Genomic DNA, 57,029 nt, shown 5'->3' with positions numbered 1-57,029 from the left:
AGGAAACAATTCACCTGCAGCCTGCAACAGTGCTTCTTGCTGCGGTCCAGTTATATTTCTATCAACGAGCGTTCCGCCATGCGGAAGAATTGCAGTCATGATGCACTTCCTTTCTATTCATAAATAAGTCTCAGAGCTACCTACATACCATTTTTTATTGGTGGAGCCCACACTCCGTTTTCTCATTGCCTGACCAACGGCCAGCACGTGGATCTTCACCTGGCAGGACTTCACGTGTGCATTGCTCACAGCCAATACTGGGAAAATTACGGTCATGCAATGGATTATACAATACATCATGAGTGCGAATATAGTTCCATACATCCTCGGAAGTCCAGCTTGCCAAGGGGTTAAATTTAACGAGACCAAACTTTTCATCATACTCTACCTTTTTTGCATTCGCACGCGTAGGAGCCTGATCGCGACGGATACCGGTAATCCATGCATCATATTGAGACAGAATGCGTGTCAGCGGCTCAACCTTGCGTATACCACAGCATGCATTAGGATTTGATTTCCACAGCTCCTCTCCATGCTCCGCAGCTTGCTCTTCTGGAGTGATTAAGGGAGAGACTCTAACAAAATCCAAATTATATCTAGCTTTCATCTGATCACGCGTATCATAAGTTTCTTGAAAATGAAAGTCAGTATCCAAATAAAAAATATCGGTAGAAGGGCTAATTCTTTGTAGCATATCTACTAGTACTACATCTTCTGCTCCGAAGCTACAAGCAAAGGTGAGGTTGGGAAATGTATGAACAGCATATTGAATAATTTCTTCAGGCGTGGCCTCTTCCAGTTCACTTGCCTTGACTCTAATCAACGCTTCTTTCTCCAATAAATTCATTATTAATGCGCCTCCATCTATGAAGATTCATAAATAAGTGATACCTAAAAACCGACTAAACTAATAAGATTAAGTACAGTATAAAACTTTCATATTCATTGTCAATCCAAGCAAAACCGTCATACTATAAACATTTATCATCCCGCATGAAGCAGGAACGTTGTTCTGTCAGCATTCTTAAACGCTCTCCTGCATATCCAACCAAGTTCAGTGGCTATATATAAAATATTCTTATACCAAACGTTTGAAAATTGCCTTAGATTGCTTAATAACTAAAAGTAACTAGTTATAGCAGAGGGTATGCCTGAACGTAAGTATTTTAGGTTAGCGAAGATGCTTCCTCTACTCCACCTGAGACAAAGATATACCCACTACTCGGCTGTCATCGTAATCCTGGATAGCTATGGCTATTATGATCAGGTAAAAATATCTGAGGATAAAAGCGCCCTTCCTTAGAGCCATGATTATCCTTGGATTTGGTCAAGGAAATATAATTAGGGTTCGGTCGTCATATTTACATTTGCATTCAAAGATGAAGCATACGTGGTCGTGCTCAGCTCAAGGTAAACCAGCTCTGACTATAAGGTTTACATCCGAAGAATCCCACTACTAAATTGAGAGCTCTGATGCTAATCGTGCTTCTATTAAGGAATATCACAAAGAAATGGCACCCAGATCGATAATAAGCCTCTCAACACTCCTATAGCGCTCACAGAGGCCCTCCCTGAGAAATTAAAGCATTCAGATATACAGATAGCCCTTAACGTAACTGGAGCCCTATTTTAGCCCATTCTCAATGGTTAAAAATACTCACATCATCATCGCTGCAATTACGGAAGCCGAGGAGATGGGCAGCACCAAGCTAAAGATTGCTCTGCAAAAATTCCCTGATCTTTTTAATTAGTCACAGGTTGTGAACATTACAGGATAAACTGTGTTGAAATAGCAAACTATATTTGTGCATAAGTATACCGATCTTAGTTACATCGTGGATAACTTACGTATTCCAGATAGTATATGCACCTTTTTATGTATCGCAGGGCAGACGTAGCCATAAAATTCTAGTCTAGATCCATTTATCCACATGTGGTTAATGTGCAGCAAATGATCTAAATAAAAAAGAACCCTTTCCATAAGGAAAAGGTTCTTCTGTATTCGAAATATTAACGTTTCGAGAACTGTGGTGCACGACGAGCGGCTTTGAGGCCGTATTTTTTACGTTCTTTCATACGTGGGTCACGAGTCAAGAATCCTGCTTTTTTCAAAGCTGGACGGAATTCTGGGTCTGCTTTCAACAGAGCACGGGAAATACCGTGGCGAATTGCGCCTGCTTGACCAGAGATACCACCACCATGAGCGATAACGAGTACGTCATAGCTACCAAGTGTTTCTGTCAGATTCAGTGGTTGTTTTACGATCAGTTTGAGAGTTTCCAAACCGAAATATTCATTAATATCACGCTTATTGATGACAATGCGTCCTTCACCCGGTACGAGACGAACACGAGCTACCGAATGTTTACGACGACCTGTCCCATAGTATTGTACTTGTGCCATGAAACTGTCCTCCCTTTTAATTATCCGCGAAGTTCGTAAACTTCAGGTTTTTGTGCTGCATGTGGATGCTCTGTACCTCTGTAAGCTTTAAGTCTCAGCTTCATTTTGTCGCCTTGACGAGTTTTAGGAAGCATACCGTGAACAGCCAATTCCAACATACGTTCAGGTTTGTTCTTAACCATATCTTGTGCAACTGTTACTTTCAGACCACCTGGGTGCAGGGAGTGACGATAGTATTTTTTGTTCTCCATTTTTTTACCAGTCAATACGATTTTCTCCGCATTGATTACAACAACAAAATCACCTGTGTCCACATGTGGTGTAAATTGTGGCTTGTGTTTGCCGCGAATCAACGCAGCCGCTTCGCTTGCCAGACGGCCGAGCGTTTTGCCTTCGGCATCAATGATGTGCCAATTGCGCTCAACTTCATTTGGCTTCGCCATATACGTAGTACGCATGAAAAGTATCCTCCTTAAGTTCGTTAACAGAAATCATCATTTATCTTCGTTCGTTAAGTTGCTGCATTATCGATGGATTAGATGTTGCTATAAAGTGATTATCTTAATTGGGGCTGTGGGAAAGCCATTAAGAAAACACAACTTTTATATTACAGGATAACCATCAATTCTGCAAGGAAAAAATCAATGTTTTTTGATGTTTTCTTCGTACTCTACATTCCAGAGCGTTAAAGCGTGTCCAACGGCTGTAGGGCCAGCCTTTGAACGGTTTTTTGCTTCCAAAATGGAAGGAATATCATCCGGCGATTTTTTGCCTTCTCCCACTTCCAGCAAAGTCCCCATTATAATCCGAACCATGTGCTGCAAAAATCCGCTACCTGTAATATAAGTTTGAATAATTCCCTGATCATCCGACCCTGGACGTGAAAAGGAATGGTCTACCGTTATATAGGCTTCGTAAATAGTGCGAACATGATTCGTCTTTTGGGAACGTCGAGATGCGAACGAAGTATAGTCAAAGGTGCCCACTAAATGAGCCAACCCCTTTTCCATCGCTCTTACATCCAGACTCGTTGGATGATGGGCCTGTGTACGACGGTGAAAGATGTCTGGAAACCGGTTCGCATTAATACTGTACCGATACGTCTTCCGCTTCGCCATGCGGCGTGCATGAAAGGACAGTGGCACCTCTCTCGCATCCGTAACGATGATATCACGAGGCAGCCAGGCATTAAGTGCCAGACACCAGCGATGTATCGGAATCGGCGATTCAGTATGAAAATTGAATACCTGCCCGTATGCATGCACACCTGCATCTGTACGTCCTGAGCCCGTAATTTTAAGACGTTCGCCCGTCAATGAGTATATAGCATTTTCAAGACAGTCCTGAATGGTGTTGCCACTAGGCTGCGTCTGAAAGCCATCATAGTGGGTTCCATCATAGTTCACCTTCATGCACAAGTTCCGCATGCTTCTCACACCTTTGCAGGGGTATTCTCTGGTCTTACAGGAAATAACCGAACATAACAAAGGAGAAGCCCCTCAAGGACTCCTCCAAGAGAAAAAAAGGGTTGTTCAGAATCAAGCCGATTCTGTCCACCCTTCCCTCATCTTCGCCTGCTTACGCGCGGTCAACCAATTCCAGATATACCATTGGAGCGGCGTCGCCACGACGAGGTCCCAGTTTCAAGATACGAGTGTATCCACCTGGACGCTCATTGTAACGTGTAGCCAATTCGCTAAACAGCTTTTGGATTGCATCCTGCTCACCATCCAAAGTTTCACGGCGAACGAACGCAGCCACTTGACGACGTGCGTGCAGATCTCCTTTTTTCGCTTTGGTGATCAGTTTTTCAGCAATAGAACGAACTTCTTTCGCTTTAGCCTCAGTAGTTTGGATACGCTCATACAAGAACAGATCGGTTACCAAATCACGAAACAAAGCTTTACGGGCACTGGAATTACGGCCCAATTTTTGGTATGCCATGTAGTTTCCCCTCCTTCACAAAAACGTTGCTGTGCTATTCTTCCGTACGAAGTCCTAAACCAAGTTCCTCGAGCTTCTCTTGTACTTCTTCCAAAGATTTGCGACCCAAGTTACGGACCTTCATCATATCTTCTTCAGATTTAGTCGTGAGTTCTTGTACCGTATTGATACCAGCGCGCTTAAGGCAGTTATAGGAACGGACGGAGAGATCCAGCTCTTCGATCGTCATTTCAAGAACTTTTTCTTTCTTATCTTCTTCTTTTTCGACCATAATTTCTGCATCTTTTGCTTCATCCGTGAGACCCACGAATAGCATCACATGCTCGGTCAAAATTTTGGCTCCAAGGCTCACAGCTTCTTCAGGACGAATAGTTCCGTCTGTCCAAACCTCAAGTGTCAGCTTGTCATAATTCGTAACCTGGCCGACACGCGTATTTTCTACGCCGTAGTTCACGCGTGCAATCGGAGTGTAGATGGAGTCGACGGGAATGACGCCGATCGGCTGGTCATCACGTTTATTCCGATCCTGCTTAACGTAACCGCGACCGCGATTGGCAAAAATACGCATGTGAAGTCTCGAACCCGGTCCGAGCGTTGCAATGTGAAGATCCGGATTAAGAATTTCCACATCACTATCCGCACGGATATCACCTGCCGTTACAACTCCTTCGCCTTCCGCATCGATTTCGAGTACTTTCTCTTCATCTGAGTGGATTTTAAGCGATAAAGCTTTCAAGTTCAGAATGATCTCCGTTACGTCTTCCTTCACACCGGGAACCGTTGCAAACTCGTGCAGAACCCCATCGATCTGAACCGATGTGACTGCTGCCCCCGGTAACGAGGATAACAGAATACGGCGAAGCGAGTTCCCCAGCGTCGTACCGTATCCGCGTTCCAGCGGTTCTACTACGAATTTTCCATAGGTGCCATCATCATTGACGTCAACCGTCTCAATTTTCGGCTTTTCGATTTCTATCACTGCAATATCCCTCCTTCAAAACGTCGCTCCTATATGAAACATTCACCTTATCCATAGTCTATCATGCAGTATACCTAAACATCCATTCTTGGCAGTTTGTGCCGGATCTATACTACACGCAGAGGAGAAATCTCATTAGACGCGACGACGTTTTGGAGGACGGCATCCGTTATGAGGTACCGGAGTTACGTCTTTGATCAGGTTAACTTCCAGACCAGCAGCTTGCAAAGAGCGGATTGCTGCTTCGCGACCTGCACCAGGTCCTTTAACCATGACTTCGACTGTCTTCATGCCGTGTTCCATAGCAGCTTTAGCAGCAGTTTCTGCGGCCATTTGCGCTGCGAATGGAGTAGATTTACGGGAACCACGGAATCCCATGCCGCCTGAGCTGGCCCAAGAGATTGCGTTACCGTGTGGATCTGTGATCGTAACGATCGTGTTGTTGAACGTGGAACGGATGTGTGCCACGCCACTCTCGATATTTTTACGGTCACGGCGTTTTGTGCGTACAACTTTTTTCGGTTTAGCCATTGAATGTTATCCTCCCTTCTTATTTCTTCTTGTTCGCTACAGTCCGACGAGGACCTTTACGGGTACGAGCATTAGTTTTAGTACGTTGTCCGCGAACAGGCAATCCACGACGGTGACGAACACCACGGTAGCAGCCAATCTCAGTCAGACGTTTAATATTCAAGGAAATTTCACGACGCAGATCGCCTTCTACTTTAACTTCTTTGTCGATCGTTTCACGTAATTTGCTCACTTCATCTTCAGTCAAATCACGAACACGCGTGTTTGCACTGATGCCTGTTTCCTTCAAAATTTTCTGAGAAGTCGTCTTACCGATTCCGAAAATGTAAGTCAAGGCGATCTCAACGCGTTTGTCACGTGGCAAATCCACACCAGCTATACGAGCCATTTTACGCTACACCCCCTTCTATTAACCTTGTTTTTGTTTGTGTTTCGGATTTTCGCAAATAACCATTACATTCCCTTTGCGGCGAATGACTTTGCATTTCTCGCAAATAGGTTTTACAGAAGGTCTTACCTTCATGTTGATTACCTCCTCCAAGCTTTACCCTGGTAAAACTCGCTTCGTGAACATTCACATCGTTTTGCCGAGCAAAACAAGTTTTTTTAAATGACGTACGTTTAATAAAAACCTGCATGAATTACTTGCGGTACGTTATACGGCCTTTGGTTAAATCGTAAGGCGATAACTGTACAACCACCTTGTCGCCTGTCAAAATACGGATAAAGTGCATCCGCAGCTTTCCGGAAACATGAGCAAGAATTTGATGACCGTTCTCCAGCTCTACCTTGAACGTAGCGTTCGGCAGTGGCTCGATTACCGTACCTTCAACCTCAATGACATCTTCTTTGGCCAAAGTCAGTCTCCTTTCTCTTCAGCTTGGTATTCGGACGAGTCCAGGAAAGTTTTCACTGCATGCCGCAGTTTTCCGTTCGTCACCCGACCGCTTTCGTTTAAACTATTTACAATCTCGCTACTAATCTTTGGCTGAGGTACCAAATGAAGAACATTTTTCTTCTTCGCTTGATCAAACTTTCGTTTATCCCCATCCGCAATATACACAAACCTGCTATCTGCTATTGAAACGACAACCGCAATCTGTCCGGCACCTCTGCCCTTCAGAATCTTCACCAGCTGACCGATTTGCAGGTTTCCTTGCTGATTCATTCCAATCACCTACGCACTCAGTTTCGTGAAAATGTCCATGCCGTCCGCTTCGCCCGTCACCACTTGCTCAAAATGAGTACAAGGGATTACGTTCATCGTAACGACCGTCCAGTTGTCTTCCAGCGTCCCTACAAGGCGAGCACCTATTGGAATCATTGATTCAATAGCCAGCACAATGCCGATTTTCAGCCTCGGCCCCTGCTCAGGAATACCACGGTTTGGATTCTCAATATATTGCCGAATGGCATGCGACATTGTAAACTGGCGAGTTTTCGTAATGACATCGCCTTTGTTTAACTTGCGTTTGCCGGGAAATCCGTGCACCAGTTGTTCGTTGACTGAAGCGCAAATGCTAGCAGGAAAACCGTTATAACCTTTAAAAGACGGCACAGCTCCCTGACTGCGAATATACCGATCAGCTAAATGATCAAGTTCACCGGTCGTAATACCGGGCTCGATGTGTCCTGCTAAGAAATAACTCGTTGCCGAATTCATTTTCCTAGCTTTCCTCATAAAGCTTGATTCCGTCCCCGACTTGCAAATGATCATTACAGCTAACCCCGCAACAAGGACACGATATTTTGGGAAACCACATCAATATCCTGTTCTCCGTCAATATGACGCAGAAGATTCTGGTTCTCATAAAACGTGAGGAGTGGTGCTGTTTTATTACTATATTCGTCAAGTCGTGTTCTTACGCTATCTTCGTTATCGTCAGGACGCTGATAGAGTTCACCACCGTCTTTATCGCAAATGCCTTCAACCTTAGGAGGATTAAAGACAATATGATAGCTAGCTCCGCAGCTTTTACAAACTCGCCGTCCTGTGATTCGTGCCAACAAGTTGTCACGATCCACTTTCAGGTTGATGACATCATCCAGCTTCGTATTCAAACGGCCCAAAATTTGATCCAAGGCTTCAGCTTGAGCTAAAGTTCTTGGAAAACCGTCCAGCAAGAAACCTTTCTTGCAATCAGGCTGCTGCAGCCGTTCTTCAACAATACCGATTGTTACATCATCCGGAACAAGTTCACCCTTGTCAATATACTCTTTGGCTTTAATGCCAATAGGTGTTCCCTGTTTCATCGCTAGGCGAAACGCATCACCTGTCGAGATATGAGGAATGCCGAACTCCTTCACAATGACATCTGCTTGTGTACCTTTACCAGCCCCCGGAGGGCCCATGATCAAAATATTCACAATCTGTCACTCCTCAAGACGACCCCTACACAAGAAACAGCACAAAAGGTGCCGGTAAGCATGCGAACATCCTATGCCGGTACCTATTGCCTATTTGTTGATGAAGCCTTTGTAATGGCGTTTGATCAGTTGGCTTTCGATTTGCTTCATCGTATCCAATGCTACACCAATAATGATGAGCAATGAAGTACCCCCAATTTGCACGGAACGAGGCAAGCCCGAAAGCGAACCGAAGAATACCGGCAAAACGGATATGACTGCCAGGAACAAAGCTCCTGTCATTGTCAAACGTGACATTACTCGTGTCAAGTATTTCTCCGTGGCTTTACCTGGGCGAATGCCTGGGATATAACCGCCGTTTTTCTTCATATTGTCGGCCATTTGCTGCGGATTCATCTGTACAAAGGTATAGAAGAATGTGAAACCGATAATCATTACGACATACAAAACCATGCCCAGTGGCTTGTCATAATACAAGTAAGTGGTAATCCACTTAGCCCAAGCATGATCTGCCCAGAAACTCGCAATAATTGTCGGGAATTGCAGCAATGATACCGCAAAGATTACCGGAATAACGCCTGCCGCATTAATTTTCATCGGAATATGCGTATTCTGGCCACCGTACATTTTGTTGCCAACTACACGTTTTGCGTATTGTACTGGAATTTTCCGAATACCTTGCTGGATGTAGATAACACCAACGATAATCAGAACAACCACCAAGGCAATGATAATTGCCTTCAGAATATTCATAAACAGCTGATCTGCTTGAATAAACTGAGATTCTACAATCGTCCGAATATGTCTTGGAATACCTGCCGCAATCCCTGCAAAGATTACAATAGAGATACCATTACCGATTCCCTTTTCGGTAATTTGCTCACCGAGCCACATAAGGAACGTAGTTCCTGCAGTAAGCACAATGGCAATAACCAGATAATCAGCAAAAGTAGCACCTGGAATCATCGCTGCACCGTACAGTCGATTAAATCCAATCGACGTTCCGAATGCTTGGATTAAGCCCAGTATTACAGTACCATACCGTGTAATTTGAGCCAATTTCTTTTTACCATGCTCTCCTTGTTTAGCCCATTCCGCAAGTTTCGGAATCACGTCCATTGACAGCAGCTGTACAATGATGGACGCTGTAATATATGGCATAATCCCGAGGGCGAAGATCGAAAACTGATACAACGCGCCCCCTGAGAAGGTGTTAAGGAGTCCAAACAACTCGCTTCCTGCCTGATCCTGAGAAGTAAAGACTTGCTTATTCACACCGGGAACCGGCACGAAGGAGCCAATACGATATACAAAGAGTATAAACAGGGTAAACAGGATTCGGGTTCTAAGATCCTCAACCCGCCATATATTTTTCAGGGTCTTGAACATTAGATCACCTCGGTTTTACCGCCGGCAGCTTCAATTTTCTCTACCGCAGATTGAGAGAACTTGTTCGCTTTAACTGTCAATTTCACAGTGATTTCACCGTTACCCAGAATTTTAATTCCGGATTTCGCGTTCTTCACAATACCATTGTTCAGCAAAAACTCAGGGCTTACTTCTGTACCCGCTGCAAAACTGTTCAAATCTTCGATATTCAAAACCGCATACTCTTTACGAGTAGGATTTACGAAACCGCGTTTAGGCAAGCGACGATACAGTGGGTTTTGACCACCCTCGAAGCCCGGACGTACACCACCGCCGGAACGAGCGTTTTGACCCTTATGACCACGACCAGAAGTTTTACCCGTACCGCTACTAGGACCACGACCCAAACGTTTACGTTCTTTGCGGGAGCCTGGAGCTGGGGAAAGCTCATGTAACTTCATCGTTCGTTGCACCTCCTTGATTATTGTTAAAATACTTTATTTCTTAAGCTTCGATTTCTTTAACAGAAACCAAATGGCTAACTTGATTAATCATCCCGCGAATTGCTGCATTGTCGGGTTGAACTACTTTATGGTTGATTTTACGCAAGCCGAGCGTTTTAACAGTCGTTCTCTGAGTACCAGGACGGCCGATCAACGAACGAACGAGGGTAATTTCTAATTTCGCCATGATATTCCCTCCTTAGCCCAGCAGCTCTTCGATGGATTTGCCGCGCAATTTAGCAACATCTTCAGCGCGTTTCAAGCGGGACAAACCTTCCAAAGTCGCATTGACCATATTCATGGAATTCGAAGAACCCAAAGATTTTGTCAAGATATCACCTACACCAGCAAGTTCCAGAACTGCACGAACTGGACCACCAGCGATAACCCCAGTACCTTCCGATGCCGGTTTCAACAGAACCCGGCCAGCACCGAACTTACCTGTAACAAGGTGAGGAATTGTTGTGCCTACGAGTGGAACGTGAACCAGGTTTTTCTTAGCATCTTCAATACCTTTGCGAATCGCATCAGGTACTTCGCCCGCTTTACCGATTCCAGCGCCTACCCAGCCGTTGCCGTCGCCCACTACTACCAGAGCACTGAAGCTAAAACGGCGTCCGCCTTTGACAACTTTAGCTACACGATTAATATTTACTACTCTTTCAGTCAGTTCCAAAGTATTCGGATCTACACGCAAGTCGTTAACCTCCTTTTGAGAAATGTCTTAGAATTCAAGGCCTGCTTCGCGAGCTGCATCAGCCAAAGCTTGAATCCGTCCATGATACAAGTATCCACCACGATCAAATACGATGTTAGCATGGCCTTTTTCTTTCGCACGTTTAGCAACGAGTTCGCCAACCTTACGAGCTGCTTCTACACTACCACCGTTTTTGATTTCGCTGCTCAGTTCTTTATCCATAGTGGATGCAGAAACCAATGTTACACCAGCAACATCATCAATCAGTTGTGCGTAGATATGCTTGGAAGAGCGGAATACGTTCAAACGAGGACGTACAGCCGTACCTTCGATTTTCTTACGTACACGCAGATGTCTTCTGACACGTGCTTTATTTTTATCTTGTTTTGTAATCATCTCAAGTTTTCACTCCCTTCAGTTTGCCTTTTAAAACTTTATACTAAGACGCACTGGGTAAAAAAAGAGTACAAGTCTTTCCAGTAGAAAGACCGCACAAAGTCGGTAAGAAACTTATTTCTTCTTACCGGCTTTACCTTCTTTACGGATGATGCGCTCGCCTTCGTATTTAATCCCTTTACCTTTGTACGGTTCAGGTTCACGAACGGAACGAATCTTAGCAGCATAGGCACCTACACGCTCTTTATCAATTCCGCGAACGATAATTTTAGTGTTCGAAGGAACTTCGAACTCGATGCCCGCTTCCGGTGTAATTTCAACCGGGTGAGAGTATCCAACGTTCAGAACGATTTTATCTCCGGATTTGCTTGCACGATATCCGACCCCAACCAGCTCCAGAGATTTTGAAAAACCTTCAGTTACACCACTTACCATGTTATTGACAACGCTGCGGGTTGTTCCATGCAAAGAGCGGTGAAGTTTATTGTCCGAAGGACGAACTACATTAATTTCATTATTTTCCACAGTAACGGACATGTCTTTATGAAGCTCACGAGTCAATGTTCCTTTAGGACCTTTAACTGTGATCACTGTGTTGTTCAAAGTCACGTCAACACCACTTGGTACTGTGATTGGTTTACGACCAATACGGGACATATCTGTTGCACCTCCTATCTTTTAAACGTTAAATTACCAAACGTAGCAAACCACTTCTCCGCCGGCTTTGGACTGACGCGCTTCTTTGTCGGTCATGATACCTTTGGATGTTGAAATGATTGCGATCCCGAGTCCACCCAATACGCGTGGAATCTCATTGCTCTTCGTGTAAACGCGAAGACCTGGTTTACTGATTCTTTTCAAACCTGTGATAACACGCTCGTTGTTCGCACCGTATTTCAAGAAAATACGGATGATCCCTTGTTTGCTATCTTCAACAAATTCCGCATCACGAATGAATCCTTCACGTTTCAGGATGTCGGCGATTTGTTTTTTCATTGTAGATGCAGGCATTTCTACTGTTTCGTGGCGAACAGTGTTCGCGTTACGAATACGAGTAAGCATATCTGCAATTGGATCAGACATAGTCATTGTGTATAAACCTCCTTCCCAAACAGGACTTTTTACCAGCTTGCTTTTTTCACGCCAGGAATCTGGCCTTTATAAGCTAATTCACGGAAGCAAATTCTGCAGATCTTAAACTTTTGCAGCACCGAATGTGGACGACCACAACGTTCGCAACGAGTATAAGCACGAACTTTAAACTTTGGTGCGCGTTGTTGTTTGACTTTCATTGAAGTTTTTGCCACTTAGCCTGACACCTCCTAAATAGTTTCGGAGAACAGGGAGTCTTTAAATCAGACGCCCGAAACGTTATGCCAACATTATTTCGCGAAAGGCATGCCCAGCTGAGTCAGAAGCTCACGGGACTCTTCGTCAGTCTTGGCAGTCGTTACGATAACGATGTCCATACCACGAACTTTATCAACTTGATCATACTCGATTTCCGGGAAGATCAACTGTTCTTTCAGACCAAGCGTGTAGTTACCACGTCCGTCGAAAGCTTTTGTTGATACACCATGGAAGTCACGTACGCGAGGAAGTGTAATGTTGAACAATTTGTCCAAGAAATAGTACATACGCTCGCCACGAAGTGTTACCTTTACACCGATCGGCATGTTTTCACGCAATTTAAAACCTGCGATAGATTTTTTCGCGCGAGTGATAACTGGTTTTTGACCAGCGATCAGCTGCATGTCGTTGAGAGCCGAATCAAGCACTTTGGAGTTTTGGACTGCGTCGCCAACACCCATGTTGATTACAACTTTCTCGATTTTAGGCACTTGCATCACTGTTGTATAGTTGAACTTCTGCATCAAAGCAGGAGTGATTTCTTTCAAGAAACGTTCTTTCATTCTTGTTGTTGCCATGAATCATAGTCCTCCTTTCTTCAAAAAATAATTAGTCGATCACTTCGCCTGAACGTTTTGCAATGCGCACTTTTTTTCCGTTGTCCAAAACCTTGTAACCCACACGAGTTACTTTTCCGCTCTTCGGATCAATGTGCATAACGTTGGAAACGTGAATCGGAGCTTCTTTCTCGATGATGCCGCCTTGTGGATTCAGCTGATTAGGCTTTTGGTGTTTTTTAATCATGTTAACACCTTCCACAAGCACACGGTTTTGACGAGGGTAAGCAGCGATAACGCGACCTTTTTTACCTTTATCTTTACCTGTAATCACCAGAACAGTGTCGTCTTTTTTGACGTGCAGCTTGTTGTTATGGGATTCCAGAACTTTTTTCACTTTTGGCATTTCGTACACCTCCTACGGGCACATTTTAAGGTGAATTTAGATCACTTCCGGAGCCAAGGAAACGATTTTCATGAAGTCCTTGTCACGAAGTTCGCGAGCAACTGGTCCGAAAATACGAGTACCGCGTGGGCTCTTGTCTTCTTTAACGACCACTGCTGCGTTCTCATCAAATCCGATGTAGGAACCGTCTTTACGGCGGATAGAACGTTTAGTGCGAACGACAACCGCTCTTACTACATCACCCTTTTTGACAACGCCGCCTGGTGTTGCTTGTTTTACGGAACAAACGATCAGGTCACCAATTTGAGCTGTACGACGTCCCGTACCACCGAGCACACGGATACACATCAGTTCCTTCGCGCCGGAATTGTCAGCTACAGTCAAACGTGTAAATGGTTGAATCATTTATTTATCCTCCTTTCGGAAAAACTACACTACATTAGATTATAACAGCTTTTTCAACGATTTCGACCAGTCTCCAGTTTTTGTCTTTGGACAAAGGACGAGTTTCCATGATTTTAACAGTATCACCGATTTGTGCAGTGTTGTTTTCATCATGAGCTTTGAATTTTTTAGTCACTTTAATGCGTTTATGATAGAGATCATGTTTTTTGTAAGTTTCTACAGCAATCACAATCGTTTTATCCATTTTGTCGCTGACTACTTTACCGACTAATACTTTACGGGCATTACGTTCGCTCATTGTTGGCCTCCTTCCTAATTACAGGCGGAATTTCCACCCGGTCTAATATCTTAGCTAATCCCAAGTTCTCTTTCACGGATCACAGTTTTAGCACGAGCAATTTCCTTACGCACAGCACCGATCCGAGTCGGGTTATCAAGCTGACCGGTAGCGAGTTGAAAACGAAGGTTGAAAAGTTCTTCTTTAAAACCAGAGATCTTTTGTTCGATTTCAGCAGTGGTAAGGTTGCGGAATTCACTAGCCTTCATTTGCTTCACCACCCAATTCTTCACGTTTCACAAACTTAGTTTTGATTGGCAGTTTGTGAGCGGCAAGACGCATTGCTTCACGAGCAATCTCTTCCGGTACACCAGCAAGTTCAAACATGATCTTACCTGGTTTCACTACTGCAACCCATTTTTCTACGTTACCTTTACCACTACCCATACGAACCTCAAGAGGCTTTTGAGTAATTGGTTTGTCAGGGAATATTTTAATCCAAACCTTACCACCACGTTTGATGTAACGAGTCATCGCAATACGAGCAGCTTCGATTTGACGGTTAGTGATCCATGCTGGTTCAGTAGCTTGCAAACCGTACTCACCGAAATTCAGTGTAGTACCGCCTTTTGCACGACCCTTCATATGACCACGTTGTTGTTTACGATGTTTTACGCGTTTAGGTACCAACATGATTAGTTGCCTCCTTCCTGAGGAGCTTGTTTCTTAGCTGGAGGAAGAACCTCTCCACGATAGATCCATACTTTTACGCCAAGACGGCCATAAGTAGTATGAGCCTCTGCTGTACCGTAGTCGATGTCAGCACGAAGCGTATGCAGTGGAACAGTTCCTTCGCTGTATCCTTCGGAACGAGCGATTTCGGCACCGCCAAGACGTCCGCCTACTTGAGTTTTAATTCCTTTTGCACCGGAACGCATAGTTCTTTGAATTGCTTGTTTCAACGCACGACGGAAAGAAACACGACGTTCCAATTGTTGTGCAATGCTTTCAGCAACAAGAATTGCATCCAGTTCAGGATTTTTAATTTCAGAGATATTGATGTGTACCTTTTTACCGCCTGCGATTTTAGTGATTTCATTACGCAGATTTTCAACTTCGGAACCACCCTTACCGATAACCATACCTGGTTTCGCAGTGTGAATCGTTACGTTGACACGGTTAGCTGCTCTCTCGATTTCAACACGGGATACAGCGGAGTCTTTCAATCTTTTCTTCAGATGCTCACGAATCTTAACGTCTTCTAGCAAAAGATCACCGAAATCTTTGCCTGCATACCATTTGGATTCCCAATCACGGATAATACCGATTCGGAGTCCGACGGGATTTACCTTTTGGCCCACACGTTTTCCCTCCTTATTTTTCAGATACCACCAGAGTAATATGACTGGTGCGTTTATTGATGCGGCTTGCACGACCCATTGCACGCGGGCGGAACCGTTTCATTGTAGGACCTTGGTTTACAAAAACCTCAGACACTACCAATTTATTTACGTCCATGGAGTAGTTGTGATCTGCATTTGCGATAGCAGAATTCAGCAATTTCTCAACGACTGGAGAAGCGGATTTCGGAGTGTGACGAAGAATTGCAATCGCCTCACCTACCTGCTTGCCACGAATCAAATCGATAACAAGTTTCACTTTGCGAGCGGAAATCCGCACGGATTTAGCATGTGCTTTTGCTTCCATTGAGTTACCTCCTCTCAAACACTACGCTGTGTTGATTATCTTCTTGTTTTCTTATCGTCATCCGTATGGCCTTTGTACGTACGCGTTGGAGCGAATTCGCCCAATTTGTGTCCAACCATATCTTCCGTTACGTATACAGGCACGTGTTTACGACCATCATATACACCAAACGTGTGTCCGATAAATTGCGGGAAAATTGTAGAGCGACGGGACCAAGTTTTGATCACGACTTTTTTGTCAGACTCGTTCAAAACCTCTACTTTTTTCAACAGGTAACCATCAATAAATGGTCCTTTTTTGAGACTGCGACCCATTTGTGAATCCTCCCTTCGTTAAAACGTAGTCGTTCTTTAATATGTTAACGTGCGACTTAAGCGCACGTTTTATTACTTAGTACGACGACGAACGATGTACTTATCAGATGCTTTGCCTTTTTTACGTGTCTTGTAACCAAGGGTTGGTTTACCCCATGGAGACATTGGAGATTTACGTCCGATTGGAGCGCGACCTTCACCACCACCGTGTGGGTGATCGTTAGGGTTCATAACAACACCGCGAACCTCAGGACGTTGTCCCAACCAACGACTACGACCAGCTTTACCGATCTTAACAAGCTCGTGGTCTTCGTTACCTACAGATCCGATTGTAGCACGGCAAACTTTCAGAATGCGACGCACTTCACCAGAAGTCAAACGAATTGTAACATACTTCTCTTCTTTACCAAGAAGTTGGGCTTCCGTACCAGCAGCACGAACAAGTTGGCCACCTTTACCCGGTTTCAATTCGATATTGTGGATAACCGTACCTACTGGAATGTTTTCCAATGGCAAGGAGTTACCGATTTTAATATCGGAGTCCGGACCGGATACCACTACATCTCCTACTTTCAGACCTTTAGGAGCGATGATGTAACGTTTTTCACCATCCACATAGTGGATAAGTGCGATGTTGGACGTACGGTTTGGATCATATTCGATCGTAGCAACGCGGCCCGGTATTCCATCTTTGTTACGTTTGAAGTCAATAATACGGTATTTACGTTTATGTCCGCCGCCATGATGACGAACTGTAATTTTACCTTGGTTATTACGTCCAGCTTGCTTGCTCAGAGGTGCCAGCAACGATTTCTCGGGCTGATTTGTTGTGATCTCCTCGAAAGTAGATACAGACATTGCACGTCTGGCCGGGGACGTCGGTTTATACTTTTTAATTGGCACTGAGTTTCCCTCCTTACTTTACAGATTCAATTATACTGTTTCAAAAAACTCAAGCGGCTTACTGTCTTTGCTCAGCGTTACGAACGCTTTTTTCCACTCGCTCGTATAGCCGGAATGACGTCCGTAGCGTTTTGGTTTTGCAGGAACACGAAGTGTGTTAACGTTACTTACTTTCACGTTAAAAATCGCTTCGATTGCTTTCTTGACTTCGACTTTATTGGAACGAATGTCAACTTCGAAAACATATTTCAAGTCATTCATCATACCAGCCGTACGTTCGGTGATAATCGGACGCTTGATAATATCACGAGGATCCTTCATTACGCGAGCACCTCCTCTACCTTCTGAACTGCTTCCTTCGTAATGATCAGTTTGTCGTGTCCGAGCACATCAAGAACATTAATGCCGTCTGCGGCTACAAACTTCACACCAGGAATATTACGAGCGGACAGCGCTACATTATCATCATAGCTAGGAGCTACAATCAATGCTTTACGATCTGCTTTAAGGTTATTCAAAATGGCTGCGAATTCTTTCGTTTTAGGTCCGTTCAGTGTAAGAGCGTCCAATACGATGATTTCATTCTCAATCACTTTGGATGACAGTGCCGATTTGATCGCCAGACGACGAACTTTTTTAGGCAATTTGTAAGCATAGCTGCGTGGAGTCGGACCGAATACAGTACCGCCGCCAACCCATTGTGGTGCCCGAATCGAACCTTGACGAGCGCGACCAGTACCTTTTTGTTTCCAAGGTTTACGTCCGCCGCCACGTACTTCAGAACGTCCTTTTACTTTGTGAGTACCTTGACGCAGGGAAGCCAATTGCATAACAACAGCGTCATGAAGAACGTGTTTATTCGGCTCGATACCGAACACTGCATCGTTCAATTCAATTTCGCCAACTTGGCTGCCGCTAATATTAAATAGTGCTACTTTTGGCATTTCGTGTTCCTCCTTTCTTCAGTTAATTATTTTTTCACCGTTTCTAATACTTTAACGAAGCTGTTTTTAGGTCCTGGAATGGAACCTTTCACGAGCAATACATTACGTTCTGTATCGATCTTAACAACTTCAAGGCGTTGGATTGTTACCGTTTCATGCCCCATGTGTCCTGGCAGGTGTTTACCTTTAGGAACGCGGTTAGCTTGAATGGAACCCATAGAACCTGGACCTCTGTGGTAGCGCGAGCCGTGTGCCATTGGTCCGCGGCTTTGTCCCCAACGTTTGATAACGCCGGCAAAACCTTTACCTTTAGAAATACCTGTTACGTCAACGAATTCGCCTTCTGTGAAGACATCAGCCTTCAGTTCTTGGCCAACCTCGTACGCAGCAAGGTCGATGCCACGAAGTTCACGAACGTAGCGCTTAGGTGCAGTATTTGCTTTTTTAGCATGCCCTGCTTCAGGTTTATTGGATCTTTTTTCTTTTTTATCAGAGAACCCGAGTTGGATAGCTTCGTATCCATCGTTTTCCAGATCTTTCTTTTGCAGAACAACACAAGGACCAGCTTCGATAACCGTAACAGCAAGTACGTTACCTTCAGGGGTAAACACTTGAGTCATTCCGAGTTTTTTTCCTAAGATACCTTTCATGTTGACACCTCTTTTCTTTTCCTGATTACATATTACAATTTAATTTCGATATCTACACCGGACGGCAGGTCCAAGCGCATCAAGGCATCCACAGTTTGTGGAGTCGGATTAACAATGTCGATCAAACGCTTGTGTGTGCGCATTTCGAATTGTTCCCGAGAATCCTTGTACTTGTGTACCGCACGGAGAATAGTAATGATTTGTTTTTCAGTTGGCAGCGGAATTGGTCCGGAAACACCTGCACCCGAACGTTTAGCTGTTTCAACAATTTTCTCAGCGGATTGATCAAGAATTCTGTGATCGTAAGCTTTCAAACGAATACGAATTTTTTGCTTTGCCATTTTAGTCCCTCCTTCTATCGCCCAATTTGGTATCGGACATACTCCGTGAAAATTTTCCGACAGCCCTCCCATGGCAAAGGGGCCGGGTGTGTCAGTAACCTCTCACATCATCGCACAGTCACAAACAACATTAGTTATTATATCGAATACTTCTGCCTATTGCAAGCAAAAACGAAAAAAACAATGTATCTTATTTTCAAAGATAACAATTGTGCTCGCAGCTCGCGATTTTCCTCAAGAGAAAAGCCCCCGCACCATGGCAGGGGCTCGTTTTGCTTCGTTCCAATACAATGTTACTCGTTCCAGTACAATGTTGCTATATTCAAGGCTCGAAGCCTTATTATTTAGAGATTGTTGCTACAGCGCCTGCACCAACTGTACGTCCGCCTTCACGAATGGAGAACTTAGTTCCTTCTTCAATCGCGATTGGACTGATCAGTTGAACAGTAACCGTAATGTTATCACCAGGCATTACCATTTCGGAACCTTCTGGCAAAGTAATGATACCAGTTACGTCAGTTGTACGGAAGTAGAACTGTGGACGGTAACCAGTGAAGAAAGGTTTGTGACGTCCGCCTTCTTCTTTAGTCAAAACGTAAATTTGAGCAGAGAATTCTGTATGTGGGTTAACAGAACCTGGCTTAGCCAATACTTGGCCACGCTCGATTTGTGCACGATCTACACCGCGAAGCAGTGCGCCGATGTTGTCACCAGCTTGAGCGGAGTCAAGCAATTTACGGAACATTTCTACGCCTGTTACTACGGATTTACGGGATTCTTCTTGAATACCGATGATTTCGATTTCGTCGCCCACTTTAACTGTACCACGCTCTACACGGCCTGTAGCAACTGTACCACGACCAGTGATGGAGAATACGTCCTCGACAGGCATAAGGAAAGGCTTGTCAGTGTCGCGTTCTGGAGTTGGGATGTAAGTGTCGATTGTTTCGAACATTTCAACGATTTTCTTAGCCCAGTCGCCATCTGGGTTTTGCAGTGCTTCACGAGCGGAACCACGAGTGATTGGAGTGTCGTCGCCTGGGAAGTCATACTCGCTCAGCAAGTCGCGAACTTCCATTTCAACCAATTCCAGCAACTCTTCGTCTTCAACCATGTCGCATTTGTTCAGGAATACAACGATGTATGGAACACCTACTTGACGGGACAAGAGGATGTGTTCGCGAGTTTGTGGCATAGGACCGTCAGCTGCGGATACAACCAGAATAGCTCCGTCCATTTGTGCAGCGCCAGTGATCATGTTTTTAACATAGTCGGCGTGACCTGGGCAGTCAACGTGTGCATAGTGACGGTTAGGTGTTTCATATTCCACGTGTGCAGTGGAGATTGTGATACCGCGTTCGCGCTCTTCTGGAGCTTTATCGATTTGATCGAATGCTACAGCAGCACCACCGTAAGTTTTGGAAAGTACAGTTGTGATTGCAGCAGTCAAAGTTGTTTTACCATGATCGACGTGACCAATTGTACCGATATTAACGTGCGGTTTGTTACGTTCAAACTTAGCCTTTGCCATTTGAACAATTCCTCCTCAATAACATGTTTTATTTTTAGGCTGTCGGAAACCTCTTGGAAAACCTAGAGTATCCGATCAGCTAATACACTGTATTACTCGCCGCCTTTGGTTTTGGCAACGATCTCTTCAGCAATGCTCTTCGGAACTTCTTCATAGTGATGAAGCTCCATGGAGAACACACCGCGTCCTTGTGTACCGGAACGAAGTGTAGTGGAATATCCAAACATTTCGGACAATGGAACCATTGCACGAATAATTTGGGCACCGCCACGGGAATCCATACCTTCAATCCGACCACGACGGGAGTTCAACATACCCATTACGTCTCCCATGTATTCCTCTGGAACCGTTACTTCAACTTTCATAATCGGCTCAAGCAATACAGGTTTACATTTGTCTTTCGCTGCTTTCAGCGCCATTGAACCGGCAATTTTAAATGCCATCTCATTGGAATCGACATCATGGTATGATCCATCCACAATTGTAGCTTTAACGTCCACAAGCGGGAAGCCTGCAAGGACACCGTTCTTCATTTGCTCTTCAATACCAGCAAGTGCAGGTCCGATGTATTCTCTTGGAACAGAGCCACCGACAACCTTGCTTTCAAACTGGCTACCAGTACCTGCCTCAAGTGGTTCGAACTCAACCCATACGTGACCATATTGACCACGACCACCGGATTGACGAACAAACTTACCTTCAACACGTGCTGGAGCACGGAATGTTTCACGGTATGCTACCTGTGGTTTACCAACATTGGTTTCCACTTTGAACTCACGACGCATACGGTCAATGATAATGTCCAAGTGAAGCTCACCCATACCTGCCAAGATAGTTTGACCAGTTTCTTCGTTAGTCGAAGCGCGAAGAGTTGGATCCTCTTCGGTCAACTTACCGAGTGCAACTGCCATTTTGTCTTGGTCAGCTTTGGTTTTAGGCTCAACCGCGATTTCGATAACCGGATCAGGGAAGTTCATGGATTCGAGAATAACAGGATTCTTCTCATCACACAGTGTATCACCTGTACCTGTATCTTTCAAACCTACGGCTGCCGCAATGTCACCGGAGTATACTTCAGTGATTTCTTGACGGCTGTTCGCATGCATTTGAAGGATACGTCCGATACGTTCGCGTTTGCCTTTTGTTGCATTCAATACGTAAGAACCGGATTGAAGAACACCGGAATATACGCGGAAGAATGTCAATTTACCAACGTAAGGGTCCGTCATGATTTTGAAGGCCAATGCGGAGAAAGGCTCTTCATCAGAAGAATGACGTTCAACTTCCGTTCCATCTTCCAGATGACCTTGAATACTTGGTACATCAATAGGAGCTGGCAGGTAATCAACAACTGCATCCAGCATCAGCTGAACACCTTTGTTACGGTAAGAAGATCCACAGATAACTGGGAAGATCTTAACTTCTACAACACCTTTACGGAGAGCGGCTTTAATTTCTTCAACCGTGATCTCTTCGCCTTCAAGGTATTTCATAGTCAAATCTTCATCCAGTTCAGCAACCTTCTCGATCAATTCGTTGCGGAGTTCCTCAACTTTGTCTTTGTAGTCCGCAGGAATTTCGGCTTCTTCGATATTTTGACCAAGGTCATCTTTGTACATATGAGCCTTTTGTTCAACAATATCGATGATACCTAAAAAGTCATTTTCTGCACCGATTGGAAGTTGAATAGCAACTGCGTTCGCTTGAAGGCGATCACGCATATCAGCTACAACGTTCAAGAAGTCGGCACCGATAATATCCATTTTGTTTACATATGCGATCCGTGGAACGCCATAGCGATCAGCCTGTCTCCATACGGTTTCAGACTGAGGCTCAACGCCTTCTTTCGCACTGAAAACACCAACTGCTCCGTCCAATACACGAAGGGAACGTTCAACTTCAACAGTGAAGTCAACGTGCCCCGGGGTGTCGATGATATTGACGCGGTGACCTTTCCAGGCAGCGGTCGTCGCAGCGGAAGTAATCGTGATTCCGCGCTCTTGTTCTTGTTCCATCCAGTCCATTGTCGCAGCACCTTCGTGAACTTCACCGATTTTGTGCGTACGGCCTGTGTAGAACAAGATCCGCTCTGTTGTTGTGGTTTTACCCGCGTCAATATGAGCCATGATCCCGATATTACGTGTATTTTTCAAGGAGAACTCTCTTGCCATGAAATGGGTCTCCCTTCAAAATTGAAGTTATTTTTTTTAGCTGAATCCTACCAACGATAGTGAGCAAACGCTTTGTTCGCTTCAGCCATTTTGTGCGTGTCTTCACGTTTCTTCACGGAAGCGCCTGTGTTGTTGGAAGCATCGATAATCTCAGCCGCCAAACGCTCTTCCATAGTTTTCTCGCCGCGGTTGCGGGAGTAGTTTACGAGCCAACGTAATCCCAGGGACGTACGTCTTTCTGGTTTTACCTCGATTGGTACTTGGTAGTTGGCACCGCCGACACGGCGTGCTTTAACTTCCAGGACTGGCATGATATTCTTGATAGCTGCTTCAAATACTTCCATCGGGTCATTACCCGTACGTTCTTGGATAAGCTTGAACGCATTATACAGAATGCTTTGAGCAACGCCTCGTTTTCCGTCGAGCATGATGCGGTTGATCAAGCGAGTAACCAACTTGCTGTTGTATACCGGATCTGGCAACACGTCTCTTTTGGTAACTGGACCTTTGCGTGGCATGGATATCCCCCTTTCTTACATGTTAAACCTGCATACGCGGTTTATATTCATTAGGATTTTTTAGCTTTAGGGCGTTTTGCGCCGTATTTGGAACGAGCTTGCATGCGGTTGTTTACGCCTGCAGTATCCAAAGCACCGCGAACGATGTGGTAACGCACACCCGGAAGGTCTTTTACACGACCGCCACGAATCAGCACTACGCTGTGTTCTTGAAGGTTATGTCCAATACCTGGAATGTAAGCAGTCACCTCTACACGGTTCGTCAAGCGAACACGAGCATATTTACGAAGTGCGGAGTTTGGTTTTTTCGGAGTCATAGTACCTACACGAGTGCAAACTCCGCGTTTTTGCGGGGCACTGATGTCGGTAGCTTCACGTTTCAAGGCATTAAAACCTTTTTGCAAAGCCGGTGATTTCGATTTCTCGATTTTGGCTTGACGTCCTTTACGAACCAGTTGATTAATAGTTGGCATGTTGGTTGCCACCCCCTTCCTCAATTTTTGCTGTTACTTTACAAACCTTATCTAAGCCCACAGACCCAGGCGGTTCATAAAAGAACAAATGAAAAGTCTTTGCCGCCAAGAATAACGATTCCCTAGACAAAAACGTTCCTTACCCTATTGTTTTACGATAGCAGCCATCGCGGCTCCCACTTCAATCCCGCATGCAGCTCCGAGATTTTTCATTGTATCTACGAGAGTCACTTTGACCCCGTGCTTGTTGCACAAATCAATGATGTTGGAAGTGAAACGCTGATCTGCATCTTCTGCCACATATACTTCCGAGGCGAAGCCCATTTCTACCATACGAATGGTTTGTTTGGTACCGATTTTGACATGAGCATCTTGCAGTCCCTGTTCTTTAGACATATCTCATTCCTCCGAAAAGACCCAATAGCATATAGGCTGCTCACGCACCTTTGCTATATTAGCATTGACTATGAACAATGTCAAGACAATTATCAACTATAATCTATTTAAACACAGTAATACGTTACATTTTTATAAGAAGTACCGGAGCACCGTTGCTACAGCCTTTACCAAAGCTTATATCTACGGTGTTCCGGGCTTATCATATTATTTTTATATTACTACTCAGCTGAAATGGGTTCGAGTTCCTCAGATGAGGATTGCCCCTCTTCAGGCTGGGCAAATTTCACGCTACGGTAACGATTCATACCTGTTCCCGCAGGGATCAATTTACCGATAATTACATTCTCTTTCAATCCAAGCAACTGATCGACTTTTCCTTTGATAGCTGCATCTGTCAGGACACGAGTAGTTTCTTGGAAGGAAGCTGCTGACAAGAAGGAGTCCGTTTCCAGAGAGGCCTTGGTAATACCAAGGAGAACCGGTTTGGCTACCGCTGGTTCTTGGCCGCTGAGAATCGCTATCTTGTTTGCATTTTCATACTCATGTACATCCACAAATGAACCTGGAAGTAGTGTTGTGTCACCCGCATCAATGATACGAATTTTACGCAACATTTGACGAATCATAACTTCTACGTGCTTGTCGTTGATTTCAACACCTTGGTTCCGGTATACACGTTGAACTTCCTGAAGGATATAGTTCTGCACCCCGCGAATACCTTTAATACGCAGCATTTCTTTAGGGTCAATCGAACCATCCGTCAGTTCGTCCCCGGCTTCAACAGTCATGCCTTCGCTTACGCGCAAACGTGAACCATAAGTGACCGAATAGGTTTTTGTTTCAGCTTCACCCTGAATGTCGATTTCGCGACGGTCTTTCCCTTCACGAACTTCTTTAACTACACCGTCAATTTCACTGATGGTTGCCTGACCTTTAGGATTACGTGCTTCAAAAAGCTCCTGGATACGAGGCAAACCTTGTGTGATATCGTCGCCCGCTACACCACCTGTGTGGAACGTACGCATGGTGAGCTGTGTCCCTGGTTCACCGATGGATTGAGCCGCGATAATACCAACCGCTTCACCAATCTCAACGTGTTTGCCAGTAGCCAGATTACGGCCGTAACATTTTTTGCAGACGCCATGTTTGGCACGGCAGCTTAGCACGGAACGAATTTGAACTTTATCCACACCAGCTTTGACGATCGCCTCAGCTTTGTTGGAGTCAATCAATTCGTTGCGTCTAGCCAAGATCTCACCCGTCTCAGGATGACGTACGGTTTCGAAACAATAACGACCTTCCAGACGATCGTACAGGTCCTCAATGACTTCTTTACCGTCTTGGATGCGGCTTACTGTAAAGCCTTTATCCGTTCCGCAGTCATCTTCGCGCACGATAACATCTTGTGCCACATCAACGAGACGACGAGTCAGGTAACCGGAGTCAGCCGTACGTAACGCTGTATCCGCCAAACCTTTACGCGCTCCGTGAGTGGAGATGAAGTACTCGAGTACTGTCAGACCTTCACGGAAATTCGATTTAATTGGGAGCTCGATAATACGACCCGATGGATTCGCCATCAGTCCACGCATACCGCCAAGCTGGGTAATCTGAGATTTGTTACCACGCGCTTTGGAGTCAACCATCATCATGATAGAGTTGTAGCGATCCATGGATTTCATCAAAATGTCTGTAATATCGTCTTTGGCCTTGGACCAAATATCAATAATCCGATCATAGCGTTCCTCGTTCGTAATCAGACCACGACGGTACTGATTGGTCACGACTTGCGCTTTATCATCAGACGCTTTAAGAATATCCTGTTTCTCTTGAGGTACAACTACGTCTGCCACAGCAACCGTCACACCTGCACGAGTAGAATACGTAAAGCCAAGCTGTTTGATTTTATCCAAAATCACAGCAGTTTCTGTCGTATGGTAAATCTCAAAGCAACGGGCGATGATATTACCAAGGTAATCCTTGCCCACTCCACTAGCTTGCGGAGCGTTCTGGATGGCTTCAGTGAGGTTTACACCCTTATCGTAAACAAAGAACTCTTCAGCAGTACCATAGAGCAGGTTGGCACGAGTAGCGTCATTGATGTACGGGAAGCTTGCCGGGAAAATCTCATTAAAGATAATTTTACCCACGGTTGTAATCAACATTGCATCCTGTTGCTTCTCTGTAAAGCTAGTTTTATTCAAAGCCTTAACCGGAATAGCTACACGAGCATGAAGACCCGCTGTTCCACGTTGATAAGCCGAGATAGCCTCATTCGGGTTGCGAAGGATCATGTTGCTTCCCTCTTCTTCCTTGTTGTCCATAGTCAAATAGAATGAACCAAGGACCATATCCTGGGAAGGGGTAACAACAGGCTTGCCGTCTTTTGGATTCAAAATGTTGCCGGATGCCAGCATGAGCAAACGAGCTTCCGCTTGAGCTTCTGCAGACAACGGAACGTGAACCGCCATTTGGTCACCGTCAAAGTCGGCATTATACGCCGTACATACGAGTGGATGCAAACGAATTGCACGACCTTCAACCAAGATCGGTTCAAACGCTTGAATACCCAATCTATGCAGCGTAGGGGCACGGTTTAGAAGAACCGGATGTTCTTTGATTACTTCTTCGAGCACATCCCATACTTCAGCACTCACACGCTCTACTTTACGCTTCGCACTCTTAATGTTGTGTGCCAAACCTTTGTTAACAAGTTCTTTCATAACAAAAGGCTTAAACAGCTCCAGCGCCATCTCTTTTGGCAGACCGCATTGGTACATCTTCAAGTACGGACCTACTACGATAACGGAACGACCGGAGTAGTCAACACGTTTACCGAGCAAGTTTTGACGGAAACGTCCTTGTTTACCTTTCAGCATGTGGCTGAGGGATTTCAAAGGACGATTACCCGGACCTGTAACAGGACGACCACGACGACCATTATCAATCAGAGCGTCAACAGCTTCCTGCAGCATCCGTTTTTCATTTTGCACGATAATATCTGGCGCACCCAGATCTAACAAGCGTTTCAGACGGTTATTACGGTTAATAACACGACGATACAGATCATTAAGGTCAGAAGTAGCAAAACGTCCACCATCCAACTGTACCATTGGACGAAGCTCAGGAGGAATAACAGGCAGTACGTCCATGATCATCCAATCCGGTTGGTTGCCAGAGTTACGGAATGCCTCAATAACTTCAAGGCGCTTGATCGCACGGTTTCGACGTTGCCCTTGAGCTGTACGCAGCTCTTCTTTCAAAAATTCCAATTCTTTGTCTATATCTAAATCTTGAAGAAGCTTTTTAACCGCTTCAGCACCCATTCCTGCCTGGAATCCGTAGCCATATTTCTCACGATAGCTGCGGTATTCTTTCTCGGACAGGAGTTGCTTTTTCTCCAAAGGCGTATCTCCTGGATCGGTTACAACATAAGATGCGAAGTAAATGATCTCTTCCAAAGATCTTGGAGACATATCAAGAGCAAGACCCATACGACTCGGAATGCCTTTGAAGTACCAAATGTGCGATACAGGAGCTGCCAACTCAATGTGGCCCATACGCTCACGGCGAACCTTAGCGCGAGTAACTTCTACTCCACAACGGTCACAGACAACACCTTTATAGCGTACACGTTTGTACTTACCACAGTGACATTCCCAATCTTTCGTAGGTCCGAAAATTTTCTCGCAAAATAGTCCTTCTTTTTCCGGTTTAAGCGTACGATAGTTAATCGTCTCCGGTTTTTTGACTTCTCCGCGGGACCAAGAACGAATCTTTTCGGGGGAAGCAAGCCCGATTTTCATATATTCGAAATTGTTAACGTCCAACAAGGAGCAACCCTCCTTAACCAAATCCTGAGTTTTTAGGTTTGATACCGCCCGGCAGCACCGGGCGGTATCAAGAAGCCTGATCCATCCAAAAATGGATCGAGGCATATAACAAAGCTGATATGAGTCAGTCAGCAGTCAAATTACTCTACGCCAACCTCAGAGCCTTCCAGATTCAAACTCAGCTTATCGCCAGTTGTGTCATCTTCATCATCAAGCTCTCTCATTTCGATCTCTTGTTCGTCTTCAGACAGAATCTTCACGTCCATACCCAAGCTTTGCAGCTCTTTGATCAAGACCTTGAATGATTCAGGAACACCCGGTTCAGGGACATTTTCACCTTTGACGATGGATTCGTAAGTTTTAACACGTCCAACCACATCATCGGATTTCACAGTCAAAATTTCCTGAAGCGTGTATGCTGCACCGTAGGCTTCCAGTGCCCATACTTCCATCTCCCCGAAGCGCTGACCACCGAATTGGGCTTTACCACCCAACGGCTGTTGCGTAACGAGAGAGTAAGGACCTGTAGAACGGGCATGGATCTTATCGTCGACCATGTGCGCCAGTTTGATCATGTGCATGACACCGACAGTAACTTCACGTTCAAAACGATCACCTGTACGTCCATCATACAACACCGTCTTACCATTGCGTTGCATACCCGCTTCTTCCATCGTATCAAATACGTCATACTCCTTGGCACCATCGAATACTGGAGTTGCCACATGAATACCAAGACGCATTGCAGCCATACCCAGATGCACTTCGAGCACCTGTCCGATGTTCATCCGTGAAGGTACGCCCAGTGGGTTCAGTACGACTTGTACTGGGGTACCATCTGGCAAGAATGGCATATCTTCTTCAGGCAGAATACGGGCAACGACACCCTTGTTACCGTGACGTCCGGCCATTTTATCGCCTTCGGAAATTTTACGTTTTTGAGCAATGTATACGCGTACCAGCTGGTTTACACCCGGTGGCAGCTCATCGCCATTTTCACGTGTAAATACTTTAACATCTACAACGATCCCGTCAGTTCCATGAGGAACTCTCAAGGAAGTATCGCGAACCTCGCGCGCCTTCTCACCGAAGATTGCATGCAAGAGACGTTCTTCAGCTGTCAGCTCAGTCACACCCTTAGGTGTTACTTTACCAACAAGAATGTCACCTGCGGCAATTTCCGCACCGATGCGAATGATGCCGCGCTCATCTAGATTACGAAGCGCTTCTTCACCAACATTCGGAATATCACGAGTGATTTCTTCTGGTCCAAGCTTCGTATCACGAGCCTCGGATTCGTATTCCTCGATATGGATCGAGGTGTATACATCCTCTTTAACCAACTTCTCGCTCAGCAAGATCGCATCCTCGTAGTTGTAACCTTCCCAAGTCATGAACGCTACGACAACGTTACGTCCCAATGCCAACTCGCCCATTTCTGTGGATGGACCATCCGCTAGAATATCGCCAACCTTGACAATATCGCCTCTGTTTACGATTGGACGCTGGTTGATGCATGTTCCTTGGTTAGAACGCATAAATTTGTGTAATTTATACTTAACAATATCGCCTTTTACTTCAGTACCATCTACATTTTCAATACGACGCAACCAAATTTCGTTAGCCGAAGAACGTTCAATTACCCCGTTGTACTTGGACACAACGCAAACACCAGAATCTTTTGCAGACTTATGTTCCATCCCTGTTCCTACCAAAGGCGCTTTCGGAATCAGTAGTGGAACAGCCTGCCGCTGCATGTTGGAACCCATCAATGCGCGGTTCGAGTCATCATTCTCCAGGAACGGAATCAGTGCAGTAGCGACCGATACGACCTGTTTAGGCGATACATCCATGTAATCAACACGGCTACTTGCCATCGGAATAATGTTATCAGACTGCTTGTTATAACGGACAATAACGATTTCATCCTTAAAGGTGTTTTCTTCCGTCAATTCCGCATTTGCCTGAGCAACGATGTAGTTATCTTCTTCATCAGCAGTCAGGTAATCAATCTGATCTGTAACTTTTCCGGTTTTCGGATCTACCCAGCGATAAGGAGCTTCGATAAATCCGTACTCGTTGATACGTGCGAAAGTGGACAAAGAGTTGATCAAACCAATGTTTGGTCCCTCTGGTGTCTCGATAGGACACATACGGCCGTAGTGACTCGGATGGACGTCACGTACTTCCATGCCCGCGCGTTCGCGCGTCAAACCGCCGGGTCCGAGTGCAGACAGACGACGTTTGTGCGTTAATTCAGCAAGCGGGTTTGTCTGATCCATGAACTGAGACAGCTGGGAGCTACCAAAGAACTCTTTAATCGACGCAATGACCGGACGTATGTTAATCAGCGCCTGTGGCGTAATTACATTAGCATCCTGAATTGACATTCTTTCGCGTACCACGCGTTCCATACGGGACAGACCAATACGGAACTGATTTTGCAGCAACTCACCTACAGAACGCAAACGACGGTTACCCAAATGGTCAATGTCGTCTGTACTTCCGATTCCGTGAAGCAAGTTAATAAAATAACTGATGGAGGAAATAATATCGGCAGGCGTAATGTTCTTAACCGATTTATCGATATTTCCATTGGCAATCAGCTTCACTACTTTACCATCTTCAATTGGCGAGAATACATCGATCGTTTGAAGCGGAATATCGTTGCTTTCCAATACGCCACTAGCAACATGATACGTACGATGTCCAACCGACTCTTCTAGTTGTGCCAAAATCTCGTCCAACAGGCGGCGGTCTACCATTTGCCCTGCTTCAGCGATGATTTCACCAGTTGTCGTATCAATCAGTGTCTCAGCAAGACGTTGATTGAACAGACGGTTTTTGATGTGAAGCTTTTTATTGATTTTGTAACGGCCTACGTTGGCCAGGTCATACCGTTTTGGATCAAAGAAGCGTGCAACAAGCAAGCTCTTTGCGTTATCCAATGTTGGTGGCTCACCCGGACGAAGACGCTCATAAATTTCAATCAGCGCTTTCTCCGTGGAATCCGTGTTGTCTTTATCAAGTGTGTTGCGGATATATTCGTCATTGCCGAGCAAATCCAGAATCTCAGCATCAGTGCCAAAGCCAAGCGCACGCAGCAACACCGTAACCGGAATTTTACGGGTACGGTCAATCCGGACATAGATAATATCCTTCGCATCCATCTCCAGTTCGAGCCAAGCCCCCCGGTTAGGAATTACCGTTGCGGTGTATGTTGTTTTCGCATTCTTGTCGACTTTTGTGCTGAAATAGACGCTGGGAGAGCGAACCAACTGGCTGACAATAACCCGTTCCGCACCGTTAATAATAAACGTACCCGTTTCAGTCATCAGCGGGAAGTCTCCCATGAATACTTCCTGCTCTTTCACTTCCCCGGTTTCTTTATTAATAAGCCGGACTTTTACCCGAAGCGGTGCTGCATACGTAACGTCGCGTTCCTTTGCGTCGTCAACGGTATATTTGGGTTCTCCGAGAGAGTAATCGATAAACTCCAGAATCAGATTTCCTGTGAAATCTTGAATTGGAGAAATATCCCGAAACATTTCCCGTAATCCTTCCTCCAAAAACCAATCATAGGATTTTTGTTGGATCTCAATCAGGTTGGGAACCTCGAGTACCTCATTAATACGTGCATAACTGCGCCGAGTGCGTCGACCATATTGAACAAGATGTCCTGCCAACTTAAACTCACCCCTCATGTCTACTCACTTTAAAAATACATTGCGAACCTCTGTTTGTGACCTTATAATAAGACACATACAGATGATTCGATCTTACAAATACAGAAAAGCCCTTACTCGAATGCATTCGAAAAAAGAGCGACGTATCTGCAGAATCCTCATACCGGAAGATCTTCATCACTTGTAGATTTGCCCAAAATGGTTATATTATACGTAAGAGATATAAATACTATACCCTGTTACGCATAAATCTATTGACATTTCAACAAACTAAAGCCATGGAGGGCATCCTAATACTGACATTTTATAATGATATCACAGACCAGGATTCAAGTCAATGGTCCTATTGCATTTTTCTAAAACTTTTTTCAGCCTTTAAAATCCGATAACCTTTATCCTTCGTAACTTCTTCCACATGACCGAAAAGGCTCTCTATTTTAGCGCTCGCCGAAGGAGCACCCTGCTTTTTCTGAATGACGACCCATAAAGCTCCACCCTCATTTAAATGCTCATACGCAAGCTCAAATATGGTATGAACCGTTTCTTTCCCTGCACGTATAGGAGGATTCGTCAAGATCACGTCAAAACGTTCGTGTTGCACTTCTGCAAACAAATCACTTTGCTTAATGGTGACATTTTTAATTCCATTACGCTCCGCATTCTCTATCGCTAGTTGAACGGCTCGCTCGTTAATATCAACCATTGTAACGTGTCCGTCCGGGACAAGCGTAGCCGCCGTCAAACCAATCGGCCCGTAACCACATCCTACATCCAATACCGAGGCATTTGCAGGAAGTTGCATAGCTTCAATCAACACACGACTCCCATAATCAATCCCCTGCTTTGAGAAAACGCCTGAATCGCTGGCAAATCGATAGGAACGTCCACGCAGCACCGTCTCTAGACTTCGCCGTTCATGTGCCGTCTCTGGCCGTCTGGAGTAATAATGATCAGCCATTCACGCCCACCTCTTTCGGTTGTACGGTTATACTAACATCATAGCCTTTAGAATAATATTTCAGACCTGTTTGTACTACCGCTTTACAGCAACAAACCCCTTGAAGATCACCTCAAGGGGTTTGTTTTAATTCATTGTCTGCTAAAGAGCAGTCAATTATTTTACTTCTACAGAAGCGCCTGCTTCTTCCAATTTTGCTTTAACGGATTCAGCTTCTTCTTTTGCAACTTTTTCTTTCAATGGTTTTGGAGCGTTGTCAACCAGTTCTTTTGCTTCTTTCAGGCCAAGACCTGTAATTTCGCGAACTGCTTTGATAACGTTGATTTTGGAAGCGCCAGCGCTTGTCAAGATTACGTCGAACTCGGATTGCTCAGCTTCTGCTGCGCCACCTGCTGCGCCACCTGCTACAGCTACTGGAGCTGCTGCAGTTACGCCGAATTCTTCTTCGATTGCTTTCACGAGATCGTTCAGTTCCAATACGGACATACCTTTAATCGCTTCCAAGATTTGCTCTTTACTCATGGTTGAACCTCCATTTAAATTCGTATTTTTTTGTTCTTAACTGCTATACAGCAGGTTTAAATCCCAACTTATGCACTTTGCTCTTCTTTATCTGCAACAGCTTTAACCGCAAGCGCGAAGTTGCGCATAGGAGCTTGAAGCACGCTGAGGAGCATGGAAAGGAGACCTTCGCGGGATGGCAGTTCTGCCAGCGCTTTGATTTCCTCAACACCGATCACACGACCTTCTACAACTGCACCTTTCAGTTCCAATGCATTGTTTTTCTTAGCGAAATCGTTCAAGATTTTAGCTGCAGACACTGCATCATCTTTGCCGAACGCGATTGCAGTAGGACCTGTCAATACTGCGTCCAGTTCAGTCAATTCTGCTGCCGCAGTTGCACGGCGGAGCAGTGTGTTTTTCAGCACTTGAAATTCGATTCCGGCTTCGCGAAGCTGCTTACGCAGCTCAGTTACTTGGGCAACATTCAGACCGCGATAGTCTGCAACTACAGTTGTTACGCTCTCGCGCAATTTTGCAGCTACAACTTCAACAGCTTCTTGTTTTGCTTGAATCACCTTTGCATTTGCCAAACTGTACACCTCCTGATCAATTTATCTACTTTGTTCGAAACACCCATTCTGGCGTTCTACCAAAGTCGTTTTCATGAGCATGAAAAAAGCCTCCGTAGAGTACGAAGGCTTGATAAATCCACATGGACGGGACAAGCCCGTCGCATGAAACGTTCTATCATAACACCTCGGTAGGAAATTAAGCCCGAAAGCACCTACTGTCTACGGTAAGCATATTCAACTTTAACGGTCAGTCACAAGGACTCACAACTTTTACAGAATAACAAATTTGATTGAACGTGTCAACCGAAATATTATCTGTAAACAGATGTGTTCACACGTGCACTTGGTCCCATAGTCGAAGAAATAGCGATGTTTTTCAGGTATACACCTTTAGCAGACGCTGGCTTCGCACGGTTCAAGGCTTCAATCAAGGCTTTAAGGTTCTCGTTCAGTTGTTCAGCACTGAAGGAAGCTTTGCCAATTGGCGCATGAATTTGAGCGGTTCTGTCGAGACGGTATTCGATTTTACCGGCTTTAATTTCTTGAACAGCCTTGGCAACGTCGAAAGTAACTGTACCTGCTTTAGGATTAGGCATCAAACCTTTACCACCGAGCAAACGACCCAGTTTACCAACCTCACTCATCATATCAGGTGTCGCAACGCAGACATCGAATTCGAACCAGCCTTGTTGGATTTTGTTGATCATATCTTGATCGCCAACAAAATCAGCGCCAGCCGCTTCCGCTTCTTTCACTTTGTCACCTTTTGCAAATACCAGAACGCGTTGTGTTTTACCCGTACCATGTGGCAGGACAACAACACCACGAACAGCCTGGTCTTGTTTACGGGAATCTACGCCCAGACGAACTGCTGCTTCAACGGTTTCGTCAAATTTAGCAGTCGCAGCCTTTTTCACCAATTCAACGGCTTCCAAAGGCTCGTAAGTTGCTTCGCTATCAATCAGCTTAGCAGCTTCCAGGTACTTCTTACCATGTTTAGCCATAATATTTTTCCTCCTTATGTGGTATTAGCGGATATTCCTCCCACACTGCCGGACAGTCAAACTGCCGGCACACGTAGATTAATAAAATTAATCTACGATGGTGATACCCATGCTACGAGCAGTACCTTCAACCATACGCATTGCCGATTCTACGGAAGCTGCGTTAAGGTCAGGCATTTTTTGCTCTGCAATTTGACGAACAGCAGCGCGATTTACAGTTGCAACTTTCGTTTTATTCGGTTCACCGGAACCTTTTTCGATTTTAGCAGCAACTTTCAACAGAACAGCAGCCGGTGGAGTTTTGGTGATGAACGTAAAAGAACGATCCTCAAATACCGAAATTTCAACCGGAATAATCAGGCCTGCTTGATCAGCAGTACGAGCATTGAACTCTTTACAGAATGCCATAATGTTGACACCTGCTTGACCCAAAGCTGGACCTACTGGAGGCGCTGGATTAGCTTTCCCTGCAGGGATCTGCAGTTTTACCATTTTAATTACCTTTTTTGCCATGGATGACACCTCCTTGACTCAATAGTGGTAGACGGATCTATCGATCCTCCCACAAGAAACCTGTAAGAAAAATCTATATTTTCTCCACTTGAGTATAATCCAACTCAAGCGGGGTTTCCCGTCCAAACATGTTGACGTGAACCTTAAGCTTGCTCTTCTCAACCAAAATTTCTTCCACGGAGCCCACAAAATTCGCAAAAGGACCAACTTTAATTCGCACGGATTCCTTAACATCGAATTCAATCTTCGGTTTCGGCTCTACCATGCCCATATGCTTCAGAATCTGTTCAACTTCTTCTGGAAGCAATGGCGTCGGTTTGGAACCCGAGCCTGTCGATCCTACAAACCCCGTAACACCTGGTGTGTTGCGTACAACATACCAAGAATCATCGGTTTGGACCATTTCGACTAAGACATAACCAGGGTAGACTTTACGCATAACGGTTTTTTTCTTACCGTCCTTGGTTACCAGTTCTTCTTCCATAGGAACAAGAACACGGAATATCTTGTCTTCCATGCCCATGGACTCAACGCGTTTTTCCAAATTGGCTTTGACTTTGTTCTCATACCCTGAATAGGTATGAACGACGTACCATCTTTTTTCCATATCAAGCCACCTGGAACCCTTCCTAGATAATCGCTTCGATCACAGCGGAAATGCCGATATCGAGAACCCAAAAATAAATCGTGACGAACGCAATCGTCCCTATGACAATCAGCGTATAGTTGGTCAGTTCTTTACGATTGGGCCAGCGAACTTTCTTGAGTTCAGCCCAGCTTTCAGAGAAAAAGGAAAACAGAGACTTGAAACTGCGTTTCACGCCGACTACACCTCCAAAAACTATCTGGTTTCCCGATGAGAAGTCTGTTCGTTACAGGACTTACAGAATTTCTTCATCTCCATGCGGTCGGGGTGATTACGCTTGTTTTTCGTCGTTGTGTAATTTCTTTGTTTGCAATTTGTACAAGCCAAAGTAATAATTACCCGCATGATGTGCACCTCCCGAAGACATCCAACACCGGAAGTCTCATAATTGATCCTAAAAAAAACCGCGAATTTAGGCCTACCTAAAACACTTTATCACACGGGGTTTTCCATGTCAACGAATGTTTGCATACATTTCGCAGTCCCGGTTGTGGTGCATTTTACATCTGTCCATCCTTTGAAGCTGTTCTCTGAAATACTGCTTCAAAATCAAAGCGATATCTATTATTCATCTTTTTTAGTATAAATCATTTACAACACTTATAAACCTGCACAGCATACCCAAAACGAATAAAAAAAGACTCAAACTCGAGCCTTTTCCATGTCAGCCTCTACTTTCAACTATCCCTTACTTCCAGATACTTTTCAAGTTTACGTTTGACCCGTTGCAGCGCGTTATCGATGGATTTCACATGACGATCCAGATCTTCAGCAATCTCCTGATACGAACGTCCGTCCAGATACAACATAAGTACCTTGCGTTCTAGCTCGCTCAGAATCTCGGACATTTTGTCCTCAAGACCCACAAACTCTTCCTGATTGATAATCAGCTCTTCAGGATCACTTACTTGTGTTCCGCAAATCACATCGAGCAACGTCCGGTCTGACTCTTCATCATAGATGGGCTTGTCCAGAGATACGTAAGAGTTCAGAGGAATGTGCTTTTGTCGTGTAGCCGTCTTAATTGCCGTAATAATCTGTCGTGTTATGCACAACTCGGCGAAAGCCTTGAACGAAGCAAGCTTGTCTCCCTTAAAATCACGGATGGATTTGTAGAGACCAATCATGCCCTCCTGAATAATATCCTCGCGATCAGCCCCAATCAGGAAGTAGGATCTGGCCTTGGCCCGCACAAAGTTTCGATATTTGTTAATCAGAAACTCCAGCGCTTCCCCATCACCTTCATGGACTGCTCCGACAATGTCTTCATCATTTTTGTAATCAAACTTTGACAACATGATATCCTTGAGGTCCACACTCACTAACAATCCCTCCGGCTGCAACGCAAGGTACCCGTTACTCTCTCAAATATACGACAAGTATACGCGATGTAACCTGATACCGTCAACCACAACAACCTAAAAAAGAAGAGCGCTAACAAAATTGTCAATGGTTTCAAAATGGAGAGTATCCCAATTACTGGATCATTCTCTTCTCCAGCGTTCAAACAACTTTCGAAGCTCCGGACTCAGCTTGCCATCCAGCGAATTGCGGGACAATTTGGCGTTATCCTGCTGGATTCGCTTCTGGACTTCCCTTTCAGATTCCTCAATCTCGATCAGTAATTCTCGTGCCGATACTCTGAGTGCTCCCTGGCCAAAGGCCACATGCTGCTCTACCTGATCACTTGTCGCTACGTAAATGCTTCTCCTCTTGCTGCTCAGCTCACGAACTAATCGCTCGATGCACTCGTCGGCTGTCTCTTTTTCTCTCGTAAAATAAATCTGGACTTTGCTCTGGGCAAAGGTTTTACCTAATCCTGGCACCCTGTAAGCATCAAATACGACGATGACTCTTCTGCCCGAATACGCCTGATGATCCGCCAGTCGTTCAAGAAGTCTGTCCCTCGCTTCCTGCATACCAGATTGTACCAGTGCGGAAAGTTCGGGCCAGGCTCCAATCATGTTGTAACCGTCCACAAGCAGAACATCCCGCGTGTCAGCCATATCGTTAGCCCCGTGCCTGTCGTCCGCGCAAAACTTCGTACATGACGACACCTGCAGCTACAGAAGCATTGAGGGAATTGATTTGTCCCGCCATTGGCAGCTTGACGAGTACATCACATTTCTCGCGGATCAAACGGCCCATTCCTTTATTTTCGTTACCAATGACAATCGCTACGGGACCGGTGAATACTCCATTCCCAAAGACGGGATCGGTTGCTGTAACATCCGTGCCAACTACCCATACACCTTCTTCTTTAAGACGGTCAATGGTTTGTCCCAAATTGCTCACACGCGCCACCGGGACGTACTCCACAGCACCTGCCGATGTTTTAGACACCGTTACAGTTACAGCTGCTGAACGCCTTTTCGGCACTATAATACCGTGTGCTCCAGTGCAGTCCGCCGTACGAAGGATAGAGCCCAAGTTATGAGGGTCTTCAATCTCATCCAGCAAAATCAAAAACGGCTCTTCTCCCTTAGCGCGAGCACTAGCAAGCAAGTCCTCCACCTCAGCGTAGGCAAAAGGTGCAGCTTGCGCGACCACTCCCTGATGCTGAATGCCTGGAACCATTTGATCGAGCTTACGCTTGTCCACCTGCAAAACAATGATTCCTGCTTTTTTCGCCTCAGCCGTAATCGGCAGTGTCAAATGCTTTTGTGCATTATCCGCAATCCATATTTTATTTATCGTCCTGCCTGAACGCAGCGCCTCTGTTACCGAATGCTTACCGGCAATCCATTCTTCTTCCATCTCTAGCTTCCTCCCGGGAAACGGTCGATATCAATTCGTTCAATCCGTCTCCAATTTATGATTTTTCTGCATTTTCCATTTGTGCAATTCCGTACGTAATCAACTCTCTCAATCTGTCCAAATGTCCATCACAATAAAGATAACCAATCAAGCCTTCCAGCGCCGTGGCATGCCGATACTCAAGCACATCAGCATTTTTGGGCAGGCTCCCTGATTTGGCATTTCTTCCTTGTCGGACAATATCACGTTCTTCATCCGTCAGCACCGTTTCTAGCAATCCCAACATACGGCTCTGTGCTTTGGCGGAGACAAGCCTTGTAGCTCGTCGATGTAAATGATTGGGACGCAGGTTGGGCTGTGCCAACAGATATTGCCGGACAGCCACCTCATACACTGCATCACCAATGTAAGCTAACGCAATGGGGGGCATCAAGCGAGCCGGCTTGGACGCAGGATACGGAAACCAGTTTCCTGCGCCTTCCACAGCTCCTGAGTTCAGTGGCTTATTACTCATTTCCGCCGCCACCGCATACCCTGCGCCGTATCTTCAAGCACAATGCCTTTAGTAGCTAACAGATCACGAATTTCGTCAGCTCTACCCCAGTTTTTAGTTTTACGAGCTTCGACACGTTCTGCAATTAACTGCTCAATTTCGTCATCCAGCAGTTCTTCACTCGGTTCCGAATAAATGCGAAGCACCGTATTCATCGAATGGAAGGTATGCAGCACCGCTTGCAATTCCGCCTGATTGACAACATCACGCTGCAACAAAAGATTGGCTTCGCTGACCCATTCGAACACCGCAGTAATCGCATCAGGCGTATTGAAATCATCATCCATTTTTTCGCCAAATTGCTGTAATATCCCGTCAAGCTTCATTTGCAGCTCAGCCGATACTGCTTCATTACCTTTCAAAGCCATGGATAAACGATGCTTTACATTGGCGACTGCATTGGCAATCCGTTCGACACTATTCTCCGCCTGACTCATCGTCTCTTGGTTGTAGTTCAAAGGGTTGCGGTAATGTGTCGACAGCATAAAATAACGTAAAGCTTCGGGCTTGTGACGAGCACGCAGATCTTTAACCAAAATACCGTTACCGAGTGATTTCGACATTTTTTCATTATCTATGCGAATATATCCGTTATGCATCCAGTAGCGAGATAATGGTTTACCCGTAATCACTTCGGATTGTGCGCATTCACATTCATGATGCGGAAATTGCAGATCCTGTCCGCCTCCGTGAATATCCAGTGTATCCCCCAAATAGTGACGAGCCATAGCAGAGCATTCGATATGCCAGCCTGGGCGTCCATCCCCCCAAGGACTTGACCAGTAAATTTCTCCCGGTTTCGCTGCTTTCCAGAGTACAAAATCCTCGGCATTCTCCTTGCGTTCATCCACATTGATGCGAATCCCAAACTGGAGTTCCTCCAAATTTTGGCCTGACAGCTGTCCGTAGTCTTTAAACATTTTGGTCCGGTAGAAGACATCACCATCATTCTCGTAGGCATAGCCTTTGTCTACCAGGTCCTTGATAAAATCAATAATCAGATCCATGCTTTCGGTTACACGAGGATTTATGCTGGCAGCAGGAACATTCAATCCTGTCAGATCCTCATGATAGGCAGCAATAAACTTCTCGGCAACTGCCGGAACCTCCATATTAAGTTCCCGAGCTTTGCGGATCAACTTATCATCAACGTCCGTAAAATTCACCACATAGTTTACATCATAGCCCAAATACTCCAAGTAGCTGCGTACCACGTCGAACACAATTACAGGTCGTGCATTACCAATATGAATGTAATCATACACTGTAGGACCACATACATACATTTTAACCTTTCCAGGCTCCAGTGGCACAAAAGGCTCCCGGCTCCTCGTCATTGTATTATAAATTTGAAGCGACATCGTTATGTTCCTCCCTCATGAAAATTATCCTTGTAATTTATTCTCTTGGGTCACCTGATGTTTCTGAGCAGATTGCTCCTCCTTCAAATCAGACAATTCTGCTCGTAATCGTTCTATTTCCATTTGAAGAGACCGTATGGAATCGACGACCGGGTCAGGCAGCTGGTGACTAAGTCGATCTGGACGTCTGCCATCCTGCCTGACCACTCGCCCGGGGATACCCACTACCGTACTGTTTGGCGGAACTTCTTTTAGCACAACCGAGTTGGAGCCAATATTGGATTGCGCCCCAATCGTAAATGAACCCAATATTTTTGCACCGGAGCCTATAACGACATTATTCCCAATGGTGGGGTGGCGCTTCCCTTTCTCTTTTCCAGTTCCTCCAAGAGTAACCCCCTGATACAATACGACATCATCGCCAATTTCACAGGTTTCGCCAATGACAACACCCATGCCGTGGTCAATGAACAGCCGATCTCCAATACGAGCGCCAGGATGAATTTCAATTCCTGTCATAAACCTCGATACCTGGGATATAACACGGGCTAGAGTACACCACTTTCGCAAATAAAACCAATGTGCAATTCGGTGTGCCCAAAGGGCATGAACGCCAGAATACGTAAAAATGACTTCCAGCTTACTCCGGGCGGCCGGATCATTATCCAAAACAGTTTGAATATCGGATTTGAAATGCCTGAACATGTCGCCCTCCTATTCCCTCCATATCCTTGCCGCATCACACTTCACATTTTGCCAATTTTCGTAGTCACCAGCATTCTTCGACAATTTTCAGTCTACAGCGAGTCTGAATCTGATAAAAATGAAAAAGCGCCTCCGCAGCCTAGGCTGCAGAGACGCATATACGTGGTCCCACTCTGCTTCGAACATATCTGCTACAAAAAAAGCAGAAAAGTCCGTCTTTGGCGTCCTGTAACGGGAACGAATCGGCAAGCCCTTGCCACATTAGCATTGTAGGCTAACGAGGGTTCGGGCGCACGGCTCCCAGGCGCATTTCCTCCGCAGGTCATCTAGACGGTTCTCAGCCTGGGGTTTCCCCTCGACCGTCCTCTCTGGCAGATGCCCTTATGCAGTGTACTTCTCCTGTTCGCAGCCTTTACACGTAAGTATCAATCCATATCAATGGAGTCATTATAGCGAAAAGACAACAAATTGACAAGAAATATCAGCCTTTAATTTGTGCCTTAAGACGGTCCAATACCTTGTCACGTCCAAGTAGATAGATGGTCTCGTTCAGATCCCGTCCATGAGTTTGACCTGTAAGGGCCACACGAATCGGCATGAACAGCTGTTTCCCCTTAAAACCAGTTTCCTTTTGGACTTCTTTGATCAGCTTGGCCATTTGTGAAGCTGTAAATTCCTCGCTCGTTTCAACCTTAGCTGCAAAGGCTCTAAGTACATCAGGAACCTGTTCTTCAGCCAGAACAGCCGCCGCATCAGCATCCAACTCCAGATGTGAACGAAAAAACAACTCAGACAACGCCACAATATCAGACGCTGAAGTCATTTGTTCTTGGTATAAGCGGACAAGAGCTTTAGCCCAATCCTGTTGTTCAGCCGATAAATCATTCGGCAACAGTCCTGCTGCCTGCAAATGTGGAATTGCCATACTGGCAATCCGTTCAGGATCAGCTTTTTTAATATAATGATTATTCAAATAAGCAAGCTTGTTTGTATCAAATACAGCTGGGCTTTTGGACAAACGATTAGGATCGAAAATCGAGATTAATTGTTCCCGATCATAGATCTCTTCCTCGCCTTCCGGAGACCAGCCCAACAATGCAATAAAGTTGAATATAGCTTCCGGCAGATAGCCCAGCTTATCGTACTGCTCCATGAACTGAATAATGGATTCATTTCGTTTGCTGAGCTTTTTGTGATCCTCGCCTACGATCAGCGTCATATGACCAAAGCGTGGAGGCTCCCAGCCGAGAGCTTCAAAAATCATCAACTGCCGCGGTGTATTGGATACATGATCCTCACCCCGTAGTACATGCGATATTTTCATCAAATAGTCGTCAACCGCTACAGCGAAGTTATATGTCGGAATACCGTCTTTTTTGACGATAACAAAATCGCCGCTTTCTTTGGAATTGAACGTAATTTGACCTTTAACAATATCATCAAACGTATATTCACGATCTTCTGGTACGCGAAAACGAATACTTGGTACACGGCCCTCTGCTTCAAACGCCTGACACTGTTCTTCTGTTAAATCACGGTGTTTTCCTGAGTAACGTGGTGTCTCCCCACGTTCCATCTGTTCTTCACGCTCGCGTTCAAGTTCTTCTTCCGTGCAATAACAGCGGTATGCCAAACCGCGATCCAGCAAGTCCTGCCAGTATGTTTTGTAGATGTCCAAGCGCTCGGTCTGGCGATAAGGTCCAAACTCGCCGCCCACGTCTATACTTTCATCCCAGTCCATACCCAACCATTTCAAATATTTAAGCTGGCTTTCTTCTCCGCCCTCAATATTGCGCTTCACATCTGTATCTTCAATGCGAATAATAAATTTCCCGCCTTGATTGCGGGCAAACAAATAATTAAATAATGCCGTTCTGGCATTTCCAATATGCAGATGTCCTGTTGGACTTGGTGCATAGCGTACACGAACTTCCGTGCTCATATAATCTCCTCCAAATAGAATTACTCAAGATGATAGCATTTACTTGATTAGACAGACAACCGACTGAGCCGCGATTCCCTCGCTTCGCCCGGTAAACCCGAGTTGCTCCGTCGTCGTCGCCTTGACATTTACCTGGGATGACTCCTCTGCTTCCAGCACCCGGGCGATGATTTCATTCATCTGCGGGATGTACGATGCCATCTTGGGCTTCTGCGCAATAATTGTAGAATCGATGTTCCCCAATCGGTATCCCCGCTCTTTAGCCAGCCCCCACACATGCTCCAGTAGCTTAAGACTATCCGCGTCCTTAAATTCAGGGTCATTATCTGGAAAATGCTTTCCGATGTCTCCCAAGCCAAGCGCACCCAGGATAGCATCGCTAATGGCATGCAGCAGCACGTCTGCATCGGAATGACCCAGTAAACCTTTTTCATACGGAATATTTACGCCTCCGATGATGCATGGCCTTCCTTCCACCAGCTGGTGGACGTCAAATCCTTGCCCCACTCTAATCATTTGATATCCTCTCCCTCTGTCTTTACCCATAACGCCGCCATCTCCAAATCCTCAGGCGTAGTAATTTTGATATTCTTGTAGCTGCCTTGAACGACAGTAACCGGAATGCCTAGCCGCTCCACCAGCATGGAATCATCTGTCCCCAAAAATCCTGTCTGCTCCGCTTCTTCATAGGCCCGCAGCAGATCGGAAAGACGAAAAGTCTGTGGCGTTTGAATACTCCACAGACTACGGCGATCCGGCGTTGCTGTAATGATACCATCCCCGTTCACTTGCTTGATCGTATCCTTTACAGGTACTGCCGCTACAGAAGCACCAGTACGCTGAGCAGCCTCCAGGCATGAACGTACAAGCTCAGGTTGAATCAATGGCCGCACACCATCATGCACCATCACCCAATCTGTTCGCAAGTGGCGCAAACCGCGATAAACCGAATGCTGGCGTTCACTGCCACCAGCCACCACCCGTACATTTTTACCAATCTTGTATTGATGAATCCAGTCTCTGCAGCGTTCCACATCTCCAGCTCCAGTAACCATCACCATTTCATCCACTTCAGGCATTGCTGCGAATATTTCAAGTGTATGTATGAAGATGGGCTTGTCTCGCAAAAGCAGAAATTGCTTGCTCTCCTGCGTTCCCATACGGGAGCCGCGCCCGGCCGCCACAATCACGACTCCTACCTGATTGTTCATTCAAATAACTCCTGCCCTGATCGCACTTGGACGATCCGTATGATAACACATCTACTTCATCATACCTCGTTTATTGAGCTTTTTCCAATAATTTCGGTTTAGCAAAGATCATACGGCCCGCAGAGGTCTGAAGTACGCTTGTGACCAGTACTTCCATGAGAGAGCCAATATAGTCACGTCCACCCTCCACAACAATCATCGTACCATCATCCAGATAAGCGACACCTTGCCCATGCTCCTTGCCATCTTTGATAATCTGCACCATAATCTCCTCACCGGGCAGTACGACAGGCTTCACTGCATTCGCCAAATCATTAATGTTCAGCACAGACACACCTTGAAGTTCGCATACTTTATTCAGGTTAAAATCATTAGTTACAACTTTACCCTGCAACACCTTTGCAAGCTTAACCAGCTTACTGTCGACCTCTGAAATTTCCTCAAAATCCCCCTCATAGATGAGCACATTCACATCTAGCTCTTTTTGAATTTTATTCAAAATATCCAGACCCCGCCGCCCACGATTACGCTTAAGTAAATCTGAAGAATCTGCGATATGCTGAAGCTCCTCCAACACAAATTCAGGAATCACAATGGTCCCTTCAATAAAACCTGTCTTGCAGATATCCGCAATACGCCCATCTATAATGACGCTGGTGTCCAAAATTTTATGTTCCTCCAACTTGCGTTCTTCTACATCCGTTCCCCGACCAAAAAAGCCTGAACTCCAAAAGGATGACAACTCGTCCCGTTTTTCTAGCCCAACCATCAACCCCACATATCCACATACCAAGGTAACCGCGGTCTGGATAAGTAAACCAGGTGCCCCTAACCCTGAAAAGAGTGGATAAACTGCCAAGGAAAGGATCAGCCCCACCGCTAAGCCCATGACACCTGCCATCATCTCATTCATCGGAATTCGTACCAAACCTTCAATACCCTGCTGCAATCGATTCGCCACGGACGCCCCTGCGAATGAGCAGCCAACCATAAATACCACCGCTCCCGCTAACATCCAAACAGCCATTCCTGGTAAAGAACCATCACTCAACCATTGTGGCATCCACGTTACTAAGCCTCCTATCCGCTGGTATAACGTATAGCCAAACCACGCGCCGCACAATCCTGTAAAAGTTAAAATAGCCTTTCTCCACATTGAGTCTCTATACCTCCTTTATTTTCTTTTCAATAGTCTGCTATTTATTGGATACATAGCACTTCCCTTACCAGTATGGTCCATTTCCCACATAACTAACCCTGTGTTTTCACTTTTTATGCATAAAAAAAGCATTTATCCCCTTGAATGAATCAAGGAAATAAATGCTTCTTGTAGTTCTTGTCTGACACTAACGTTGCGAATGACGATATTGATCGTCCTGTTCTTCCTGTTTAGAACGATCCCGCTCACGTCCACGTCTGCGTGATAGCTTCCGAATGTTCAGCTTCATACCGTACAATGCATAAAGCACTAGTGGTACAAAAATCAGCTTCGACAGCTGATCAGGAAATTTAACAGCTAGAACCACCGCTGCAATTACGACCCATGGAGCAACCCAAATCGCTTTTTTCGGAAGGCCGACCTTTTTGAAATTTGGATATCTCATGGAGCTAACCATCAAATAAGAGACTAGCAACATGGCAATCGACATGTATAACAATGAAATCTCGTTATGGAATAAGGACAACGTGGCTAATACGCCACCTGCTGCGGGAATGGGTAAACCTGTGAAATAACCTGGTACACCGGGACGTACGTTAAATCGAGCCAAACGCAATGCGCCGCACATCGGAAAAATGGCTGTAACCGTCCAAGCCAAAGCCGAATTCGCATCATGAAAAGCAACCATGTACATAATAACTGCGGGCGCAACACCAAAAGATATCATATCTGATAAGGAGTCCAGTTCTTTACCGAATTCGCTCTGGGCATTCAAAGCCCGGGCCATCCTTCCATCCAGTCCGTCCAACAACATGGCGACAATAACCATAATAGCGGCAAGACTGTATTTTCCGTCTACGGCCAATAAAATGGCGATCATTCCGAGAAACAAGTTACCCAAGGTACACATGTTCGGAATTGATTTGGTAATCATCTCTTCACCTCAATGTATGAATTGTTCCATTATAATCCTTTCACTGTATTACATTTACATTTGTCTGTCAATGAAAACTTGTTCCTGTAAACGTTTAAGCCCTTCTTTAATCGTACGTGCACGAACCTCTCCTATACCATCCACTTCATCCAGTTCTTCTATCGTTGCTGTGATGACATGTGGAAAACGTCCAAACCGCTCTACCAGATTATGAATAATCACATTGGGCAAACGAGGTATTTTGTTCAGCACCCGATATCCGCGTGCAGCAATATATTCTTCTGATGTCGCTGCTGAAGAAGGGTAGCCTAATAAACGTACTATATGATTCACATCCAGTAATTCGTCGTCCGTAGAACGTTTGAGTCCCAATATAATTTCACGGATCTTCTCGTCGCTGTCGTCTTTGGCATAATCCTTATACAGCAACCAAGCTTCTTCCTCGATATTACTGACAAGCTCCTCCATCTGCATGCTAATCAGCCTGCCCTCATTCCCGAGCTCGTTAATAAATCGTTTGATCTCCATTTTGATGCGCAGCACCATTTCGATCCGTTGAATGACATTAACGACCTCCGGCATGGTAACCAGTTCTTCGAATTCAGATGCAGTTAAATTCGTTGAGGCTTGCCCCAATACGGATCTATATTTTTCTAACGTCTGAATAGCCTGATTAGCTTTCGTTAAAATAACCCCGATTTCCTTGAGCGCATACCGTAAAGTCCCCTGATACAACGTAATAATATTACGACGCTGGGAAATAGACACAACCAGTTTGCCAGTCTGCTTTGCAACTCGTTCCGCCGTCCGATGCCGAATCCCTGTTTCTATGGACGAAATAGAAGAATCGGGAATCAATTGCGTATTGGCATATAAAATTCGTTTTAAATCCTCACTCAATATGATTGCGCCGTCCATTTTAGCCAGCTCATACAAATAGTTCGGCGAAAAGTCACAATTAATTGAGAAACCGCCATCCACGACTTCCATTACTTCCGGGCTATAGCCAACGACCAGAAGAGCACCCGTTTTGGCACGCAAAACGTTTTCCAATCCGTCGCGAAAGGGAGTTCCCGGTGCCACAAGCCGTAGCAAATCGTTCATTTTATCCAGTTGGCTCGCTTCCTTCATCCTCAATGCCCCCTAATCTAATGCGGCTGCCAGTGCATCTGCCACCGTTCCAACTCCGATAATTTGTATCCCTTTTGGATGTGTCCAGCCCTTCAAGCTTTTCTCGGGCATGATCACCCGTTTGAAACCTAATTTCTCTGCTTCTCGCACTCGCTGTTCTGCTCGGGATACAGCCCGCACCTCGCCTGTCAGTCCTACTTCACCAAAAATCACATCGTACGGCTTGGTAGGAGCATCCCTAAAGCTGGAAGCAATGCTCACCGCTATGGCTAAATCCACCGCTGGTTCATCCAGCTTTACGCCTCCAGCAACATTGAGATAAGCGTCCTGGTTTTGCAAAAACATGCCCATCCGCTTTTCTAATACGGCAATGATTAATCCCATCCGATGATGGTCAATCCCCGTACCCATTCGGCGTGGAGATGGAAAATGCGTAGCCGCAATGAGTGCTTGCAATTCAACCAACACAGGCCGGGTTCCCTCCATACTGGCAACGACTGTGGAACCAGCCACCCCCAGTGGCCGTTCGGACAGGAAGAGCTCAGAAGGATTCGCCACCTCACGCAAACCACTTTCGGCCATTTCAAAAATACCAATTTCATTCGTAGAACCGAAACGATTCTTAACCGCACGCAACAGCCGATACGTATGATGGCGCTCTCCTTCAAAATAAAGTACACAATCGACCATATGCTCCAACAAACGCGGACCTGCAATAGCGCCTTCTTTGGTCACATGCCCTACCAGTACTGTAGCAATACCTAATCCCTTGGCAATCCGCATAAATCGTGAAGTACACTCGCGCACCTGAGCTACACTACCAGGCGCACTTGTCACCTCAGGCAAATATACAGTCTGTATCGAGTCGATGACCAAAAACTCCGGCTTCAAGCTGTCCACTGCTTCTTCAATCGTCTCCAAATTCGTCTCACATAATACGTACAGACTGGGAGACAAAGCACCGAGGCGATCTGCACGTAGCTTCGTTTGGCGGACGGATTCCTCACCAGACACGTAGAGTACCTTTAAACCAGTTAAAGCCAGCTCATTAGAGGTTTGCAGCATAAGCGTAGACTTACCGATCCCCGGGTCTCCACCCACCAGAACAAGTGAACCTGGCACCACACCTCCACCGAGTACACGATTTAATTCACCAATTCCCGTCAAAATTCGTGTTTCTTTGCCACTCTCCACTTCAATAATAGGAAGCGGTTTGTCTTTTGTGCTATGAGTAAGAAGGGAAGATCCCATTCCTTGAGTTTTTACAACGCTTTCCGTTTCTTCGACCATGGAATTCCATGCCTGGCATCCAGGACATTTTCCGTACCATTTAGGCGATTCATAGCCACATTCTGTACAGGAAAATTTAGTTTTCACTTTAGCCATACTTTATTCCTTGGCTCCTTCTTGACAACGATGATGTCAATTTTATCTTCACACAGCACCTGAAAGAGCTGTAACAATAAAAGTTTACCATTGAAGCTTGGCGGACGTAAAGCAATATCACAAACTTTCCCAAAGCTTTTACCCTACCCTTTCAAGGTGTTCAATACACAAAAAGGGTGCCTTCGCAATAGCTTTCCAGCCTGCGAGACACCCTTTTCTAATGTTTTATTTACTAAACTGCTTTAGGACTTCGCGGATACATTATCCTTTTTCGTTACTGTCAATGCACCGTTCTCTTCATCAATATAGAGAGAGTCGCCTTTAGAAATGTTTCCAGTCAACAGTTCCTCGGACAGGCGATCTTCAATATGCTTCTGGATTGCACGACGCAATGGACGCGCACCATACGCTGGATCGAAGCCTTCCTTGGCAAGGAAATTCTTAGCCTTGTCTGTCAACTCAAAGTCAACCTCATACTCATTCAGACGCTTACGCAGCTCCTCAGACATGAGTGAAACAATTTCGGCAATATGTTTTTCTTCAAGAGAATGGAACACGATAATTTCATCTATCCGATTCAAGAACTCAGGACGGAAGCTCTTCTTCAGTTCATCCATCACTTTGCCCTTCATGTTATCGTAATCCGCCCCAGCGTCCACAACAGCTGTAAAGCCAAGCGTGGAGTTACGTTTGATTGCCTGTGCACCAACGTTGGATGTTAGGATGATGAGAGTGTTACGGAAGTCAACAACACGTCCTTTGGAATCCGTCAGACGTCCATCCTCCAACACTTGCAGCAGAATATTGAATACTTCCGGGTGTGCTTTTTCAATTTCATCCAGCAACACAACAGAGTAAGGCTTACGACGTACCTTTTCAGTCAGTTGGCCACCTTCTTCATATCCTACGTATCCTGGAGGCGCTCCTACCAAACGGGATGTGGAGTGTTTCTCCATATATTCGGACATATCAATACGGATAACCGCATTTTCATCACCAAACATAGATTCAGCCAAGGCGCGTGCCAGCTCTGTTTTACCAACCCCAGTTGGACCGAGGAAAATAAAGGAGCCAATTGGACGTTTCGGATCTTTCAGACCGGCGCGTGCCCGGCGAATCGCCCGACTTACTGCCTTAACAGCTTCGTCCTGCCCAATCACCCGTTCATGCAACAGTTGCTCCATATTCAGCAAACGATGTGTTTCTTCTTCCTTCAGCTTGCTGACTGGGACACCAGTCCAGATGGCAACAACCTGAGCAATATCCTCTGGTGTAACTTCGGAATCTGTACGCCCCTGTTGTTCTTTCCATTGGTTTTTAGTGACATCCAGCTCTTCACGAATTTTTTGCTCTGTATCGCGCAGCGCAGCTGCCTTTTCAAACTCCTGGCTTTGTACCGCTGAATCTTTTTCCTTACGGATATCCTCCAGACGGTTTTCCAGCTGTTTCAGGTTTGGCGGTACTGTATAGGAATTGAGCCTTACCTTGGAGCCCGCTTCATCAATAAGGTCAATAGCCTTATCCGGTAGGAAGCGATCCGTAATATAACGATCTGACAATCTTACTGCAGCTTCAATAGCCTCATCAGTGATTTTCACACGGTGATGCGCTTCGTAACGGTCGCGCAGACCATACAAGATTTGAATCGCTTCTTCTGGAGAAGGTTGATCCACGGTTATAGGTTGAAAACGACGCTCCAAAGCAGCATCTTTCTCAATATATTTGCGGTATTCATCCAGCGTGGTGGCACCGATACATTGCAGCTCGCCACGTGCCAGAGCAGGTTTCAGGATGTTGGACGCATCAATTGCGCCTTCCGCTCCACCAGCACCAATCAGTGTATGCAGCTCATCAATGAACAATACGATATTTCCAGCTTGACGAATCTCGTCCATAATCTTCTTCAAGCGATCCTCAAATTCACCACGATACTTAGTACCTGCTACTACAGAACCCATATCGAGTGTCATTACGCGTTTGTCGCGCAACGTTTCGGGAATCTCATTCGCTATGATTTTTTGTGCCAATCCTTCGGCAATCGCCGTTTTACCTACCCCAGGTTCACCGATCAAAACAGGATTGTTCTTTGTACGACGGCTGAGCACTTGAATAACGCGCTCAATTTCCTTGCTGCGCCCAATAACGGGGTCCAGGTTATTTTCCTTCGCAGAAGCCGTCAGATCGCGTGCCAGACTGTCCAGAGTTGGTGTGCTGACATTAACTGGAGCACCGTGATGGCTGGAAACCGCCTCGCTGCTGCCGAGCAATTGAAGCACTTGCTGACGCGCTTTGTTCAGACTGATACCCAGGTTGTTCAGTACACGTGCTGCTACGCCTTCACCTTCACGAATAAGACCTAGCAAAATATGCTCGGTACCTACATAGGTATGACCCAATTTACGTGCTTCGTCCATAGACAGCTCAATGACTTTCTTGGCACGTGGAGTATAGGCAATGTTCGTCGGTTGTTCTTGACCGCGTCCAATCAGTGTTTCCACTTCATCCTGGATTTTTTCCAGTCCCAGCCCTAAACCGATTAAGGCTTTCGCTGCTATTCCTTCACCTTCACGAATGAGTCCTAGCAAAATGTGCTCTGTGCCAATGTTGTTGTGTCCCAATCGAACAGCTTCTTCCTGGGCCAAGGCAAGCACTTTCTGTGCACGTTCCGTAAATCTTCCAAACATCATATATCCTGCACCTCCACAGTGTGTATTTCAGATCATTCTATATATTAAAGGGTTGTGCCTAATTTTTGCCGGATCAGCTTCGCCCGGTACATATCGCGCTCACCGGTATTCATTTTATCCCCAAAGCTTTTTTGTAAAAAGCCGGGTTGCGTCATCACATTAAGCTCATTCATCGCTGCAATGGAAGGACGCTCCAAAATTCCTAAATCTACACCGAGACGTACATCGGACAGCCGCTGTGCAGCCTCCTTGGAATCCAAAACTGCTGCATATGACAAAATACCGAATGAACGCATCACCCGATCTGTAATCCGCAGCATGGATTCATTCATCAATCGTTCTCTGGCAGAACGTTCATGCTCTATAATTTGCAGCACCACGCCATGCAGATTCTCGATAATCTCCGCTTCGGTTTGTCCCAGTGTAATCTGATTAGACACCTGAAACAAATTTCCGACCGCTTCGCTGCCTTCACCGTAAATGCCGCGAACTGTAAGACCTACCTGTGAAACAGCAGACAATATACGATTGATTTGATGAGTCATGACTAATGCGGGCAAATGCATCATCACCGAAGCTCTCATACCTGTGCCGACATTCGTCGGACAACTGGTTAGAAAACCTCTCCGATCATCAAATGCATAATCAACATGCGCTTCAAATGCATCATCAATAACCATAGCGCGTTCCCAAGCTTCTCTAACCTGACATCCGGGATATAAGCACTGAATACGCAAATGATCCTCTTCATTTATCATAACACTAACTGATTCATCATCACTAATCAACACAGCACCGTTGCGAGATTCGTTCGCCAAATTAGGACTAATCAAGTGCTTCTCAACCAGTACCTGTTTGTCGATCTCATCCAACTCGGATATTTTCAAGGTATGAAAAGTACCAAAACGACGCAAATCATCATACTGAAGGATATCCGTTAAGCGTTGAAGCACTTCTTCCGACTGCTGATTGGTAGCAAGCATGGGAAAAGGCAGATGCTGCAAGTTACGCGCAATTCTTACCCGGCTGCTAATGACAATCTCCGAATCCGCAGCATCACCACGCATCCAATCACTTAGCGGCTTTTCCGTAAATCGGATATTGGGCATCACGCATTCCCTCCTACTCTTCACAAACTTTACTCTTCAGTCATTTCTTTTTCAAGCTTTCTGATTTGATCCCTAAGCTCAGCAGCTGATTCGAATTCTTCCTGTACAATGTGTTGTTGCATCTCTTTTTTCAAATCATCAATTTGCCGTTTAACCTTTAATCGGCCTCCAGTACGGACCGGAACCTTCCCAACATGACTCGTACTACCATGCACACGCTTGAACAGAGGGTCCAGACGACTATCAAAATATTGATAGCATGATGGACATCCAAAGCGTCCTAGCTTACTAAACTGTGTATAAGTCATACCGCAATCCTTGCATTGCAGATTTTGGGGAACACTGTGACCTGAAGACTGGCTCTTTGTGCTGGAGTCAAAATCCAACATCCCCGACAACAAGCTATGAATCGAAAAGCCATTAGGTGTTCCAGGGATCATCTCCCCTTTTTCCTTCGCACATGTCTCACAAATATGAAACTCTGTCTTTTCGCCATTCACAATTTTGGTGAAATGCAAAGTTGCCGGCCGCATATTACATTCTTGGCACAGCATAAAAGCACCTCCTTCAACGTCAGGATTTTTACAAATCCCTACATCTGAATTGCAAATCTCTATTCACTGGTTAATGGATACTAGCTATTTGGCCGCCAGCAACGAGATCAGCATAGCCTTAAGCAATCTTGCTCGCAGTTGGTCACGATAGGGAAGCTTCAGCAATAATGTATCTCTTGATAAAGCAGCCTTTATTAGACCCGCTTCCCTTTTACTTAAAAAATGAGCTTCCTCTAACTGATAAATCAATCCTTCTGCTGCCGATTGGCTAATTTCCTCCCCGATGCTCTGATGAAGGTGTGTATGGATCGCATGCTGTGCAGGCAATTGAATTCGCTGAATCCGAATATAACCTCCACCACCGCGTTTACTTTCCACCACATAACCTTTTTCCAGCGTAAACCGGGTACTAATTACATAATTAATTTGCGACGGTACGCAGGAAAAGCGGTCAGCCAGATCATTGCGCTGAATCTCCACTAAGCCTTGGGGACTTTCCAGCAGCATGCTCTTCAAATATTGTTCAATAATGTCGGAAACATTGCGCATTTCATCATCCTCCACTAACGGAAACGCAAGTATTCAAGTACATTTCACGCTCCACAGAGTCCGCCGTATATTGAACTTAACCAAACGGTAAAGTCACGAATCTAAGCTGTACTCAGGCCATTACCTATTGTACATCCATTGGAATTGTACCGTTTCGTTTCTAGTGTGACCTTTATTTGCGATAAATCATGCACTTCTCTTCTGCCCATAAGAAGCAGCTCCTAACTATACGCAAATCATGTCATTATTGCTATACTTCTGTAGATACACACTGGTTCTGATTGACTTTGACTTTCTTTGACTATATTCGTATTATAGCACAAATTTCATTTTTGCCAAGGGGTCAATACCATTTTTCGCAATCTAATTATGTTTTATACCATAGAATAAAAAAACTCTTCCCATTATGGAAAGAGCTTTGAATAATTATGATATCCCACATCCAATTTGGTTAAAAAGAGTTGGGCATTAAGAAAATCTAATTGGGCCTTTATCAGAAAAAATCCAATAGGAACGTTTGTTTTGTTGGTATTACACGTTTAAGTGCAGCCACAGACTCACTGCTTCCTTCAATGCGCCCCCAATTAAACAGGTTATCAGCTTGCTGGTAGCCGAGCATTAAAGTTGTTAATGACTGAATTCCTAGTTCCAAGTCAGCTACTGTGTCGTTCTCAGATAAATTACTTGTATCCACTCTTGCCAGATGTCCTTGCCCCTCCGTAGTAATCGTTAATCTCCATACTCCTTCATTCCAAGGAGCATACCGATCTGTCAGATGTAAGGTTAAACTTGTTTCCTCTCCAATCTGCTCAAAAGGGTAGCTCTCTACAAAAGCAACAGCATCCACAATACGCCCCATAAAATAAGGCACCGTTTCCTGTTGAATTCGCGGATCATCGAGTAAAAAAGGCAGATTGTCATCTGCTGGAACGTAAATAAATTTACCTTGGGTTATCATTGAGTCATGATTTGCAAAATAAGTCCACAAAGCCCGACGTGCCGTCTCATTTTCATATACCAACTCATCACAATTTAACTGTTTATCTTCTATTTTGTATAGTGCATATCCCTGAGGATCGCCTGCATCTGTGTAATATACTACAGTTCGATAATTCTCATTTAAAATCCGTTCCTGCCACCATGCCTTATCTCGTACCAGCGTACCATTGTAACGTGAAGCATACGATTGATACACTTGGTCTAGTTCTGAAATATTTTTGATATCCCGTTTGACTATACCTTCTGTTTTAAGTTTAGCAGGGAATTTATCAATTGGAATGACGTATTTTTTGTACTCAGTATACGTTTCCCATCCAAATTTACGATAGAAGGCAAAAGAAAATGGATGCAGAAAAGAAAGGCTTTGTCCTGCAGTCTTCATTTCTTCAAGCGCATGCGTCAACAAACGTGAAACCATACCTCCGCGACGCTTTTCCGGCCACGTTGCCACACCAGCAATGCCTCCCATATCAAAAACCTGACCATGTATGTATACCTGTAGTGGTAGCAAAGTCAGTTTAGCGTTCAAGTCAGGTCCGTCGAAGATCCCCCATGTTTGTTCTGGTTTGAATTTCTTCTTGGCTTTCTCCAGATCCTCCGGGGTCATTGTAAACTGAAAAGCATACTGGGATAATCCTATAGCTGCTTCAAATTCCTCACGTTGTAATTGTCTGATCTCCATAACTTCGTCACCTCGCTCGTATACTTGGACCTTTAAAAAAATACGCACTTAGAGTGTCGCAAAGCCTCTTCCCTCTGTCAACCTTAGAAGCAGATATCCTTCCACAAAATGCATAAAAAAAGGATGATAACCTCACTGAGGGTATCATCCTTTTTCACTTTTGCTTGGCGGCGTCCTACTCTCCCAGGACCCTGCGGTCCAAGTACCATCGGCGCTGGAGGGCTTAACGGTCGTGTTCGGGATGGGTACGTGTGGAACCCCTCCGCTATCGCCACCAAACATGAATTTGCCTCGCAAATTCTTCCGTAAGGTTATTCGCTTCATCACGGATTGTGTGAATGAATAGCCATACGCTTGTCGTATGTACTTCTACATACCTTCAAGGTTACACCTTGAAAACTGGATCCGAAACTTCATTGCGTCTTATCTTAGGATAAGCCCTCGACCGATTAGTATTGGTCAGCTCCATGCATTACTGCACTTCCACCCCCAACCTATCTACCTCGTCGTCTTCAAGGGGTCTTACATACTGGGAAATCTCATCTTGAGGGGGGCTTCACGCTTAGATGCTTTCAGCGCTTATCCCTTCCGTACATAGCTACCCAGCGGTGCTCCTGGCGGAACAACTGGTACACCAGCGGTACGTCCATCCCGGTCCTCTCGTACTAAGGACAGCTCCTCTCAAATTTCCTACGCCCACGACAGATAGGGACCGAACTGTCTCACGACGTTCTGAACCCAGCTCGCGTACCGCTTTAATGGGCGAACAGCCCAACCCTTGGGACCTACTTCAGCCCCAGGATGCGATGAGCCGACATCGAGGTGCCAAACCTCCCCGTCGATGTGGACTCTTGGGGGAGATAAGCCTGTTATCCCCAGGGTAGCTTTTATCCGTTGAGCGATGGCCCTTCCATGCGGTACCACCGGATCACTAAGCCCGACTTTCGTCCCTGCTCGACTTGTAGGTCTCGCAGTCAAGCTCCCTTCTGCCTTTGCACTCTTCGAATGATTTCCAACCATTCTGAGGGAACCTTGGGGCGCCTCCGTTACTCTTTAGGAGGCGACCGCCCCAGTCAAACTGCCCACCTGACACTGTCCTCGTACCGGTTCACGGTACCAAGTTAGAACCTAGATACGATCAGGGTGGTATCCCAAGGATGCCTCCCCTCAAGCTGGCGCTCAAGGCTCTACGGCTCCCACCTATCCTGTACAGATCGTACCCAAATTCAATATCAAGCTGCAGTAAAGCTCCATGGGGTCTTTCCGTCTTGTCGCGGGTAACCTGCATCTTCACAGGTATTAAAATTTCACCGGATCTCTCGTTGAGACAGCGCCCAAGTCGTTACGCCATTCGTGCGGGTCAGAATTTACCTGACAAGGAATTTCGCTACCTTAGGACCGTTATAGTTACGGCCGCCGTTTACTGGGGCTTCGGTTCATAGCTTCGCCCGAAGGCTTAC

69 protein-coding genes, 2 rRNA genes and 1 other annotated feature (2 of these 72 running past the window's edge) are annotated in these 57,029 nt (G+C 45.4%); all 71 genes read right to left on the bottom strand.

Going from position 1 to position 57,029, the window contains the following annotated elements; translation table 11 throughout:
* A protein-coding gene (sat, locus tag ACXHJ1_RS10020) for a sulfate adenylyltransferase (protein WP_117290591.1) crosses the window boundary here: on the bottom strand, positions 1-99 show its beginning. 1,071 nt of this gene lie to the left of the window's left edge; 99 of the gene's 1,170 nt are visible here — the first part of the coding sequence; its start codon is at positions 97-99; its stop codon lies beyond the left edge, outside the window.
* Positions 100-154: 55 nt separating this feature from the next.
* Positions 155-847 carry a phosphoadenylyl-sulfate reductase gene (locus ACXHJ1_RS10015; protein ID WP_019688711.1) on the bottom strand — a complete coding sequence of 231 codons (693 nt, stop codon included), beginning with the start codon at positions 845-847 and terminating at the stop codon, positions 155-157.
* Positions 848-2,010: 1,163 nt separating this feature from the next.
* Positions 2,011-2,403, bottom strand: coding sequence for a 30S ribosomal protein S9 (rpsI, locus tag ACXHJ1_RS10010; protein ID WP_013373250.1), 393 nt, complete (start codon positions 2,401-2,403; stop codon positions 2,011-2,013).
* Between the two features lie 20 nt (positions 2,404-2,423).
* A complete protein-coding gene (gene rplM, locus ACXHJ1_RS10005) occupies positions 2,424-2,861 on the bottom strand; it encodes a 50S ribosomal protein L13 (protein ID WP_013373251.1) in 438 nt (145 codons plus the stop codon).
* A 183-nt stretch (positions 2,862-3,044) separates the two neighbouring features.
* Positions 3,045-3,830 (bottom strand): tRNA pseudouridine(38-40) synthase TruA, encoded by a 786-nt coding sequence (gene truA / locus ACXHJ1_RS10000; RefSeq protein ID WP_031462304.1) that lies wholly within the window; start codon positions 3,828-3,830, stop codon positions 3,045-3,047.
* A 151-nt stretch (positions 3,831-3,981) separates the two neighbouring features.
* Positions 3,982-4,347, bottom strand: coding sequence for a 50S ribosomal protein L17 (gene rplQ, locus ACXHJ1_RS09995; RefSeq protein WP_013373253.1), 366 nt, complete (start codon positions 4,345-4,347; stop codon positions 3,982-3,984).
* A 34-nt stretch (positions 4,348-4,381) separates the two neighbouring features.
* Positions 4,382-5,326, bottom strand: coding sequence for a DNA-directed RNA polymerase subunit alpha (locus ACXHJ1_RS09990; protein WP_013373254.1), 945 nt, complete (start codon positions 5,324-5,326; stop codon positions 4,382-4,384).
* Positions 5,327-5,461: 135 nt separating this feature from the next.
* The gene (rpsK, locus tag ACXHJ1_RS09985; RefSeq protein ID WP_007432559.1) at positions 5,462-5,857 is read right to left on the bottom strand and encodes a 30S ribosomal protein S11; all 396 of its coding nucleotides are present in this window, start codon (positions 5,855-5,857) and stop codon (positions 5,462-5,464) included.
* A 19-nt stretch (positions 5,858-5,876) separates the two neighbouring features.
* Positions 5,877-6,245, bottom strand: coding sequence for a 30S ribosomal protein S13 (gene rpsM / locus ACXHJ1_RS09980; protein WP_007432560.1), 369 nt, complete (start codon positions 6,243-6,245; stop codon positions 5,877-5,879).
* A gap of 21 nt (positions 6,246-6,266) precedes the next feature.
* Positions 6,267-6,380, bottom strand: a complete 114-nt coding sequence (gene rpmJ / locus ACXHJ1_RS09975; protein WP_003333770.1) for a 50S ribosomal protein L36 — start codon at positions 6,378-6,380, stop codon at positions 6,267-6,269.
* A gap of 118 nt (positions 6,381-6,498) precedes the next feature.
* Positions 6,499-6,714 (bottom strand): translation initiation factor IF-1, encoded by a 216-nt coding sequence (infA, locus tag ACXHJ1_RS09970; RefSeq protein WP_006212898.1) that lies wholly within the window; start codon positions 6,712-6,714, stop codon positions 6,499-6,501.
* 2 nt (positions 6,715-6,716) lie between these two features.
* Positions 6,717-7,025 carry a KOW domain-containing RNA-binding protein gene (locus ACXHJ1_RS09965; RefSeq protein ID WP_013373256.1) on the bottom strand — a complete coding sequence of 103 codons (309 nt, stop codon included), beginning with the start codon at positions 7,023-7,025 and terminating at the stop codon, positions 6,717-6,719.
* 9 nt (positions 7,026-7,034) lie between these two features.
* Complete coding sequence (locus ACXHJ1_RS09960; RefSeq protein ID WP_107735225.1) at positions 7,035-7,574, bottom strand: M24 family metallopeptidase; 540 nt, start codon at positions 7,572-7,574, stop codon at positions 7,035-7,037.
* Between the two features lie 5 nt (positions 7,575-7,579).
* Complete coding sequence (locus tag ACXHJ1_RS09955) at positions 7,580-8,224, bottom strand: adenylate kinase (RefSeq protein WP_013373258.1); 645 nt, start codon at positions 8,222-8,224, stop codon at positions 7,580-7,582.
* A gap of 90 nt (positions 8,225-8,314) precedes the next feature.
* Positions 8,315-9,613: a preprotein translocase subunit SecY gene (secY, locus tag ACXHJ1_RS09950; RefSeq protein WP_013373259.1), complete on the bottom strand. Its 1,299-nt coding sequence runs from the start codon at positions 9,611-9,613 to the stop codon at positions 8,315-8,317.
* Positions 9,613-10,053 (bottom strand): 50S ribosomal protein L15, encoded by a 441-nt coding sequence (rplO, locus tag ACXHJ1_RS09945; RefSeq protein ID WP_013312149.1) that lies wholly within the window; start codon positions 10,051-10,053, stop codon positions 9,613-9,615. The genes secY and rplO overlap by 1 nt, the downstream gene beginning before the upstream one ends.
* Before the next feature lie 43 nt (positions 10,054-10,096).
* Positions 10,097-10,282, bottom strand: coding sequence for a 50S ribosomal protein L30 (rpmD, locus tag ACXHJ1_RS09940; protein WP_013373260.1), 186 nt, complete (start codon positions 10,280-10,282; stop codon positions 10,097-10,099).
* A 12-nt stretch (positions 10,283-10,294) separates the two neighbouring features.
* Complete coding sequence (gene rpsE / locus ACXHJ1_RS09935; protein WP_013373261.1) at positions 10,295-10,792, bottom strand: 30S ribosomal protein S5; 498 nt, start codon at positions 10,790-10,792, stop codon at positions 10,295-10,297.
* A gap of 27 nt (positions 10,793-10,819) precedes the next feature.
* Entirely contained in the window at positions 10,820-11,188 is a 369-nt protein-coding gene (rplR, locus tag ACXHJ1_RS09930; protein ID WP_007432568.1) for a 50S ribosomal protein L18, read from the bottom strand.
* Positions 11,189-11,302: 114 nt separating this feature from the next.
* The gene (gene rplF / locus ACXHJ1_RS09925) at positions 11,303-11,845 is read right to left on the bottom strand and encodes a 50S ribosomal protein L6 (protein WP_016818652.1); all 543 of its coding nucleotides are present in this window, start codon (positions 11,843-11,845) and stop codon (positions 11,303-11,305) included.
* Positions 11,846-11,878: 33 nt separating this feature from the next.
* On the bottom strand, positions 11,879-12,277 hold the full coding sequence (rpsH, locus tag ACXHJ1_RS09920) for a 30S ribosomal protein S8 (protein ID WP_007432570.1): 399 nt from the start codon (positions 12,275-12,277) through the stop codon (positions 11,879-11,881).
* A gap of 32 nt (positions 12,278-12,309) precedes the next feature.
* The gene (locus ACXHJ1_RS09915) at positions 12,310-12,495 is read right to left on the bottom strand and encodes a type Z 30S ribosomal protein S14 (protein ID WP_010348808.1); all 186 of its coding nucleotides are present in this window, start codon (positions 12,493-12,495) and stop codon (positions 12,310-12,312) included.
* 75 nt (positions 12,496-12,570) lie between these two features.
* Entirely contained in the window at positions 12,571-13,116 is a 546-nt protein-coding gene (gene rplE, locus ACXHJ1_RS09910; protein ID WP_007432571.1) for a 50S ribosomal protein L5, read from the bottom strand.
* Between the two features lie 31 nt (positions 13,117-13,147).
* Positions 13,148-13,501 (bottom strand): 50S ribosomal protein L24, encoded by a 354-nt coding sequence (rplX, locus tag ACXHJ1_RS09905; protein WP_013312155.1) that lies wholly within the window; start codon positions 13,499-13,501, stop codon positions 13,148-13,150.
* A 36-nt stretch (positions 13,502-13,537) separates the two neighbouring features.
* Positions 13,538-13,906 carry a 50S ribosomal protein L14 gene (gene rplN / locus ACXHJ1_RS09900; RefSeq protein ID WP_007432573.1) on the bottom strand — a complete coding sequence of 123 codons (369 nt, stop codon included), beginning with the start codon at positions 13,904-13,906 and terminating at the stop codon, positions 13,538-13,540.
* A gap of 34 nt (positions 13,907-13,940) precedes the next feature.
* Positions 13,941-14,204 (bottom strand): 30S ribosomal protein S17, encoded by a 264-nt coding sequence (gene rpsQ / locus ACXHJ1_RS09895; protein WP_007432574.1) that lies wholly within the window; start codon positions 14,202-14,204, stop codon positions 13,941-13,943.
* Positions 14,205-14,254: 50 nt separating this feature from the next.
* On the bottom strand, positions 14,255-14,452 hold the full coding sequence (rpmC, locus tag ACXHJ1_RS09890; protein ID WP_007432575.1) for a 50S ribosomal protein L29: 198 nt from the start codon (positions 14,450-14,452) through the stop codon (positions 14,255-14,257).
* Positions 14,442-14,876: a 50S ribosomal protein L16 gene (gene rplP / locus ACXHJ1_RS09885; protein ID WP_007432576.1), complete on the bottom strand. Its 435-nt coding sequence runs from the start codon at positions 14,874-14,876 to the stop codon at positions 14,442-14,444. Before rplP ends, rpmC begins: the two co-directional genes overlap by 11 nt.
* Before the next feature lie 2 nt (positions 14,877-14,878).
* Entirely contained in the window at positions 14,879-15,544 is a 666-nt protein-coding gene (gene rpsC, locus ACXHJ1_RS09880; RefSeq protein ID WP_007432577.1) for a 30S ribosomal protein S3, read from the bottom strand.
* A 13-nt stretch (positions 15,545-15,557) separates the two neighbouring features.
* A complete protein-coding gene (rplV, locus tag ACXHJ1_RS09875; protein ID WP_007432578.1) occupies positions 15,558-15,890 on the bottom strand; it encodes a 50S ribosomal protein L22 in 333 nt (110 codons plus the stop codon).
* A gap of 35 nt (positions 15,891-15,925) precedes the next feature.
* Positions 15,926-16,204 (bottom strand): 30S ribosomal protein S19, encoded by a 279-nt coding sequence (gene rpsS, locus ACXHJ1_RS09870; RefSeq protein ID WP_007432579.1) that lies wholly within the window; start codon positions 16,202-16,204, stop codon positions 15,926-15,928.
* Between the two features lie 72 nt (positions 16,205-16,276).
* Positions 16,277-17,107 carry a 50S ribosomal protein L2 gene (rplB, locus tag ACXHJ1_RS09865; RefSeq protein ID WP_016818651.1) on the bottom strand — a complete coding sequence of 277 codons (831 nt, stop codon included), beginning with the start codon at positions 17,105-17,107 and terminating at the stop codon, positions 16,277-16,279.
* A 30-nt stretch (positions 17,108-17,137) separates the two neighbouring features.
* Complete coding sequence (gene rplW / locus ACXHJ1_RS09860; RefSeq protein WP_013373266.1) at positions 17,138-17,428, bottom strand: 50S ribosomal protein L23; 291 nt, start codon at positions 17,426-17,428, stop codon at positions 17,138-17,140.
* On the bottom strand, positions 17,428-18,051 hold the full coding sequence (gene rplD / locus ACXHJ1_RS09855) for a 50S ribosomal protein L4 (protein WP_013312160.1): 624 nt from the start codon (positions 18,049-18,051) through the stop codon (positions 17,428-17,430). The genes rplW and rplD overlap by 1 nt, the downstream gene beginning before the upstream one ends.
* A 26-nt stretch (positions 18,052-18,077) precedes the next feature.
* Entirely contained in the window at positions 18,078-18,701 is a 624-nt protein-coding gene (gene rplC / locus ACXHJ1_RS09850; protein WP_013312161.1) for a 50S ribosomal protein L3, read from the bottom strand.
* Positions 18,702-18,733: 32 nt separating this feature from the next.
* Complete coding sequence (gene rpsJ / locus ACXHJ1_RS09845; RefSeq protein WP_005544556.1) at positions 18,734-19,042, bottom strand: 30S ribosomal protein S10; 309 nt, start codon at positions 19,040-19,042, stop codon at positions 18,734-18,736.
* Between the two features lie 340 nt (positions 19,043-19,382).
* Entirely contained in the window at positions 19,383-20,573 is a 1,191-nt protein-coding gene (gene tuf / locus ACXHJ1_RS09840) for an elongation factor Tu (RefSeq protein ID WP_013373267.1), read from the bottom strand.
* 92 nt (positions 20,574-20,665) lie between these two features.
* Complete coding sequence (gene fusA, locus ACXHJ1_RS09835) at positions 20,666-22,744, bottom strand: elongation factor G (protein WP_016818650.1); 2,079 nt, start codon at positions 22,742-22,744, stop codon at positions 20,666-20,668.
* A 47-nt stretch (positions 22,745-22,791) separates the two neighbouring features.
* A complete protein-coding gene (rpsG, locus tag ACXHJ1_RS09830; protein ID WP_007432586.1) occupies positions 22,792-23,262 on the bottom strand; it encodes a 30S ribosomal protein S7 in 471 nt (156 codons plus the stop codon).
* Positions 23,263-23,312: 50 nt separating this feature from the next.
* A complete protein-coding gene (gene rpsL, locus ACXHJ1_RS09825) occupies positions 23,313-23,735 on the bottom strand; it encodes a 30S ribosomal protein S12 (RefSeq protein WP_007432587.1) in 423 nt (140 codons plus the stop codon).
* 144 nt (positions 23,736-23,879) lie between these two features.
* Positions 23,880-24,131 carry a ribosomal L7Ae/L30e/S12e/Gadd45 family protein gene (locus tag ACXHJ1_RS09820; RefSeq protein WP_016818649.1) on the bottom strand — a complete coding sequence of 84 codons (252 nt, stop codon included), beginning with the start codon at positions 24,129-24,131 and terminating at the stop codon, positions 23,880-23,882.
* A 221-nt stretch (positions 24,132-24,352) separates the two neighbouring features.
* Positions 24,353-27,967, bottom strand: a complete 3,615-nt coding sequence (gene rpoC / locus ACXHJ1_RS09815; protein ID WP_016818648.1) for a DNA-directed RNA polymerase subunit beta' — start codon at positions 27,965-27,967, stop codon at positions 24,353-24,355.
* 140 nt (positions 27,968-28,107) lie between these two features.
* Positions 28,108-31,653 carry a DNA-directed RNA polymerase subunit beta gene (rpoB, locus tag ACXHJ1_RS09810; RefSeq protein WP_016818647.1) on the bottom strand — a complete coding sequence of 1,182 codons (3,546 nt, stop codon included), beginning with the start codon at positions 31,651-31,653 and terminating at the stop codon, positions 28,108-28,110.
* A gap of 343 nt (positions 31,654-31,996) precedes the next feature.
* On the bottom strand, positions 31,997-32,611 hold the full coding sequence (locus ACXHJ1_RS09805; RefSeq protein WP_016818646.1) for a class I SAM-dependent methyltransferase: 615 nt from the start codon (positions 32,609-32,611) through the stop codon (positions 31,997-31,999).
* A 156-nt stretch (positions 32,612-32,767) separates the two neighbouring features.
* Positions 32,768-33,133 (bottom strand): 50S ribosomal protein L7/L12, encoded by a 366-nt coding sequence (gene rplL / locus ACXHJ1_RS09800; RefSeq protein WP_013373275.1) that lies wholly within the window; start codon positions 33,131-33,133, stop codon positions 32,768-32,770.
* A 68-nt stretch (positions 33,134-33,201) separates the two neighbouring features.
* On the bottom strand, positions 33,202-33,705 hold the full coding sequence (gene rplJ / locus ACXHJ1_RS09795; RefSeq protein ID WP_016818645.1) for a 50S ribosomal protein L10: 504 nt from the start codon (positions 33,703-33,705) through the stop codon (positions 33,202-33,204).
* A gap of 73 nt (positions 33,706-33,778) precedes the next feature.
* Positions 33,779-33,930 (bottom strand) — a sequence feature (ribosomal protein L10 leader region).
* Between the two features lie 68 nt (positions 33,931-33,998).
* Positions 33,999-34,691 carry a 50S ribosomal protein L1 gene (gene rplA / locus ACXHJ1_RS09790; RefSeq protein WP_107735227.1) on the bottom strand — a complete coding sequence of 231 codons (693 nt, stop codon included), beginning with the start codon at positions 34,689-34,691 and terminating at the stop codon, positions 33,999-34,001.
* An 87-nt stretch (positions 34,692-34,778) separates the two neighbouring features.
* Positions 34,779-35,204, bottom strand: coding sequence for a 50S ribosomal protein L11 (gene rplK / locus ACXHJ1_RS09785; RefSeq protein ID WP_007432595.1), 426 nt, complete (start codon positions 35,202-35,204; stop codon positions 34,779-34,781).
* 73 nt (positions 35,205-35,277) lie between these two features.
* A complete protein-coding gene (nusG, locus tag ACXHJ1_RS09780) occupies positions 35,278-35,811 on the bottom strand; it encodes a transcription termination/antitermination protein NusG (RefSeq protein ID WP_007432596.1) in 534 nt (177 codons plus the stop codon).
* Between the two features lie 22 nt (positions 35,812-35,833).
* Positions 35,834-36,025, bottom strand: a complete 192-nt coding sequence (secE, locus tag ACXHJ1_RS09775) for a preprotein translocase subunit SecE (protein WP_013312170.1) — start codon at positions 36,023-36,025, stop codon at positions 35,834-35,836.
* Positions 36,026-36,045: 20 nt separating this feature from the next.
* Positions 36,046-36,195: a 50S ribosomal protein L33 gene (gene rpmG, locus ACXHJ1_RS09770; RefSeq protein WP_013373278.1), complete on the bottom strand. Its 150-nt coding sequence runs from the start codon at positions 36,193-36,195 to the stop codon at positions 36,046-36,048.
* A 332-nt stretch (positions 36,196-36,527) separates the two neighbouring features.
* The gene (gene sigH / locus ACXHJ1_RS09765; RefSeq protein ID WP_016324748.1) at positions 36,528-37,172 is read right to left on the bottom strand and encodes an RNA polymerase sporulation sigma factor SigH; all 645 of its coding nucleotides are present in this window, start codon (positions 37,170-37,172) and stop codon (positions 36,528-36,530) included.
* A gap of 162 nt (positions 37,173-37,334) precedes the next feature.
* Positions 37,335-37,856, bottom strand: coding sequence for an NYN domain-containing protein (locus tag ACXHJ1_RS09760; protein WP_016818643.1), 522 nt, complete (start codon positions 37,854-37,856; stop codon positions 37,335-37,337).
* Between the two features lie 4 nt (positions 37,857-37,860).
* Positions 37,861-38,607: a 23S rRNA (guanosine(2251)-2'-O)-methyltransferase RlmB gene (gene rlmB / locus ACXHJ1_RS09755; protein ID WP_025365931.1), complete on the bottom strand. Its 747-nt coding sequence runs from the start codon at positions 38,605-38,607 to the stop codon at positions 37,861-37,863.
* A 55-nt stretch (positions 38,608-38,662) separates the two neighbouring features.
* Complete coding sequence (locus ACXHJ1_RS09750; RefSeq protein WP_107735228.1) at positions 38,663-39,121, bottom strand: Mini-ribonuclease 3; 459 nt, start codon at positions 39,119-39,121, stop codon at positions 38,663-38,665.
* Entirely contained in the window at positions 39,118-40,521 is a 1,404-nt protein-coding gene (gene cysS, locus ACXHJ1_RS09745; protein ID WP_107735229.1) for a cysteine--tRNA ligase, read from the bottom strand. Before cysS ends, ACXHJ1_RS09750 begins: the two co-directional genes overlap by 4 nt.
* 24 nt (positions 40,522-40,545) lie before the next feature.
* Positions 40,546-41,226 (bottom strand): serine O-acetyltransferase, encoded by a 681-nt coding sequence (gene cysE, locus ACXHJ1_RS09740; RefSeq protein ID WP_013373284.1) that lies wholly within the window; start codon positions 41,224-41,226, stop codon positions 40,546-40,548.
* Positions 41,227-41,707: 481 nt separating this feature from the next.
* Entirely contained in the window at positions 41,708-43,168 is a 1,461-nt protein-coding gene (gene gltX / locus ACXHJ1_RS09735; protein ID WP_167438749.1) for a glutamate--tRNA ligase, read from the bottom strand.
* Positions 43,169-43,207: 39 nt separating this feature from the next.
* Positions 43,208-43,684: a 2-C-methyl-D-erythritol 2,4-cyclodiphosphate synthase gene (gene ispF / locus ACXHJ1_RS09730; protein WP_016818638.1), complete on the bottom strand. Its 477-nt coding sequence runs from the start codon at positions 43,682-43,684 to the stop codon at positions 43,208-43,210.
* Positions 43,681-44,379, bottom strand: a complete 699-nt coding sequence (gene ispD / locus ACXHJ1_RS09725) for a 2-C-methyl-D-erythritol 4-phosphate cytidylyltransferase (protein WP_290405381.1) — start codon at positions 44,377-44,379, stop codon at positions 43,681-43,683. The genes ispF and ispD overlap by 4 nt, the downstream gene beginning before the upstream one ends.
* A 70-nt stretch (positions 44,380-44,449) precedes the next feature.
* The gene (locus ACXHJ1_RS09720; RefSeq protein ID WP_017427900.1) at positions 44,450-45,535 is read right to left on the bottom strand and encodes a PIN/TRAM domain-containing protein; all 1,086 of its coding nucleotides are present in this window, start codon (positions 45,533-45,535) and stop codon (positions 44,450-44,452) included.
* Between the two features lie 190 nt (positions 45,536-45,725).
* Positions 45,726-46,472 (bottom strand): CDP-diacylglycerol--serine O-phosphatidyltransferase, encoded by a 747-nt coding sequence (pssA, locus tag ACXHJ1_RS09715; protein ID WP_016818635.1) that lies wholly within the window; start codon positions 46,470-46,472, stop codon positions 45,726-45,728.
* 54 nt (positions 46,473-46,526) lie between these two features.
* Positions 46,527-47,603 (bottom strand): DNA integrity scanning diadenylate cyclase DisA, encoded by a 1,077-nt coding sequence (disA, locus tag ACXHJ1_RS09710; protein ID WP_013312183.1) that lies wholly within the window; start codon positions 47,601-47,603, stop codon positions 46,527-46,529.
* A 12-nt stretch (positions 47,604-47,615) separates the two neighbouring features.
* A complete protein-coding gene (radA, locus tag ACXHJ1_RS09705; protein ID WP_013373291.1) occupies positions 47,616-48,989 on the bottom strand; it encodes a DNA repair protein RadA in 1,374 nt (457 codons plus the stop codon).
* Between the two features lie 242 nt (positions 48,990-49,231).
* Positions 49,232-51,676 carry an ATP-dependent protease ATP-binding subunit ClpC gene (gene clpC / locus ACXHJ1_RS09700; protein ID WP_457906015.1) on the bottom strand — a complete coding sequence of 815 codons (2,445 nt, stop codon included), beginning with the start codon at positions 51,674-51,676 and terminating at the stop codon, positions 49,232-49,234.
* 44 nt (positions 51,677-51,720) lie between these two features.
* Positions 51,721-52,785, bottom strand: a complete 1,065-nt coding sequence (locus ACXHJ1_RS09695; protein WP_013373293.1) for a protein arginine kinase — start codon at positions 52,783-52,785, stop codon at positions 51,721-51,723.
* Positions 52,786-52,814: 29 nt separating this feature from the next.
* Positions 52,815-53,339: a UvrB/UvrC motif-containing protein gene (locus ACXHJ1_RS09690; protein ID WP_016818632.1), complete on the bottom strand. Its 525-nt coding sequence runs from the start codon at positions 53,337-53,339 to the stop codon at positions 52,815-52,817.
* A gap of 84 nt (positions 53,340-53,423) precedes the next feature.
* The gene (locus tag ACXHJ1_RS09685; RefSeq protein ID WP_016818631.1) at positions 53,424-53,888 is read right to left on the bottom strand and encodes a CtsR family transcriptional regulator; all 465 of its coding nucleotides are present in this window, start codon (positions 53,886-53,888) and stop codon (positions 53,424-53,426) included.
* A 493-nt stretch (positions 53,889-54,381) separates the two neighbouring features.
* Positions 54,382-55,569, bottom strand: a complete 1,188-nt coding sequence (locus tag ACXHJ1_RS09680) for a GNAT family N-acetyltransferase (RefSeq protein WP_457906014.1) — start codon at positions 55,567-55,569, stop codon at positions 54,382-54,384.
* Positions 55,570-55,731: 162 nt separating this feature from the next.
* Positions 55,732-55,848: ribosomal RNA gene (rrf, locus tag ACXHJ1_RS09675) — 5S ribosomal RNA — on the bottom strand.
* Positions 55,849-55,998: 150 nt separating this feature from the next.
* Positions 55,999-57,029 (bottom strand): 23S ribosomal RNA (locus ACXHJ1_RS09670) (it continues 1,894 nt past the right edge of the window).

The sequence above is a fragment of the Paenibacillus sp. ALE2 genome, from assembly GCF_054113385.1.
Note: the sequence above shows the minus strand (reverse complement) of the source record. Positions and strands in the feature narration are given on the sequence as shown.

Coding starts and splice junctions, on each gene's coding strand:
- rpmJ (WP_003333770.1), bottom strand. CDS start 6,380: ATGAAGGTAAGACCTTCTGTAAAACCTATTTGCGAGAAATGCAAAGTC.
- rpsS (WP_007432579.1), bottom strand. CDS start 16,204: ATGGGTCGCAGTCTCAAAAAAGGACCATTTATTGATGGTTACCTGTTG.
- rplX (WP_013312155.1), bottom strand. CDS start 13,501: ATGCCAAAAGTGAAAAAAGTTCTGGAATCCCATAACAACAAGCTGCAC.
- ispD (WP_290405381.1), bottom strand. CDS start 44,379: ATGAACAATCAGGTAGGAGTCGTGATTGTGGCGGCCGGGCGCGGCTCC.
- rplL (WP_013373275.1), bottom strand. CDS start 33,133: ATGAGTAAAGAGCAAATCTTGGAAGCGATTAAAGGTATGTCCGTATTG.
- rplV (WP_007432578.1), bottom strand. CDS start 15,890: ATGGAAGCAAAAGCACATGCTAAATCCGTGCGGATTTCCGCTCGCAAA.
- ACXHJ1_RS09965 (WP_013373256.1), bottom strand. CDS start 7,025: ATGAATCAGCAAGGAAACCTGCAAATCGGTCAGCTGGTGAAGATTCTG.
- rlmB (WP_025365931.1), bottom strand. CDS start 38,607: ATGGAAGAAGAATGGATTGCCGGTAAGCATTCGGTAACAGAGGCGCTG.
- ACXHJ1_RS09690 (WP_016818632.1), bottom strand. CDS start 53,339: ATGCTGTGCCAAGAATGTAATATGCGGCCGGCAACTTTGCATTTCACC.
- ACXHJ1_RS09685 (WP_016818631.1), bottom strand. CDS start 53,888: ATGCGCAATGTTTCCGACATTATTGAACAATATTTGAAGAGCATGCTG.
- rplF (WP_016818652.1), bottom strand. CDS start 11,845: ATGTCCCGTATTGGTCGTAAACCAATCACAGTACCAAGTGGTGTTGAC.
- rplE (WP_007432571.1), bottom strand. CDS start 13,116: ATGGCAACAACAAGAATGAAAGAACGTTTCTTGAAAGAAATCACTCCT.
- rpsQ (WP_007432574.1), bottom strand. CDS start 14,204: ATGAGCGAACGTAATGCCCGTAAAGTATTAGTCGGTAAAGTAGTCAGC.
- ACXHJ1_RS09960 (WP_107735225.1), bottom strand. CDS start 7,574: ATGATCATTTGCAAGTCGGGGACGGAATCAAGCTTTATGAGGAAAGCT.
- rplD (WP_013312160.1), bottom strand. CDS start 18,051: ATGCCAAAAGTAGCACTATTTAATATTAGCGGCAGCCAAGTTGGCGAA.
- rpsL (WP_007432587.1), bottom strand. CDS start 23,735: ATGCCAACTATTAATCAACTGGTTCGTAAAGGACGTCAAGCCAAAATC.
- rplA (WP_107735227.1), bottom strand. CDS start 34,691: ATGGCTAAACATGGTAAGAAGTACCTGGAAGCTGCTAAGCTGATTGAT.
- rpmD (WP_013373260.1), bottom strand. CDS start 10,282: ATGGCGAAATTAGAAATTACCCTCGTTCGTTCGTTGATCGGCCGTCCT.
- rpsK (WP_007432559.1), bottom strand. CDS start 5,857: ATGGCTAAACCGAAAAAAGTTGTACGCACAAAACGCCGTGACCGTAAA.
- fusA (WP_016818650.1), bottom strand. CDS start 22,744: ATGGCAAGAGAGTTCTCCTTGAAAAATACACGTAATATCGGGATCATG.
- ACXHJ1_RS09750 (WP_107735228.1), bottom strand. CDS start 39,121: ATGAGTAATAAGCCACTGAACTCAGGAGCTGTGGAAGGCGCAGGAAAC.
- rplK (WP_007432595.1), bottom strand. CDS start 35,204: ATGGCAAAAAAGGTAATTAAAATGGTAAAACTGCAGATCCCTGCAGGG.
- rpsM (WP_007432560.1), bottom strand. CDS start 6,245: ATGGCTCGTATAGCTGGTGTGGATTTGCCACGTGACAAACGCGTTGAG.
- ACXHJ1_RS09820 (WP_016818649.1), bottom strand. CDS start 24,131: ATGTCTAAAGAACAGGGACTGCAAGATGCTCATGTCAAAATCGGTACC.
- pssA (WP_016818635.1), bottom strand. CDS start 46,472: ATGATTACCAAATCAATTCCGAACATGTGTACCTTGGGTAACTTGTTT.
- rpsI (WP_013373250.1), bottom strand. CDS start 2,403: ATGGCACAAGTACAATACTATGGGACAGGTCGTCGTAAACATTCGGTA.
- rplC (WP_013312161.1), bottom strand. CDS start 18,701: ATGAAAGGTATCTTAGGAAAAAAACTCGGAATGACTCAAGTGTTTACC.
- rplR (WP_007432568.1), bottom strand. CDS start 11,188: ATGATTACAAAACAAGATAAAAATAAAGCACGTGTCAGAAGACATCTG.
- secY (WP_013373259.1), bottom strand. CDS start 9,613: ATGTTCAAGACCCTGAAAAATATATGGCGGGTTGAGGATCTTAGAACC.
- rpsJ (WP_005544556.1), bottom strand. CDS start 19,042: ATGGCAAAGCAAAAAATTCGTATTCGTTTGAAAGCTTACGATCACAGA.
- radA (WP_013373291.1), bottom strand. CDS start 48,989: ATGGCTAAAGTGAAAACTAAATTTTCCTGTACAGAATGTGGCTATGAA.
- rpmC (WP_007432575.1), bottom strand. CDS start 14,452: ATGAAGGCTAGTGAATTCCGCAACCTTACCACTGCTGAAATCGAACAA.
- ispF (WP_016818638.1), bottom strand. CDS start 43,684: ATGATTAGAGTGGGGCAAGGATTTGACGTCCACCAGCTGGTGGAAGGA.
- disA (WP_013312183.1), bottom strand. CDS start 47,603: ATGAAGGAAGCGAGCCAACTGGATAAAATGAACGATTTGCTACGGCTT.
- rplP (WP_007432576.1), bottom strand. CDS start 14,876: ATGTTGGTACCTAAACGCGTAAAACATCGTAAACAACAACGTGGTCAT.
- ACXHJ1_RS09695 (WP_013373293.1), bottom strand. CDS start 52,785: ATGCCCAATATCCGATTTACGGAAAAGCCGCTAAGTGATTGGATGCGT.
- nusG (WP_007432596.1), bottom strand. CDS start 35,811: ATGGAAAAAAGATGGTACGTCGTTCATACCTATTCAGGGTATGAGAAC.
- tuf (WP_013373267.1), bottom strand. CDS start 20,573: ATGGCAAAGGCTAAGTTTGAACGTAACAAACCGCACGTTAATATCGGT.
- rpsH (WP_007432570.1), bottom strand. CDS start 12,277: ATGACTATGTCTGATCCAATTGCAGATATGCTTACTCGTATTCGTAAC.
- ACXHJ1_RS09680 (WP_457906014.1), bottom strand. CDS start 55,569: ATGGAGATCAGACAATTACAACGTGAGGAATTTGAAGCAGCTATAGGA.
- rplM (WP_013373251.1), bottom strand. CDS start 2,861: ATGCGTACTACGTATATGGCGAAGCCAAATGAAGTTGAGCGCAATTGG.
- ACXHJ1_RS09805 (WP_016818646.1), bottom strand. CDS start 32,611: ATGGCTGATCATTATTACTCCAGACGGCCAGAGACGGCACATGAACGG.
- gltX (WP_167438749.1), bottom strand. CDS start 43,168: ATGAGCACGGAAGTTCGTGTACGCTATGCACCAAGTCCAACAGGACAT.
- cysE (WP_013373284.1), bottom strand. CDS start 41,226: ATGTTCAGGCATTTCAAATCCGATATTCAAACTGTTTTGGATAATGAT.
- rpsG (WP_007432586.1), bottom strand. CDS start 23,262: ATGCCACGCAAAGGTCCAGTTACCAAAAGAGACGTGTTGCCAGATCCG.
- ACXHJ1_RS09760 (WP_016818643.1), bottom strand. CDS start 37,856: ATGGCTGACACGCGGGATGTTCTGCTTGTGGACGGTTACAACATGATT.
- clpC (WP_457906015.1), bottom strand. CDS start 51,676: ATGATGTTTGGAAGATTTACGGAACGTGCACAGAAAGTGCTTGCCTTG.
- rplW (WP_013373266.1), bottom strand. CDS start 17,428: ATGAAGGATCCTCGTGATATTATCAAGCGTCCGATTATCACCGAACGT.
- rplN (WP_007432573.1), bottom strand. CDS start 13,906: ATGATTCAACCATTTACACGTTTGACTGTAGCTGACAATTCCGGCGCG.
- rplQ (WP_013373253.1), bottom strand. CDS start 4,347: ATGGCATACCAAAAATTGGGCCGTAATTCCAGTGCCCGTAAAGCTTTG.
- rplO (WP_013312149.1), bottom strand. CDS start 10,053: ATGAAGTTACATGAGCTTTCCCCAGCTCCAGGCTCCCGCAAAGAACGT.
- truA (WP_031462304.1), bottom strand. CDS start 3,830: ATGCGGAACTTGTGCATGAAGGTGAACTATGATGGAACCCACTATGAT.
- rpmG (WP_013373278.1), bottom strand. CDS start 36,195: ATGCGGGTAATTATTACTTTGGCTTGTACAAATTGCAAACAAAGAAAT.
- ACXHJ1_RS09720 (WP_017427900.1), bottom strand. CDS start 45,535: ATGTGGAGAAAGGCTATTTTAACTTTTACAGGATTGTGCGGCGCGTGG.
- cysS (WP_107735229.1), bottom strand. CDS start 40,521: ATGTCGCTTCAAATTTATAATACAATGACGAGGAGCCGGGAGCCTTTT.
- ACXHJ1_RS10015 (WP_019688711.1), bottom strand. CDS start 847: ATGAATTTATTGGAGAAAGAAGCGTTGATTAGAGTCAAGGCAAGTGAA.